We start from the raw sequence: 55204 nt of genomic DNA, 5'->3' as shown, positions 1-55204 counted from the left end.
TGCGATCCGCGCACGGCCACCCCCGCCGCGATGGCCGAGATGATGATCGGCGGCAGCCTGCCGCAGACGCGGCGCGATCCCGGCCGGGCGCCGGCCGGCCCGCCTTGCATGGTCGTGCGCGGCCTGAGCCTGCCGTCCGATGACCCGTTCGGCACCGGGCTGCGCGATATCGCGTTCGCGCTGCGTGACGGCGAGATCCTCGGCATCGCCGGCGTCGCCGGCAACGGCCAGAAGGAGCTGCTGGCGGCCCTGTCCGGCGAGACGCTGGCCGCCCGCGCCGACGCCGTCACCATCGCCGGGCGTCCCGTCGGCCGCCTGGGTGTGGCGGCACGCCGCCGCCTGGGCCTGGCTTTCGTGCCGGAGGAACGGCTGGGCCGCGGCGCCGTCGCCGAGTTGTCGCTGGCCGAGAACGCGCTGCTGACCGCCACCGATCCCGACCTCGCGCCGCACGGCTTCATCTGCTTCGACCGGCTGCGCCGCTTCGCCGCCGATGTCATCGCGGCGTTCAAGGTCGTCGCCCCCGGGCCGGACGCGCCGGCCGGCAGCCTGTCGGGCGGCAACATGCAGAAATTCATCATCGGCCGCGAGATCGGCCATGCTCCCCGGCTGCTGCTGGCCGCCCATCCCACCTGGGGGGTCGATGTCGGCGCCGCGATGGCCATCCATCAGGCGCTGATCGACCTCGCCGCCACCGGCGTCGGCGTGCTGCTGGTGTCCGAGGACCTGGCCGAGCTGTTCCAGATCTGCGACCGCATCGCCGTGCTGCATGCCGGCCGGCTGTCGCCGCCGCGCCCGGTGGCGGAGACGACCGTCGATGCGGTCGGCCTGCTGATGGGCGGCATGATGCCGGAGGCGGCGCATGCGGCTTAGCCTCGAACCCCGCACCAGCCCCTGGCCGCTGATGTCGGCGCTGGCCCCGCTGCTGGCGGTGGCGCTGGCGACACTCGGCGCCGGCATCCTGTTCGCGCTGATGGGCCGCGACCCGCTGGCCGCGCTGCACGCGCTGTTCCTGTCCCCGCTCGACAGTGTCAACGGCCTTGCCGAGTTGGCGCTGAAGGCGACGCCGCTGCTGTTGTGCGCCATCGGCATCGCCATCGGCGTGCGCGCCAATGTCTGGAACATCGGCGCCGAGGGGCAGTTCATCATCGGCGCCATCTGCGGCGGCGGCGTCGCGCTGTATTTCGGCCCCGACGGCGGCTGGTGGCTGCTGCCGCTGATGCTGCTGGCGGGCGTCGCCGGCGGCATGGCCTGGGCCGCCGTCGCTGCGTTTCTCCGAACGCGGTTCAACGCGCACGAGATCCTGGTCACGCTGATGCTGTCCTACACCGCCGTGCAGGTCCTCGGCTGGCTGGTACACGGGCCCTGGCAGGACCCGGAGGGGTTCAACTTCCCGCAGACGCCGCTGTTCGAGCCTGGCGCGCTGCTGCCGGTGCTGATCGAAGGGACGCGGGTGAATCTGGGCGCGGTGTTCGCCCTGCTGTCGGTGCCGCTGGGCAGCCTGCTGCTTGGGCGCATGATGGTCGGCTTCCGCATCCGCGTGGTCGGGCTCGCGCCCGGGGCCGCCCGCTATGCCGGCTTCTCCGAGGCCGGGACGGTCTGGTTCTGCCTGCTGCTCAGCGGCGGGCTGGCCGGGCTTGCCGGCATCTGCGAGGTGGCCGGCCCGATCGGGCAGCTGCTGCCGGTGATCTCGCCGGGTTACGGCTTCGCCGCGATCATCGTGGCCTTCCTGGGCCGGCTGCATCCGGTGGGCATCCTGTTCGCCGCGCTGCTGATGGCGCTGCTGTATCTCGGCGGCGAGGGGCTGCAGATCTCGCAGCAGCTTCCTTTGGCCGTCACCGGCGTGATCCAGGGCATGCTGCTGTTCTTCCTGCTCGGCGCGGACGTGTTCATCGGCTACCGCGTCCGCATCGTCCCTCGGACGCCGCGCCATGCATGACGCGGCCATGCTGCTCGCCGTGCTGGTCGCCACACTGCGCGCGGCGACGCCGCTGGTGCTGGCGGGCCTGGGCGAACTGGTCGCCGAGCGCGCGGGGGTGCTGAATCTCGGGCTGGAGGGGATGATGCTGGTCGGCGCCGTCACCGGCTTCATCGCCGCGGTGGCCACCGGCAATCTCGCCTGGGGGCTGCTGGCCGCCATGCTCGCCGGAGCCGCCATGGCCGCCGCCTTCGCCTTCCTCACGCTCGGGCTGCGCGCCAACCAGGTGGCCACCGGCCTGGCGCTGACCATCTTCGGTGTCGGCTTCTCGGCCCTGGTGGGCAACAGCTACCAGAGCCAGCCGATCCAGGGCCTCGCCACCACCCTGTTCCCGGAGCTCAGCACCGCCGGGCCGCTGCTGCAGCAGGTGCTGCTGATCGACCCGCTGGTCTGGCTGTCGCTGGTGGCGCCGGTGCTGGTGCACCGCTTCCTGTACCGCAGCCGCGCCGGCCTGATCCTGCGCGCCGTCGGCGAATCGCACGACGTGGCGCACGCCTTCGGCTACCACGTCATCCGCATCCGCGTGCTGGCCACGCTGTTCGGGGGCGCGATGAGCGGGCTGGCCGGAGCCTATCTCTCGCTTGCCTATACGCCGATGTGGACCGAGAACATGGTGGCCGGCCGCGGCTGGATCGCGCTTGCTTTGGTGGTGTTCTCCACCTGGAAGCCCGGCTGGCTGGTGGTCGGCGCCTGGCTGTTCGGCTTCGTCACCATCGCCGGCTTCCAGGCCGAGGCGCTGGGCCTTTCGGTCTCGCCGCAGTTGCTGGCGACGCTGCCTTATCTGTCGACGATCATTGTGCTGGTGCTGATCTCGCGCGATAGGGTCCGCCTGAAGCTCAACGCCCCCGCGGCGCTGGGCAAGCCGTTCAACCCAGCCGCCTAGTTCCAAGGGGACATTGCCCATGTTGCTGTCACGCCGCACCCTCCTGCTCGCCCCCCCCGCCGCCGGACTGGCTGCCCGCACCGCGGCCGCGGCCGGCCCGATGAAGGTGGGCTTCGTCTATGTCTCGCCGATCGGCGACGCCGGCTGGTCGTTCCAGCACGAGCTCGGCCGCCGCGCGGTGGACGCCGCCCTGGGGTCCGCGGTGAAGACCGTCTATGTCGAGAACGTCGAGGAAGGGGCCGACGCCGAGCGGGTCATTCGCAAGCTCGCCAGCGACGGCAACGAGCTGATCTTCGCCACCTCGTTCGGCTACATGAACCCGACGCTGAAGGTGGCCCAGCAGTTCCCGAAGATCCGCTTCGAGCATGCCACCGGCTACAAGCGCGCCGCCAACGTCGCCACCTATTCCGCCCGATTCTACGAAGGCCGCTACGTCGCCGGCATGATCGCCGCGCGCATGAGCAAGACCGGCATCATGGGCGATGTCGCCGCCTTCCCGATCCCCGAAGTGGTGCAGGGCATCAACGCCTTCACGCTCGGCGCCCGCTCGGTGAACCCGAAGGCGCAGGTGAAGGTCGTCTGGACCAGCTCCTGGTTCGATCCCGGCAAGGAGCGGGCGGCGGCCGATGTCCTGATCGCCCAGGGTGCCGACGTCATCACCCATCACACCGATTCCACCGCCATCGCCCAGGTCGGCGAGGAGAAGGGCGTGTTCACCGTCGCCTACAACTCCGACATGGCGAAATACGGCCCGAAGACCTGCCTGACCGCGGTGACCCATGTCTGGGGCGATTATTATGTGGGCCGCGTGAAGGCCGCCATGGCCGGCACCTGGACCAGCGGCGACACCTGGGGCGGTTTCAAGGACGGGATGGTGAAGCTCGCGCCCTACAACGCCGCCGTGCCCGACGCGGTGCGCCAGGAGGCGGCGGCGAAGATCGCACAGATCGCCGACGGCAGCCTCAAGCCGTTCCAGGGCCCGATCATGGACCAGTCCGGCAAGCCAAAGGTCGCCGCGGGGGCCGCGATGTCCGACAAGGAGATCGCGGAGATGAAGTGGTTCGTCGAGGGCGTGCAGGGCAAGATCTGAGACGGGTCCGGGCGAAGGGACATGAAGGCGAGGGGCTTTGCCCCTCGACCCCAGTCAAGTCCGTCGCGCGCCTTCGCGCGATGCGCGGAGCCAAGAGAGTAACGGGTTTCCAAAGGCCTACGGCCTTTGGCGGGGCTATCCGGCGCGCCGCTTGCGCGACGACGGCAGAGCCCTGGTCCTTGCCCACATCCCCGAAAACCGCAGCAGCCGCCCGTCGATCGCCGCCAGTCCGAGGCCGATCAGGGCCATGCCGGCGAAGGCGCGTGGGGCGATATGCTCGCCCAGGAACATGCTGCCCAGCAGCAGCGCGCTGATCGGCAGCAGGAACGTCACCAGCAGCAGGTTGGTCGCCCCTGCGGTTGCCAGGATGCGGAAATACAGCATGTAGGCCATGGCCGTGCACAGCAGCGCGATCGCGGCGAAGGATGCCCAGGCGGCGGGGCTCGGCATCGGCAGGGTCCAGAACCGGTCGGTGAGCGCGGCCACCGGCAGCAGCAGGATGGTGCTGGCGGTGATCTGGCCGGTCGCGACCTTCAGCGGCGGAATGCCCTTGAACCGGCGGCCATAGATGCCGGCGAAGGCGTAGGAGATGGCGGCGAGCAGGCAGGCGGCCTCGCCGGCCACGTCGCCGGCACCCAGGCCGGCCAGCGCCGCCGGGCCGATCAGCACCGCGACGCCGAGGAAGCCGCACAGCACGCCGACCCCGCGCGGCCAGGTCAGCCGCTCGTTCTGCGTCAGCACATGCGCCACCAGCACGCCGAAGATCGGCGTCGTCGCATTCAGGATCGAGGCGAGGCCGCTGGAGATGTGGATCTCGCCCCAGACGATCAGGCTGAACGGGATGATGTTGTTGAGCAGCCCCATGACGGCGAAGGCCCCCCAGGGCAGCGAGCGCACCATCGGGTCCCGGCGCAGCAGCAGGAACAGGTTGAGCGCCAGGGCCGCGAACCCGACGCGCCCCAGCACCACGGTGAACGGCGGCAGCTCGTTCACCAGCACCTTGAAGAAGAAGAACGACCCGCCCCATAGCAGCGACAGTGCGAGCAGCATCGCCCATTCGCTTCCGCCCATCGCGGGAGCCTGTTGCGGCCTCATGGTGTGGTCCGATCCTGGGATGGTGGCGTCGGGCGGGACCATAGGGCCGGCCCGCGGCGCGCGCCCCCCGGATGTTGCGGCCACTGCCGAGGGGCTGCATTGCGCGGACTGCCTGCGTCGCGTGGGCGATTTGTTGGGAACCGGCCCCTGCTATAGTCGCCGGCAAACAAGCCCGAGGAAACGTCCCGTGCCCGACATCCCCTCCGCAGCCGCCGGCTCCGGCGTGAACGCCAGCGTCGCCATGCGGCTGGCGGAAGCCTTCGCCCGCCATGGCGTGACCATCGCCTTCGGGCAGAGCCTGCCCTCCGCCTTCCACCTCGCCGCCCCGCATGTCGGCATCAGCCAGGCGGTGTATCGCCAGGAGAATTCCGGCGGCGCCATGGCCGACGGCTATGCCCGCATTTCCGGCCGCGTCGGCGTCGTCACCGCGCAGAACGGGCCGGCCGCCACGCTGCTGGTGCCGCCGCTGGCGGAGGCGCTGAAGGTGTCCGTCCCCATCGTCGCGTTGGTGCAGGAAGTCACCCGCGACACCACCGACCGCAACGCCTTCCAGGAGCTGGACCACATCCGGATGTTCGAGCCGGTGGCCAAATGGGTCCGCCGCATCGACCGCGCCAGCCGGCTGGAAGACTACGTGGACATGGCCTTCACCGCGGCCGCCTCCGGCCGGCCCGGTCCCGCCGTGCTGCTGGTGCCTGTCGACCTGCTCGATGAGGCCGCCCCGCCGCCCTCGCCGCGCCGCGCCCGCCTTGGCTTCTATCCGCTCGACCGCATTGTCGCCGATCCCGCGGCGGTTGCGCGCGCCGCCGCGATGCTGGCGCAGGCGAAGCATCCGCTGGTGGTCGCCGGCGGCGGCGTGCACCTGTCCGGCGCGGCCGCGCAGCTCGCGGCCTTGCAGGAGGCCGCCCATCTGCCGGTCGCCACCACGGTCATGGGCAAGGGCGCGGTGGATGAGACCCACCCGTTGAGCCTTGGGATCGTCGGCTATTTCATGGGCCCGGGCAGCCGCACCCACGCCCTGAAGCCGATGGTGGACCGCGCCGACGTCGTGCTGCTGATCGGCAACCGCACCAACCAGAACGGCACCGACAGCTGGAAGCTGTTCCCCGGCGATGCGCGCTTCATCCATCTCGACATGGATTCCATGGAGGTCGGCCGGAACTACGAGGCGGAGCGGCTGGTGGGCGATGCCAAGGTGACGCTGGCTGCCCTGAACTCTGCCATGGCCGCGCAGGACCTGTCCGCCCGTGCGGCCGCCCGCCCGGCGCTGGCGCGCGAGATTGCGGCCGGCCTCGCCGCCTGGCGCAAGCTGGTCGCCAATGTCAGCACCCGCGACGGCGGCCCGGTGCGCCCCGAGCGCGTCATGGCCGAGCTCGACCGCCGCCTGCAGCCGGATGACATCGTGGTGGCCGATGCCAGCTATTCGTCCATCTGGATCGGCAACTACCTGACCGCACGGCGTGCCGGCGCCCGCTTCCTCACCCCGCGCGGCCTGGCCGGTCTTGGCTGGGGCCTGCCGCTCGCGATCGGCGCGAAGCTGGCCGCGCCCGACCGCCGCGTGGTGTGCGTCGCCGGCGACGGCGGCTTCGCCCATACCTGGGCGGAGCTGGAGACCCTGCGCCGGCTTGCCTTGCCCGTCGTGCAGATCGTGCTGAACAACACCATCCTCGGCTACCAGAAGCACGCCGAGGACGCGAAGTTCGGCGAGCACACCATCGCCTGCGATTTCACCGACGTGGACCATGCCGCCATCGCCCGGGCCTGCGGCGTGCATGGCGTGCAGGTGCGGCGGGGCGAGGACGTGGCGGCCGCGCTCGATGCGGCGTTGGCGTTGAACGCGCCCGCGCTGATCGACGTCATCACCGACCCGGACGCGAAGCCGCCGATCACCGTCTTCGCCGGCCGCTTCCCGGAACCGTTCTGACATGCTGGCCCTGCGCAAGACGAAGCCGGGCTTCGGGCTGGAGCTGGTCGAAGCCCCGGAGCCGTTGCCGCCAGGGCCTGGGCAGGTGGTCGTGCAGGTCGAGGCGGCGGGCATCTGCGGCTCCGACGTGCATGCCTATGAGTGGACCGACGGCTACGGCTTCATGGTTGCGCATCTGCCGTTGACCATGGGCCACGAATTCGCCGGAAGGATCCTGGCCGCCGGGCCGGGCGCCATGCTGGTCGAGGGCACCAAGGTCGCGGTCATGCCGTCGGCCGCCTGCGGCGTTTGCCCCGCCTGCCGGCGCGACGACGCCCGCAACTGCGAGCGCAAGGCCGTCCATGGGCTCACTGCCGATGGCGGCTTCGCGGCCCGCGTGAACCTGCCCGCCGCCTGCTGCCTGCCCTTGCCGGACGGCGTGGACACCGACCTCGCCGCGCTGACCGAACCGCTGGGCGTCGGTGCGGAGGCGGTCCTGACGGCCGGCGTCACCCTGGGCGATACGGTGCTGGTGCTTGGCCCCGGCACCATCGGCCAGGGCATCGCGTTGATGGCCCGCGCGGCCGGCGCCAGCCGCGTGCTGGTCGCCGGCCGCGCGGACATCCCCCGCTTCGACGTGCTGCGCCGGCTCGGCTTCGCCGAGCTGCTCGACGTCGCCGCGGCGCCGCTCAAGGACCTGGTGCTGGCCGCCACCAAGGGCCGCCCGGTCGATGTGGTGCTGGAGGCGACAGGATCCCCGCCCAGCGTCAACGAGGGCCTGTCGGTGCTGAAGCGCGGCGGCGTGCTGGTGGTGGCTGGCATCCATCCGGGGCCGCTGAGCCTGCCGCTGACCGATTTCGTCCGCATGCGCCACCAGCTTCGTGCCAGCCACGGCAGCGCGCGCGCCACCTGGGACCGGGTGCTGGCGCTGATGGCCCGCGATCCGGAGGCATACCGGCCGATGATCACGCACCGCCTGCCGCTGGACCGCGGTCTGGAAGGTTTCGAACTCGCCCGCCAGCGCGCCGCCTCGAAAGTGATCCTCCGCCCGTAAGCGGCGCGTCGGTCAGGTCCATTCGTCCTGGGCTGCGGCGATGAAGTCGAAGCCTATGTTGGCTTTGATCATGGCGAAGGTTCCGGTTGCACCGTTCATCAGCAACGGGAACGTCTTCATGGCCAGTTCCCGGCCCGCCGCGCTGTCGGATGGATAATGCAGGCCCAGCACTTCGCGGTTGCGTGCGATTCGTTCCGCCAACCGGAACAGCGGGCCGGTCGGCAGCCCGTCCGTATCCAGGATCGGATTCGCTGTCGCCGGGTCAATCGCCTCCCATGCCGCCTGCGGCATCACCTGGGCAAGACACATCGCGATCAAATGGCTCTGCGTCGAATGCCCGCTCGGGTAGGACGCGTGCCCCGGCACCTCGATCGGCGGCATCAGCTTGGGTGACAGGCGTGACGGGCGCGGCCGGTTGAACAGTGCCTTGTGGCGCATGGCCATGAACAGCCCCACCACTTCCGCGACCTTCGCCAGCCCTTGCGTGTAGGGATGCGATTGCTCCGTGTAGCTGAGCACGCCGCCGAAATAGCCATGCATGGTGTCGTTCTGCGCCAGCGCCTCGTTCATCACGCCTTCACGATATTCGATGAGCGCCACAAGCTCGTCGAGTTCGCCTGCGACGCCCGCGGCATTCGGAATCGGATTCAGGTTCAGGACGATCGCGCTCCAGTTCTGCGTCCGCGCGAACTCGGCCAGCACGGCGATCGCGTAGTAGTAGGCGGTCCACGGGCTGTTCAGGAAATTGCGCTTCGGATTGCTGGTGGCCGGCGGGTCGGCATTGCGCCAGTCCCCCGCAAAGTCTGCGGGATCCGGCCCCACATCGGACGGCGGCCAGTCGTTGCCACGCCAGAGCGGCTCGGTTCCGACCTTGGCCAGCGCCGGCGAGGTGCCGATGGGCCGCTTCAGCGGCCCGCCTGTCAGGATGACGCCGGCGCTGGCGTCCGCGCCGCCAGTGCCCCCGGTGCCCCCGGTGCCGCCGGTTCCGCCCGTCCCGCCGGTGCCTGCCGAACCGATCCCCATGGCGTGCCTCCTTGCATTGTTGCGGTTCCGGCGACTGCGGCGCCGCCGCCGTGCCCTATTGCGGCAGCCCCGCCCGGCGCAGCCGCTCGACGTGCTGCGCCCGGATGTGCGGATGACGAAACGGATGTCGGGTCTTCTCCCATTCGCCGATGCGAAAGTCCGGTTCGAGCTTCATCAGATCCGTCGCCACATCGCGCGCTTCGTCGAGCCGCCCGGCAGCCACCAGGGATGCAATGAGGATGCGGAGATTTGCGGTGAACGCCGGGTTCTCCCGCTGCGACAGCCGCCCCCACTTGACTGCCTCCTCATAGGCGCCGTTCACGTAATGCGCGATGCACAGGATGTTGTGCGTCAGGAAAAGCGACTGGTCGAACGGCGACAGCCGCAGGCCGTGCTCGGCCCGCCGCACCGCTTCCTCGCCATGGCCGAGATAGGCCTGCGTGACGCTCGACAGAAGCCACGCCAGCGAACTGTTCGGGCAGGCCGACAATGCCTGGTCGAGATATATCATGGCGATATCGCAATCATGAAACAGAAACGACTTCACGTGTCCGTAAATCGCCAGTGCGAGCGCGTTCTGCCGGTCCAGCTCGATCGCGCGCGCCGCCATCGCGCCGGCCTGGGCGATGTCGTCATCCGGATGGTCCGACCAGCCTTGCCCGACAAGCAGAAGGTGCCACCAGGCGAGCCACGCGAAGGGCATGGCGAAATACTGGTCTTCGGCCATCGCCTTTGTCAGGAACACGCGCGCCTGCGGAAAGGTGGCGTGGTCCAGGCTGTTGAGGACGTGCAATCCGCGCAGGGTGTAGTCATAGGCGGTGAAGCTTTCCGGCCGCTTGCGCAGCGCCGCGCGCAACTCCGCCGCGCGCACGTTCGGCGCGATGCCGGCCACGATCTTCCAGACGATCCGGTCCTGGACATCGAACAATTCGCCAGGCGGCACCTCGGTTGTCTCGCCCCACAGGCTGGCGCCGCTGGTGGCATCGCAGAGCTGCACGGATACGCGGATCAGGCGCGGCGACCGGCGGACGCTGCCCATCAGCACGTAGCGAACACCCAGCGCGCGCCCGGCCTCGCGCGGATCGGGCTGTCGCCCCTGGTAGGTCAGCGTCGATGCGCGCGAAATGACCAGCAGCTCGCCAAGACCCGCCAGCGAGACAACGATGTCCTCGACAATGCCTTCGGCGAAATAGGCGTCGGCGGGATCGCCGCCGAGATTCTGCAGCGGCAGCACCGCGATCGACGGCAGCGGCCCTTGCCGGGCGCCGACCGGATGGGCGGCCGCCGGAACGTCGGCGCCGAGCGCGTAGGCCCGCACCGGCTTTTCGAAATTCTTCAGATACTGATAGCCGAGATCGCGGGCGCCGGCGCCGGCGGTTCCGCGCACCAGGTCGTACACCGCCTCGGACAGCACGATGCCGCCCGGCTTGGCGAACTCCTGCAGCCGTGCGGCGACATTGACGCCGTCGCCATAGATGTCGCCGTGATCGCTCACGATGTCGCCGACATGGACGGCGATGCGCAGCGCGATCGGCGGCGCGTCGTCTGCCGCATCATCGGGGACCGCGTTCACGGATCTTTGCACATCCTGCGCCCATTCGACCGCGTCGAGCGCGCTTGCGAATTCGGCGAGGATGCCATCTCCGGTCAATTTCACCACGATTCCGTGATGCCGCTGCGCCTTCGGCCGGATGACATCCTTGAGGATCTTCATCCAGGCGGCGTGCGTCCGCTTCTCGTCCGTCGCCATCAGGATCGAGTAGCCGACGATATCGGCGAACGCGACCGCCGCGAGCCGGCGCCTGCCGCGGGTCGCCTCGCCGGAGCCTGCGCGGGCGGCCATCACGCGCGCCTATGCCGGCGATGGCGCGAACGCGTGATGGCGCAACGATATTCCATTGTGCTATTGCCTGCCGTGACGTTTTGGCGACCCGATGCAGCATCCGCCGGGATATTCGGCGCGACCTGGGGAGCAGGATCCGTGGTGATCACGCACGTCATCAGGCAAATCATTGTCTTGACCGCCTCGCCGGACCTGCTGGCAGCCTATCAGGACCCGGGCCGGGTACGTGAGTACCTGCAGCCTGCCTTCGACGCGTTCAACAGAAAACACGGCGAGTCGATTGCGCTCACGGACATTGCGGCGTTGCCGTCCGACTGGGAGTTCAGCGCCGCCGACGGCCCGTACGAGCAGGTGGCGGTCGACAAGCTCGTCGTCTCCGTCCTGCTCGGCATCGGCCTGGATCGCGCATTCAGCAAGGACCTGATGATCAGTCTTGCGGGATTCCTGACGGAGCAGCTCTCGGGCTTCGTCGGCATGGGCGTGGACATTCCGTTCGCGCTCGCGGAGCACTGGTGCCCGGGCCAGCCGATGCCCGCGCTGTTCTCCAACAGGCGTGCGGCGGGAGAGCTGATCGGCAAGGGCGCGCTCGCGCGCCATGGCTTCACTGGCCACGGCGTCAACGTCGTGGTGGTCGACCAGGGCGTGGACGCCAGCGTCATCGCGAACTTCGCCGGCGGCTGGAGAACCCGCACGACGGGCAGCCCGGCGCCCGGACAGGGCAGGCAGCCTCATGCCGCAATGATGGTGCGCAATATTCTCGATATAGCGCCGAAGGCCCGGATTTTCGACTGCCCGCTGATACCGCCGAGTGTTCCGGGCCTGCCGCCCAGCATTCCCGATATCGAGGTCTTTCTCGGCGACGCGCTCGCCGTGTGGCTGAAGATGCTCCGCGACATCGCGCATTTCCGCGCGCACGGCCGGTTTCCCGGCCCATGGGTGTTCGTGAATGCCTGGGCGATCTATGACCGCAGGACGGAAATCCCGCCGGAAAGCTATAGCGACAACCCGGCCCACCCGTTCAACCTCGCGGTAGGCGATGCCGCCGGTGCCGGGATCGATGTCGTCTTCTGCGCCGGCAATTGCGGGCCGTTCTGCCCGGACCTGCGCTGCGGCATCAACGATCGCGGCCCCGGGCGCAGCATCCTCGGCGCCAATTCGCATCCGCGTGTGCTTACGGTCGGCGCCGTTCGCTGCGACACCACGTGGCTCGGCTATTCGTCCCAGGGACCGGGCCAGCCGAACCTCGATGTCGACAAGCCGGATTTGTGCGCGCCGAGCGAGTTCCGCGAAGACCATGACGCGCATACGGGCAACAGCGGGACGTCGGCCGCCTCGGGCCTGGCGGCCGGCGTGGTGGCGGCCCTGCGCAGCCGGGTCGATCCCGTGACCTGGCCGCCCGTTCACCTGAAGCAGTTGCTTCTCGACACCGCGCGGAAGACCGAGACCTCCGGCCGGGACGACCGGGTCGGCTATGGCATCATCGATGCCGCGGCGGCGGTGCGGGCGCTGGCCCTCCCGCCACCGTGAGCGCGCCGTCGCGCATCGCGTCACAAATATTGCCGCAGCGCACCGAGATCGACGACCGTGATGTCGCGGCCGGAGAGGCGTACGCAGCCGGCGTCACGGAAATGTGCAAGGTGCTTGTTGATGCTCTCGCGGGTCAGCCCGGTGAGTGCCCCGAGTTCCTGCTGCGACAGCCGCAGGCCGATGCACAGGCCATCCGGGTCGGCGCGCGCGTGCAGCGACGCCAGATGGATCAACGCCTTGGCCAGGCGGGCCGGTGCCGGCAGGTCGACGGCATCGGTCATCTGTGCGGTCGTGGCGCTGAGTCGTTCGCTGAGCAGCCGGATCACCGCGAGCATCGCCTGCGGCGTCTTTGCCAGCGCCTGCGTGAGCATCCGCCCATCGATCGACAGCAGCCGGCATGGCGAGAGGGCGACGGCACTGGCCGCCCGCGCCCAGCCGTTCAGCACGGCCAGTTCGCCGAACACGTTGCCGGGGCCCGCGACATTCAGGATAACCTCGCGCCCGCTGGGTGTCGTCGAAGCCAGTTTCACGAAGCCTTGAAGTACCACGTACAGCGCCCGCCCCTCGTCACCCTCGGCGAACAGCGGCTCGCGCGCTTCCAATGTCAGGACCGCGGACCGGCGAACCAGGACGCGCCGCTCCTCAGGCGGAAGGCTGCCCAGGATCGGGTTCTTTCCGATCAGGCCATGGACAGCTTCATCGAGATCGCCTGCCGGCGCCGAACGTGCCATCGCACCGCCCACGGTTTCGGGGACAAGGCGCCGCAGCCTAGAGCATCCGCGGGCGCGGTGGAATCGCCGGCTGGCGCGTGAAGAAGGGGCTGATCCGCATGGATCAGCCCCTCCCAACATGCGTCATCGCCATTGTGCCACCGTTGTCGTTGGGCGCCGTGGCCGGCGGGCGTTACCGCGTTTGGTGCCAGCGCGTCCCATCCTCGGGCTTGACCGTCAGGGGGGCTGCCAGAGCGCCGCAGACGACGGCAACCAGCAAGGCAACGAGTGCGACGAGGAGTGTTGCCAGCATTGCCGTCCTCCTGGTTGTTGTCCTCGGTGTGCCGGGAATCCCCGCGGCGGGATCGTGTCGTCAGGCCATCAGCTTGTCGGTGATCGTCTCGGCGCCGGCGAACTGCTTGTTCGTGCCATAGGTCGGCGTCTCGGCACCGGCGAACTGCTTGTTCGTGCCGTAGGTCGGCGTCTCGGCGCCGGCGAACTGCTTGCTCGTGCCGTAGGTCGGCGTCTCAGCACCGGCGTACCGCATCGTGCCGCCCTCGCCACCGCCGTCGCGCTCGCCGAACCGGCTGATGTCGCCTCGGCCGCCATTGGCGCCCTCGGCGAACCGCAGGGTGCCGCCCTCGCCGCCGCCGTCGCGCTCGCCGAACCGCAGGGTGCCACCCTCGCCGCCGCCGTCACGCTCGGCCAGCACCGCCGTTCCCGCGCCCTGTCCCGTGATGCGCGTGGCGGCACCAGCGCCAACGACCAGAACCGGAGCCACTGCAAGACCCAGGGCGGCAACCGTCGCCAACAGTTTCGCGTTCATCGGATTCTCCATTGCTTGTCCGCGCTGAGCGGACTGTGTTCGGGTTTGTCCGGCTTCAGGAGGCTTCACGATGTCGCCGAAATCCGCCTGCCTGATGGGGTGCAAAATGCCGCCGCGCGCCAACGCGCGCAGTGAACGCATTCACAGGAGGAAGAAAATTCGCCGCCGCAGTTACGACCGCGGTATCACTCCGCCGCGATCGGCAGCTCCGCGGCCATCGCCCGCACCCACACGGCGGTGTCGTGGAACACCGCCCCGCCCAATGGCGGCGCGGGGTCGTCGCTGGTCAGCGCATTGATGCCGATGCCGCCTTCGAAGGCGGCATGCGGCCAGACGCTCTCCACCACCACCACGCCGGGCTGCAGCCCGTCGAACAGCTTCGCGTGCACGATCACCTCTCCCTGCGCATTGCCCAGGTACAATTTCGCGCCGTCGACAACCCCCAGCCGCGCGGCGTCCTGCGGATGCAGCAGCGCGGTCGGCCGCCCTTCGCGTTGGCGCGAGGTCGCGGTCTCGGTGAAGCTGGTGTTGAGGAACTGCCGCGCCGGCGCCGCCACCAGGCGGAACGGCCGGTCCGGCGTGCTCTCGTCGATGATCGCGAAGTGGTCCGGCAGGCTGGGCATGCCCTGGTGGTTCGGGCCGATGCGGCTCCAGTCCGCGGCGAGGTGGAATTTCCCGTCCGGGTGGCCGAAGCCGTTCAGGAAGTGGCTGTCCGCGAAGCTGGGCTGCGCATCCACCCAGCGCTGCGCCAGCACCGTCTGCGCATCCGGCCAGCCGGACGCACGCAGCGTTGCGTCGATCACCTCCATCGCCGTCATGTCGAAGCCGGCATGCTGCGCCCCCAGCCGCTGCGCCAGCCCCTGCAGCACTTCGTGGTTGGAGCGGCATTCGCCCGGCGGCTCGATCAGCTTCGGCCCGATCTGGATGTGGCTGTGCCCGCCGGCCTGGTAGAGGTCGTCATGCTCCATGAACATCGTCGCCGGCAGCACGATGTCGGCCATCAGCGCCGTCTCGGTCATGAACTGCTCGTGCACGCAGGTGAACAGGTCCTGGCGCAGGAAGCCGCGCCGCACCGTGTTGCTGTTCGGCGCCACCGTCACCGGGTTCACGTTCTGGATCAGCAGGGCGTGCACCTGGGGGCCGTCGCCCAGCTCGCGCCGGTCGCCGGTCAGCACCGCGCCGATCCGGCTCATGTCCATCACCCGCACGGACATGTCGCGCGCGTCGAGCCCCTCGATCAGCGTCTTGTTCCAGTGATAGATGCCGCGGTTGTTCCAGAACGCGCCCGCGCCCGGATGCTTCCATTTGCCGGTCACCGTCGGCAGGCAGGTCACCGCGTGCAGGTTGGCCGCACCGTTGCGCATGCGCGAGAAGCCGTAGCCGGCGCGGATATAGGCGCGCTCGGTCGTGCAGTACTGGCGCGCGAAGGCCTCGATCTGGTCCACGTCCAGGCCGGTAATGGCGCTCGCCCACGCCGGCCCGCGGCTGGCCAGATGCGCCTCCAGCGCGTCGGGCGCGTCGGCGTACTGCGCCATGTAGGCGCGGTCGGCATGGCCGTCTCGGAAGGCGACGTGCATCACCGCGCAGGCCAGCGCCCCGTCGGTGCCCGGGCGCAGCGCCAGGTGCATGTCGGCGGCCTGGGCGGTCCCGGTGCGATAGGGATCGACCACGATCAGCTTCGCCCCGCGCGCCTTGCGGGCCTTGGCGATGTGCGTCATCACGTTGACCTGGGTGTTCACGGGGTTGCCGCCCCACATCACGATCAGGTCGGACTGCGCCATCTCCCGCGGGTCCGGCCCGGTGAACCGCCCGGCGCCGGCCATCCAGCCGGCCTCGCACACCATCGAGCAGATGCTGGTGTGCTGGCGCGAGTAGCGCATGACGTGGCGCAGCCGGTTGATGCCGTCGCGCTGCACCAGCCCCATGGTGCCGGCGAAATAATAGGGCCACACCGCCTCGGCGCCATGCCGGGCCGCAGCTTCGGTGAACGCACCGGCGACGCGGTCCAGCGCCTCGTCCCAGCCGATCTCGCGGAACTGGCTGCTGCCCTTCGGACCCGTGCGCAGCAGCGGCCGCGTCACCCGGCCGGCGTGGTGGATGCGCTCGGCATAGCGCGCGACCTTGGCGCAGACCACCCCGTCGGTATAGCTGTTGGCGGCGGCCCCGCGCACGGCGCCGATGCGCGTGCCGTCGATCACTTCCACTTCAAGCGCGCAGGTCGAGGGGCAGTCGTGCGGGCAGACCGAGGAGCGGATGGCGCTGGCCATGGCGGGGGCCTTTCGGACGGGGCAGCGCAGCCTGATACAGATCGGGCCGGATTGGCAACGCTCCTTCGCAACACGCGCAATTGATCCGGCGCGGCGCGCGTGTTTGGCTGGCGGCGGCATGACCATCACCCCTTCGAAATCCGCCGCCACGCGCAGCGCCGGCCACCGGGTCAGCATCCGGCTCGACCTCGCGTCCGGCGCCCGCATCGGGCCCGGCAAGGTGGCGCTGCTGGAGGAGATCGCCCGCAGCGGCTCGATCTCCGCGGCCGGGCGGGCGCTGAAGATGTCCTATCGCCGCGCCTGGGAGCTGGTGGAGGACCTCAACCGCCATCTCGGCACCCCCGTCGTGACCACCGCCGCCGGCGGCAGCGGCGGCGGCGGCGCCCGGTTGACGGAGGCGGGAGCGGCGGTGGTGGCCGGCTATCGCGCCATCGAGGCGGCGAGCAGACAAGCGGCGGCGGCGCATCTGGATGCGCTGTCGCGCGCCATAGGAGACACATGATGCAGCATTACGACGACCTGTTGAGCGACCTGCGCGGCCTGTTCGACGGCGAGGCGGACCCGATCGCCAACGCCGCCAACGCCGCCGCCGCCATGTGGCAGTACCTGCCGGACATCAACTGGGCCGGCTTCTACTTCCTGCAGGGCGACGAGCTCGTGCTCGGCCCGTTCCAGGGCAAGCCCGCCTGCGTGCGCCTTCCCATGGGCCAGGGCGTGTGCGGCACCGCCGCCGCCCGCCGCGCCACCATCATCGTGCCCGACGTGAACGCCTTCCCCGGCCACATCGCCTGCGATACCGCCGCCAGGGCCGAGATCGTGGTGCCGCTGATCCGCGCCGGCCGCGTGCTGGGGGTGCTGGACATCGACAGCCCCAGCCTGGACCGCTTCAACGAGGCCGACCGCGCCGGCTGCGAGGCGGTGGCGGCGGCCTACATCGCCTCGCTGCGGGACTGACATGCGGCCTGCGGGCCGCCTGGCCGGCGCGCTTCTGCTGGCGTTGCTGCTGCCCGCGCCCGCCCCGGCCCAGCCGCCGTCGGTGCCGCCGGCCGCGGCGAAGCCGAAGCCGCGCCCGGCCCGGCCCGCCGACCTCGCCGACCAGCTCGCCGGCCTCGTCTTCGACGCCAACCCCGCCACCGCCACCCCGGCGCGCGACGTGCTGAGCCGCTGGGCCGGGCCGATGCGCCTGTTCGTGTTCGGCCGCCCCGCCGACAGCCAGGATGCCGCCCGCGCCGCCGCCAGCCTGTCGCGCGCCACCGGCCTGCCCATGCAGCTGGTGGCGGCGAGCCAGGTGGCGCAGCTTCCGCCCAACACCTTCCTGGTGGCCGACGAGAACCTGCCCGGCGCCTTCCGCGGCCCGCTGCGGCAGATGCTGCGGAACGCCTTTCTCGACAACGAGGCCGCGGTGGACAGCTACATCGATACCGTGGTGGCGGTGCAGCCCTGCTGGACGCTGCCGGTCTGGACCGATTCCACGCGGCTGATCCTGAAGGCCGCCGTGATCGGCATCGACGCGCGCCAGCCCCGCCCGGCCATCCAGCGCTGCATGGTGCAGACCCTGGCGGCGGCGATCGGCCTGATGGGCCCCGGCGGTGCCCTGCCCGGCTCGGTGTTCACTCCGCAGGCCCGGGCGATCCGGCCGAGCGGCGACGACACCCGCCTGCTGCGCCTGCTTTACGGTCCCACCTTGCGCACCGGCATGACGCGCGAACAGGTCCACGCCGCCGCCCTGGCCGCGCTGCAGGCGCCGCGGCCGGCGCCGCCCAGGAAGACCCGATGAGCCTTGTCCGCATGGCGCTGAACCTGCTGCTCGGCGCGCTCGCGCTGTATGTCGTGCTGCTGGTCGGCCTGTATGCGTTGCAGCGGCGCATCATCTTCTTGCCCGACCGCACCCGCCCGGACCCGGTGGCGGCCGGCGTGCCCGAGGTGCGGGTGGTGCCGATCGCCACCGCCGACGGCCTGACCCTGTATGCCTGGACCGTGCCGCCCGCCGTGCCGGACGGGTTCGTGGTGCTGTATCTGCACGGCAACGGCGGCAATGTCGGCAACCGCGCCGGCCGCATCCAGCGCTTCATGGCGGCGGGCTGGGGCGTGCTGATGCCCGAATACCGCGGCTATGGCGGCAATCCAGGATCGCCCAGCGAGGCGGGCCTGCTGGAAGACGCCCGCGCCGCATTCGCCACCCTGCGCCGCATGGGCGTGCCGCCTGCGCGCACTTTGCTGTGGGGGGAATCGCTGGGCACGGCCCTGGCGGTGCGCCTGGCCACGGAGGCCGACGTGGCGGCGGTGCTGCTGGAGTCTCCCTATACCAGCATGGCCGACCTCGCGCGGCTTCGGTATCCGTTCGTACCGGTGGATCGGCTGCTGAAGGATCGTTTCGAATCCTTGTCGCGGATCGGCGCGGTGCGGGCCCCGGTGCTGGTGATGCATGGTGCCCATGACACGATCGTGCCGCCGGCGATGGGGCGCGCGATGCATGCGGCTGCAAAAGGGCCGGCTGAGTTGTGGCTGGCGCCGGACGCAGGGCACAACGATCTGGCAACGTTCGGTGCGGTGGAGGCGGCAGTGGGGTTTGTGGATCGGGTGACGGGACGGTAGCGGCAGCCTCGGCTGCGCCCCTCGTTCCTGAGATCGTTGCTGCATCGCTATGGCATGTAGCCGAAGTTGATGTTGCCGTTCTTGGTGCGGACACAATCCTGGATGTACCGGATCACCTCAAGCGAGACAGGATCGATGTTCGGGTTGCGCGCGAGCACATTGATCTCGGTCGTGGCAAGCACCTTTTGCCGGGTTATGCCGGAGCCGACATAGACATAAACCTTTCCGATGGCGTTGCTGGCATAGATGCCCGAGAGCGCCCGCCAGATGACGAAGCCGTTGTCCTTCCAGGGCATTCGGCGTTCATCGGTCAGCACCTCGACATAGGTTTTCAGCGTGCCGGCTGCGCCAGGCGGGGGCGGCAGTCTGTTGAGCACGTCCGGAAGAAGTTCGAAGTTGTTGTCTCCGGGGTTCCTGGCGCGGATCTCCGCAAGCTCTTTCCACGCCGGTTTGAAGAGCGTGCCCGCATAGATAAGGGTCTTGTCCGGCGGGGCGGCGATCCGCCGCCTGAGCAGGCTGTTCTGCCGGAGAAAGATGAGGAAATCCCTGGTTTCCTGAAGCAGCGGCATCGAACGTCGCCCTTTCTGTGCAGGAACATCATCCACGCCGGGATGGCGAAAATCGAGCGCGAACACGTTTCGCCCTCCGGCTTCTCCCGAGAAGCCGGGGCGCGCTGCCTTGATTGCCCCGTCGTATCCTTTGCATCGCCAGCCGAACCGGCATCCAGGCGCGCCCCCATCCCGCCAGGCCATTTTCATGAACGCTGTCGGCAGGCGCCGCGATTTGCAATGGCATCATGGTGTTACAAGAGCCGCTGGCGTGGGACCGCTGCTGGGACAGGCCGCCGGGTCGCGTCAGCCGCCACCTGCCGCGCTCATTGGCGGGTTGCAAGCCGTTAATGCGGACGCTACGCATCGTCCACCTCCTATACCCCACGAGCGCCGCCCCCCTGTCCCAGACCCAAGCCCTCCTGGACGTCCAAGGCCTCCGCGTCACCTTCGACACGGATCGCGGCCCCGCGACCGTCGTCCATGGCCTCGACCTGCGCGTCTCGGCCGGTGAGACGGTGGCGGTGGTGGGGGAATCCGGCTCGGGCAAGTCGGTCACGGCGCTCGCCATCACCCGGCTGATCGACTACGCCGGCGGGCGCATCACCGGCGGGCGGATCGGCTTCACCGACCGCGCCGGCGTCCTGCACGACCTCGCCACCGAGACGCCCGAGGCCATGCGCCGCATGCGCGGGCCCGAGATCGCCATGGTGTTCCAGGAGCCAATGACCAGCCTCAATCCGGTGCTGCGCATCGGCGACCAGATCGCCGAGGCGGTCATGCTGCACCAGGGCGTCGGGCAGGCCGAGGGCCGCGCCGAAGCGAAGCGCATGCTCGACCGGGTGCGCATCCCCGAAAGCGCCAGCCAGCTCGACCGCTACCCGTTCCAGCTCTCCGGCGGCATGCGCCAGCGCGTCATGATCGCCATCGCGCTGTCCTGCCGCCCCCGCCTGCTCATCGCCGACGAACCGACCACGGCGCTCGACGTGACCGTGCAGGCACAGGTGCTGCGGCTGATCGCCTCGTTGCAGCGCGAGCTGGAGATGGGCCTGATCTTCATCACCCACGACATGGGCGTGGTGGCCGAGGTCGCCGACCGCGTGGTGGTGATGCGCAACGGAGAGAAGGTCGAGGAAGGCGACGTCCAGCGCATCTTCGACGCCCCGGAGCACCCCTATACCCGCGCCCTGCTCGCCGCCGTGCCCCTGCTCGGCAGCCTGGCCGACCAGAAGCTGCCCGTGCCCTTCCCGGTGCCGGACGGCCCCCCGCCCAGGCCGCAGGACACCGTTACCGACCAGCCCGTGCTGGAAGTGCGCGATCTCGTCACCCGCTTCGATGTCCGCCGCGGCCTGTTCGGCCGCCTCGTCGGGCGCATCCATGCCGTCGAAGGCGTCAGCTTCGACCTGCGCCATGGCGAGACCCTGGCCGTGGTGGGCGAATCCGGCTGCGGCAAGTCCACCACCGGGCGCAGCATCATCCGGCTGGAGCAGCCCGTGGGCGGCACCATCAGGCTCGCCGGGCTGGATGTCACCCGGCTCAATCGCAGCAACGAGCCGCTGCTGCGCCGCGCCGTGCAGTTCGTGTTCCAGGACCCGTTCGCCTCGCTCGACCCGCGCCTGACCATCGGCTTCTCCATCGCCGAACCGATCCACACCCACCGCCTGCTGCAGGGGCCGGCGGTGGAGCAGCGGGTGCGCGAGCTGCTGCAGCAGGTGGACCTGCCCGTCGAGCATATCTGGCGCTATCCGCACGAGCTGTCCGGCGGCCAGCGCCAGCGCGTGTGCATCGCCCGGGCACTGGCCAGCGAGCCGCAGGTGATCATCGCCGACGAGGCGGTGGCGGCGCTGGACGTGTCGATCCGCGCCCAGGTGGTGAACCTGCTGATGGACCTGCAGGCGCGCCTCGGCGTCGCGTTCCTGTTCATCTCCCACGACATGGCGGTGGTGGAGCGCGTCGCGCATCGCGTGGCGGTGATGTATCTTGGCCAGATCGTCGAGATCGGCCCGCGCCAGGCGGTGATGGGTGATCCCCGGCACGCCTACACGAAGCGCCTGCTGGCCGCCGTGCCGGTGCCGGACCCGCGCCGGCGCGCCTATGCCCGCGACCTGGATGACAGCGAGGTGCCGTCGCCCTTGCGCGCGCCCTCGGATATGCCCACGGTCGCACCTCTGGTCCAGGTCGGACCCGACCACTACGTCGCCCGGCATCATGTCGGCGGGCTTTACTGATGGCGCCGCGTCGCAGCGGCCGCCCTGTATCGAGGAGAACAACGTGACCCGTCTCTTGCCCAGGCTTGTGCTATCGGCGGCCCTCGCCGCCGCTTCCGCCGCCCCGGCCCTCGCCGCCAAGGACCTGGTGATCGGCGTCGAAGCCAACATGCCGCATCTGGACCCCGCGAACACCAACGACACGCTGTCGCAGACGGCGGAGCGGTTGATGTACCAGGGGCTGATGGGCTTCGACAAGGACATGAAGCTGATCCCCGCTTTGGCCGAGAAATACGAGGCCAGCGAGGACGCCAAGGAGTTCGTCTTCCATCTGCGCCGTGGCGTGAAGTTCCATGACGGCACGCCGTTCAACGCCGCCGCGGTGAAGACCAACATCGACCGCGTGGCCAACCCGGACAACCGGCTGTCGCGCCGCAGCCTGGTGTCGATGATCGCGCACACCGACGTGGTGGACGAGTACACCGTCAAGTTCGTGCTGTCCTCGCCGTTCGGCGCCTTCGTCAACAACATGGCGCATCCCGGCACCTTCATGATCAGCCCGAAGGCGCTGGCGGAATACGGCAAGGACATCGCCACCCACCCGACCGGCACCGGCCCGTACAAGTTCGTCAGCTTCGCCACCGACACGCTGAAGGTGGTGAAGAATCCCGACTACTGGCGCCCGGGCGTGCCGAAGGTCGATACCGTGACCTTCCGCGCCGTGCCCGAGAGCGGCTCGCGCTTCGCCATGCTGCAGACCGGCGAGGCGCAGTTCATCTATCCGCTGCCGGCCGAGCTGGTGAAGGCCGCCCAGGCGAACCCGAACCTCGCCGTCATCAACGCGCCTTCGATCGTCGCCCGCTACGTGGCGATGAACAACATGAAGAAGCCGTTCGACGACATCCGCGTGCGCCAGGCGCTGAACTACGCCATCGACAAGAACGCCTATGGCCGCATCGTCTTCAGCGGCTATTCCACTCCGATGGACGCGCCGATCCCGTCCGACCTCGGCTTCTACTCGAAGCAGGGCGTGTGGCCGTACGACCCGGCGAAGGCCAAGGCGCTGCTGGCCGAGGCCGGCTATCCCAACGGCTTCGAAACCGAGCTGTGGGGCGGCACGTCGACCGCCGTCAAGCGCGGCATGGAGTTCATCCAGCAGCAGCTCGCCGCCGTCGGCGTGAAGGTGACGGTGGCGCCGCTGGAAGCGGGCGTGGCCACCGCCAAGCTGTGGAACGTGCAGTCGCCCGCCGACGCCACCATGCAGATGAACTACGGCGGCTGGTCGTCCTCGACCGGTGACGCCGACTGGGGCCTGCGTCCCCTGCTGTACAGCAAGTCGTTCCCGCCGAACCTGTTCAATATCGCCTATTACAGCTCGCCGGTCACCGACCGGGCGATCGAGGCGGGGCTGGCCACCGCCGACCCGGCCAAGCGGGCGGTGGCCTACAAGGAGGCGCAGGCGCAGGTCTGGAAGGATGCGCCGTGGATCTTCCTGGGCGTGGACCGCCTGCTGGCGGGCCAGTCCAAGAAGCTGTCCGGCGTCTACTATCTGCCCGATGGCGGCGTCCTTACCGAGGACGCGGCGCTGGACTGATCACGCCGGGCTGAGACCATGCTGGTCTTCCTGATCCGCCGGTTGGTCGGCACCGTCCCCGTTCTGGTGGCGGTGTCGATCTTCGTGTTCGGCTTCGTCCGCCTGCTGCCCGGCGATCCCGCGCGGCTGGTGGCGGGGCCGGACGCCACGGCGCAGGACGTGGCCGCGGTGCGCATCGAGCTGGGGCTGGACGGCCCGCTCCTGCAACAATATGTGCGCTACATGGGCCAGACCCTGCGCGGCGAGCTCGGCCGCTCCGCCAAGACCCGCCAGCCCGTGGCGCACGAGATCGGCGCCCGCTTCATGCCGACGCTGTGGCTGACCGTGGCGGCCATGGCCTGGGCCCTCGCCTTCGGGCTGCTGGTGGGCGTCATCTCCGGCGTCCGGCGCGGGCGGTGGCAGGACCACGCCGGCATGGTCATGGCGATATCGGGCATTTCGTTTCCGAGCTTCTGGCTCGGGCTGCTGCTCATCGACCTGTTCAGCGTCCGGCTCGGCTGGCTGCCCACCGGCGGCTACGGCGACTGGACGCATTTCGTGCTGCCCTCGATCACCCTCGGCGCCGGCGTAGCCGCGGTGCTGGCGCGCTTCACCCGCTCGGCCTTCGTCGAGGTGTCCGCCGAGGACTATGTCCGCACCGCCCGCGCCAAGGGCGTGCCCGAACGCATGGTGGTATGGAAGCATACGCTACGCAACGCGCTGATCCCGGTGGTGACGATGACCGGGCTGCAGTTCGGCTTCCTGCTCGGCGGCTCGATCGTGGTGGAGACGGTGTTCTCCTGGCCCGGCCTCGGCCGCCTGCTGATCGATTCCGTGTCGTTTCGCGACTATCCCGTGATCCAGGCGGAGATCCTGCTGTTCTCGCTCGAGTTCGTGCTGATCAACCTGATCGTGGACGTGCTCTACGCCTTCGTGAATCCGGAGATACGGCTGAAATGAGTGCGGCCGCAAAGGCAGCCGGCGTGCAGTCGCCGCTTTCGGAGTTCTGGCGCCGCTTCCGCCGCAAGCGCATCCCGCTGGTCGCCGGCGGGGCGATCCTGCTGATCATCCTGGCCGCCGTCTTCGCCCCCTGGATCGCGCCGTTCGACCCGGCGGCGCCGGATTATGAGAACGTGCTGGCCGGGCCGTCGCTGCTGCATCTCGCGGGCACCGACGTGTTCGGCCGCGACATCTTCAGCCGCATCATCTGGGGCGGCCGCGTCTCGCTGTCCGTGGGCTTCGTCTCCGTCTTCCTCGGCGGCTTCGCCGGCGTGGCGCTGGGCCTGGTCAGCGGCTTCTTCGGCGGCTGGGTGGACACGGCGGCGATGCGCTTCTGCGACGTGCTGCTGGCCTTCCCCGGCATCCTGCTGGCGATCGCCGTGGTGGCGGTGCTGGGCCCGGGCATCTCCAACGTCATCTACGCCATCGCGGTATTCAGCATGCCCGTCTTCGCGCGCCTGGTGCGCGGCTCGACGCTGGGGCTGAAGCAGACCGTGTATGTCCAGGCCTCCCGCAGCATCGGCGTGCGGCGGTTTCCGCTGGTGATGCGCCACATCCTGCCGGGCACGCTGCCGGGTGTGATCGTGTATCTGAGCCTGCGCGTCGGCACCTCGATCCTGACCGCGGCCGCGCTCAGCTTCATCGGCCTGGGCGCGCAGCCGCCCAGCGCGGAATGGGGTGCGATGCTCGCGGACGGCCGCAGCTATCTGGGCGTGGCCGACCATCTGACCCTGTTCCCGGGCATCGCCATCTTCGTCACCGTGCTGGCCTTCAACCTGCTGGGCGACGGATTGCGCGACGCGCTCGACCAGAAGCTGCGCACATGAGGCCGCGCGATCCCGCCTTCGCCTGCGGCCGGCTGCCCGCAGGTGCGCGCAACAGCATCAGCGACGTGCCGGGGGTGACCGTCGGCCATCGCACGCTGATCGAGGGCGACGTGTGCACCGGCGTCACCGCCATCCTGCCGCACCAGGGCGACGTGTTCCGCGACAAGCCGGTGGCGGCGGCGTATGTGCTCAACGGCTTCGGCAAGAGCGTCGGGCTGATGCAGGTTGAAGAACTGGGCCAGCTCGAAACCCCGATCCTGCTGACCAACACCTTCGCCGTCGGCACCTGCGCCAATGTGCTGATCCGTCGCGCCATCGCCGCCAATCCCGGCATCGGCCGGCGCACCTCCACGGTCAATCCCGTGGTGTGCGAATGCAATGACGGCTATCTCAGCGACATCCAGGCGATGGCCGTGACCGAGACCGACGCCGTGGCGGCGCTGGACGCGGCCGCCGCCGATTTCGATGTCGGCGCGGTGGGTGGCGGCGCGGGCATGAGCTGCTTCGGCTTCAAGGGCGGCATCGGCACTTCCTCGCGCGTGCTGACGCTGGACGGCGCGGACCACCATCTCGGCGTGCTGGTGCAGGCCAATTTCGGCCGGGCCGGCGATCTGCGCCTGCCGGACGGGCGGCGCGTCGATCCCGCCTCGGTGCCGGCGCCGGAGCAGGGCTCGGTCATCGTGGTCGTCGCCACCGACGTGCCGCTGGACCACCGCCAGTTGCGGCGCGTGATCCGCCGCGCCGGGGTGGGGCTGGCCTGGGCGGGCTCGTTCTGGGGCAACGGCAGCGGCGACGTGTTCCTGGGCTTCACCACCGCGAACCGGGTGCCGCACGACGCGAAGACCGATCTGCTGGCGCAGCGCATCCTGGCCGAGAACCGCATCGACGCGCTGTTCCAGGCCACGGCGGAGGCGACCCAGGAGGCCGTTCTGGACGCGCTGGCCGCGGCCGGCACCACTATCGCCCGCGCCGGGCACCGCCGGCCCGGCTTGCGTGACGCATTGGGGGACTCCGCATGAAGATCTTCATCTCCGCCGACATCGAAGGCGTGGCCGGCGTCGTGACGCCGCAGCACGGCCAGCCCGGCAACGCCGAATACGAGCGCGCCCGCCGGCTGATGACCGAGGAAGTGAACGCCGCCATCGCCGGCGCATTCGACGGCGGCGCCTCCGCGGTGCTGGTCAACGACAGCCACGGCCCGATGGTCAACCTGCTGCCCGATGCGCTGGACCCCCGCGCCGAGCTGATCCTGGGCCGCCCCAAGCCCACCAGCATGTTCGCCGGGCTGGATGGCGATTTCGCCGCCGCCTTCTGCACCGGCTATCATTCCGGCGCCGGCCAGCACGGCGTGCTGTCGCACACCATCAACGGCTTCGCCTTTGCCGCCATCCGCGTCAACGGCATCGATTGCGCCGAGGCGACGCTGTACGGCGCCTATGCCGGCAGCCTGGGCGTGCCCGTGGCGCTGCTCACCGGCGACGACCGGCTGCAGGCGCAGTGCGCGCCCTTGTTCCCCGGCGTCCGGACCGCCGTGGTGAAGCACGCGCTGGGCCAGCGCGCCGCCCGCGCCCTGTCGCCGCAGTCGGCCTGCGCGTTGATCCGGGCGACGGCCGAGCACGCCGTGCGCAACCTGGCGGACTGCCGGCCCTTCGTCATTCCTGGCCCGCACCGGCTCGAGATCGACCTCAACAGCGTGGCGTTGGCCGATCTGGCCGAAACCATCCCGGTCGCGACGCGCATCGCCCCGCGCAGCGTCGCCTTCGCCGCCGATACGATGCGGGCCGTCATCGGCTGGATCAACACGATCTCGGCGATGTCGGCCACGTTGCGCTGACGGGGGCGCGCTGATGGCGGTGCCGGCGCTTGCGACCGCACGGCTGGCGCTGCGCCCGCGCTCGGAAGTCGACATGCCCGCCATGCTCGCCATGGCCGGCGATCCCGAGGTGATGCGTTACTTCCGCACCCGTCCCGGCGACGACCCGGAGGCCTATCGCGCCGCCCTGCAGCAGCGTGTGCGCCACGACGACGGCCCCGGCCTGGGCTACTGGAGCCTCTTTCCGCAGGCCGACCCCGGCCGTTATCTCGGCTGGGTGTCGCTGGACCCGCTGGCGGAGACGCCGCATATCCAGCTCGGCTACCGGCTGGTGCGCGCGGCCTGGGGCGGCGGCTACGTCACCGAGGCGTCGCGCCGCGTCCTGGAATACGGTTTCGATGCGCTCGGCCTGGGCGAGATCGTGGCCATCGTGCATCCCGACAACACGCGCTCGCAGGCGGTGATCCGGCGGCTGGGATTCACCGCTGACGGCATGCGCCTGCATTTCGGCCGGCAACGGCTTTTCTATCGTCTCGTGAGGACACCCCCATGACCTTCTCGTTGGCCATCCACGGCGGCGCCGGCACCATCCGCCCGGAAGCGATGACACAAGAGGCGGAGGCCGCCTACCACGCCGGCCTGCGTACCGCCCTGCTGGCGGGGCACAAGGTGCTGGCCGCCGGCGGTGCGGCGCTGGACGCGGTGACGGCGGCGGTGATGGCGCTGGAGGACGACCCGCAGTTCAACGCCGGCCGCGGCGCTGTCTATACCTCGGACGGCCTGCACGAGCTCGATGCCGCGGTGATGGACGGCCGCACCCGCGGCGCCGGCGCGGTCGCCGGCATCATCGGCCCCCGCAACCCCGTGCTGGCCGCCCGCGCGGTGATGGAGCGCTCCGAGCATGTGCTGCTGATCGGCGCCGGCGCCGTCGCCTTCTGCCGCGCCCAGGGCCTCGATTTCGCCCCGCCCGCCTGGTACCACACCGATCGCCGCTGGGCCGCCCTGCAGGCCGAGCTGGAGCGCCGGCGCCAGACCGCGGAAGACACGCGCGACGACGCGGCCAAGCACGGCACCGTCGGCGCCGTGGCGCGCGACGCCGCCGGCAACCTGGCGGCGGCAACCTCCACCGGCGGCATGACCGGCAAGGCGCCCGGGCGCGTGGGCGACTGCCCGGTGATCGGCGCCGGCACCTGGGCCGACGACGTCTGCGCCATCTCGGCGACCGGCCATGGCGAGTTCTTCATCCGCCACGCGGTCGCGCACGACATCGCCAGCCGCATGCGCTACCTGGGCGAGAGCCTGGAGCAGGCGGCGGGTCACGTGGTGACCGAGCTGGGCGCGTTCGGCGGCTCCGGCGGGCTGATCGCCGTGGACGCGGCCGGGCAGGTGGCCCTGCCGTTCAACTCCGGCGGCATGTATCGCGGCCGCGTCGGGGCGGACGGGGTGGTGCTGACGGGGATCTACCGCGAGGCGCTCGTCGCGCACGGCTGATTCATCAAGACTCTTCTTGCCGCAACGCAGCAACGTCGCTAACGCTTCGCGGTCGCGCGGCCAGGGGGCCGCCGTTTCACGGAGGATGGGCTATGGGCTACAGGGTCGCGGTCGTCGGCGCCACCGGGGCAGTCGGGCGCGAGCTGCTCAAAACCCTGGCCGAGCGGAAGTTCCCCGTCAAAGAGGTGGCGGCCCTGGCGTCCGGCCGCTCCGCCGGATCGGACGTGTCGTTCGGCGACAAGACGGTCCTGAAGGTCCAGAACCTCGAGACGTTCGACTTCACCGGTTGGGACATCGGCCTGTTCAGTCCTGGCGCCGCAGTATCGGCGATCCACGCGCCGCGCGCGGCCGCGGCCGGCTGTATCGTCATCGACAACACCAGCCAATTCCGCATGGAGCCGGACGTGCCGCTGGTGGTGCCCGAGGTGAACCCGCAGGCGCTGACCCGCATCCGCCGCGGCATCATCGCCAACCCGAACTGCTCGACCATCCAGATGGTGGTGGCGCTGAAGCCGCTGCATGACCGCTTCAGGATCAGGCGCGTGGTGGTGGCGACCTACCAGTCGGTCTCCGGCGCCGGCAAGGAAGGCATGGACGAGCTGCTGCTGCAGTCCCGCCGCAGCCTGGTCCACGACCAGATCGTGCCGCAGCAGTTCACCAAGCAGATCGCCTTCAACTGCATCCCCCACATCGACAAGTTCATGGAGGACGGGTCGACCAAGGAGGAGTGGAAGATGGTGGTCGAGACCAGGAAGATCCTCGACCCGGACATCAAGGTGATCGCCACCTGCGTGCGCGTGCCGGTGTTCATCGGCCACGCCGAGGCGGTGAACGTGGAGTTCGAGAACCCGGTGACGGTGGCCGAGGCGCGGGCCGTGCTGCGCGACGCCCCCGGCGTGACGGTGATGGATACCCGCGACGACGGCGGCTACATCACGCCGCTGGAATGCCAGGGCGAGGACGACACCTTCGTCAGCCGCATCCGCAAGGACCCGACCGTGGAGAACGGCCTGGCCTTCTGGTGCGTCGCGGACAACCTGCGCAAGGGCGCGGCGCTGAATGCCGTGCAGATCGCCGAGACGCTGATCGCGCAGGGGTTGCTGGCGAAGAAGGCGGCCTGAGACCAGGAAGCTTTGCAAGGCGATACTCTCCTGGCTGGGCCGACAGCATCGAGTGAAGGCTGTCGATGCCGCCAAGAGAGTAATGGTTTCCAAGGGTCTACGGCCCTTGGCGGGGCTGTCCGGCGCGCCGCTTGCGCGACGACGACGGAGCCCCGACCTTGCGCGTTCCCCTCGCACCGCAACATCCCAGGCTTGTCAGCGCGTTGACCCCCACCCGACTCCGGGGGTAAGGGAACCGGAACGGACTGGGCCTTTTGCTGGGAGTTGTGCCGCGATGACCGATGTACGCGAAGCCCTCATGGTGGGGCGAACTTCGGACGGCCGGACCGTCCGGCGGCCGCTCTCCCCGCATCTGCAGGTCTACAAGCCGCAGATCACCTCGACTCTGTCGATCTTCCATCGCTTCACCGGGATCGCGCTGTCGGTCGGCACGCTGTTGCTGGTCTGGTGGCTGGTCGCCGCCGCCACGTCGGATGCCGCCTATGCGTCGGTGTCCGGCTTCATCCGCTCGCCGGTCGGCTATCTGCTGCTGTTCGGCTGGACCGCGGCGCTCTGGTACCATTTCTGCTCGGGCATCCGGCACCTGTTCTGGGACGTCGGGTATGGGTTCGAGCTGCCGACGGTGCACGCCACCGGCAAGGCCGTTCTGGTGGCCACGGTGGTGCTGACGCTGCTGACCTGGGTCGTCGGCCTGGCCACGCTGTAAGGGAACGAACACCATGGCCGATAAAGCTGCCTCTCCTGTGATCATGCGCTCGATGCTCGGCCAGGTCCGCGGCCTGGGCTCGGCCAAGGCCGGCACCGCCCATTGGTGGGCGCAGCGGATGACTGCGGTCGCGCTGGTGCCGCTCACGCTGTGGTTCGTCTGCGCGGTGATCCGGCTGGCCGGGCTTCCGCGCGCGGCGGTCGTGGACTGGGCTGCGAGCCCGCTGACCGCGACGCTGCTGGTGGCGCTGGTGCTGGCCACGTTCCATCACCTGCAGCTCGGGCTGCAGGTCGTGATGGAGGACTACATCCACAGGGATCGCCCCCGGATGCTGTGGCTGCTGGTGATGAAGGCGGCCGCGGCCCTGCTCGGGCTCGCCGCCCTGATCGCCGTGCTGAAGCTGGCCTTCACCGGATAGGACTTTGACCGGTGCCGTCCGCATCGTCGGCCGGCGCCCAGTTTGGACAAACCGACGATGAACGCGATCTCCAAGCCCTCCAATGGCGCCTACAACGTGGTGGACCACACTTATGACGTCGTGGTGGTCGGCGCCGGCGGCGCCGGCTTGCGCGCCACCCTGGGCATGGGTGCCGCCGGGCTGAAGACGGCCTGCGTCACCAAGGTGTTTCCCACCCGCAGCCACACCGTCGCGGCCCAGGGCGGCATCGGCGCGGCACTCGGCAACATGGGCGAGGACGACTGGCGCTGGCACATGTACGACACCGTGAAGGGGTCGGACTGGCTCGGCGACCAGGACGCCATCGAATACATGTGCCGCGAGGCCATTCCCGCGGTCTACGAGCTGGAGCATTTCGGCGTGCCGTTCAGCCGCACCGAGGACGGCCGCATCTACCAGCGCCCGTTCGGCGGCCACATGACCGAATACGGCAAGGCCCCGGCGATGCGCGCCTGTGCGGCGGCCGACCGCACCGGCCACGCCATCCTGCACACGCTGTACCAGCAGAGCCTGAAGCACGAGGTCGAGTTCTTCGTCGAATACTTCGCGCTCGACCTGATCATGGACGACGAGGGCGCCTGCCGCGGGGTGATGGCCTGGTGCCTGGAAGACGGCAGCATGCACCGCTTCCGCGCCCAGACGGTGGTGCTGGCCACCGGCGGCTATGGCCGCGCCTATCTGTCCTGCACCTCGGCCCACACCTGCACCGGCGACGGCAACGCCATGGTGCTGCGCGCCGGCCTGCCGACGCAGGACATGGAATTCGTGCAGTTCCATCCCACCGGCATCTATCCCGCCGGCTGCCTGATCACCGAAGGCGCCCGCGGCGAAGGCGGCTACCTGACCAACAGCGAAGGCGAGCGCTTCATGGAGCGCTACGCCCCCACCGCCAAGGACCTGGCCAGCCGGGACGTGGTGTCGCGCTCGATGACGCTGGAGATCAATGCCGGGCGCGGCTGCGGGCCGAACAAGGACCACATCCTGCTGCACCTGGAGCATCTGGGCGCCGACATCCTGCACGAGCGCCTGCCCGGTATTTCGGAGACCGCCCGCGTCTTCGCCGGCGTGGACGTGACCAAGGAGCCGATCCCGGTGCTGCCGACCGTTCACTACAACATGGGCGGCATCCCCACCAACCACCACACCGAGGTCCTGCGGCCCACCAAGGACAACCCGGACGCCACCGTGCCCGGCCTGATGGCCGTCGGCGAAGCGGCCTGCGTGTCCGTGCACGGTGCCAACCGCCTCGGCACCAACTCCCTGCTCGACCTGGTGGTGTTCGGCCGCGCCGCCGCGCAGCGTGCCGCCGAGACGGTGAAGCCCAGCGCCAGCCAGCCGCCGTTGCCGCCGAAGGCCGGCGAGGCCGCGCTCGACCGCCTTGACCGCACCCGCCACGCCAAGGGCGGCACCAAGGTCGCCGCCCTGCGTGAGACGCTGCAGCGGACCATGCAGAGCCATGCCGCCGTGTTCCGCAACAGCGAGAGCCTGAAGCAGGGTGTGGCGAAGATGCAGCAGGTCTGGAAGGCACTGGACGACATGTCCGTGACCGACCGCAGCCTGATCTGGAACAGCGACCTGATGGAGGCGCTGGAGCTGCAAAACCTGATGGGCAACGCCATGGTCACCATGGTCGGCGCCGAGGCCCGCACCGAAAGCCGCGGCGCCCAGGCGCATGACGATTATCCCGAGCGCGACGACGTGAACTGGATGAAGCACACGCTGGCCTGGTGCGGCGACGACGGCAGCGTGACGCTCGACTACCGCCCAGTGAAGATGCAGACCCTGACCAACGAAGTGTCGGTGTTCCCGCCGAAGAAGCGCGTCTACTGAAGGAAGCGAGAAGACGATGGCCGAATTCACGCTGCCGGCGAACAGCAAGGTCCAGCCGGGCAACACCTACAAGGCACCCGCCGGCGCGAAGCGCGTGCGCAGCTTCAAGATCTATCGCTGGAGCCCGGACGACGGGAAGAATCCCAGCACCGACACCTACGAGATCGACCTCGATGCGTGCGGGCCGATGGTCCTGGACGCGCTGATCAAGATCAAGAACGAGGTCGACACCACATTGACCTTCCGCCGCTCCTGCCGCGAGGGCATCTGCGGCAGCTGCGCGATGAATATCGACGGCACCAACACGCTCGCCTGCCTCAAGCCGATCGACGACGTGAAGGGCGACGTGAAGATCCACCCGCTGCCGCACATGCCGGTGGTGAAGGATCTGGTGCCCGACCTGTCGCAGGCCTACGCCCAGCTGCGCAGCATCGAGCCATGGCTGAAATCCGACACCCCGGCCCCGCCCGACAGCGAACGCCTGCAAAGCAAGGACGAGCGCGCCAAGCTGGACGGCATGTGGGAGTGCATCCTGTGCTTCTGCTGCACCACCGCCTGCCCGAGCTATTGGTGGAACGGCGACCGCTACCTCGGCCCCGCGGTGCTGCTGGCTGCCTATCGCTGGATTGCGGACAGCCGCGACGAGCATACCGGCGAACGCCTGGATGCGCTGGAGGATCCGTTCAAGCTGTACCGCTGCCACACAATCATGAACTGCACGCAAACCTGCCCCAAGGGTCTGAACCCCGCGAAGGCGATCGCGCAGATCAAGACCCTGATGCTGGAGCGGCAGGTCTGACGTCCGAACCAGGCCGGGGAATCCGCCCCCGGGCCCCCGGGCCGCGCTAGGTGCAGACACGCCTGTCCAGCCTGTTGGCCGATCACGCCGTGTTGCGCCTGGCGTGGGACAATTTCGCCGAGGTGATTCCCGGCAAGCTTTATCGCAGCAACCATCCCACGCCAGCGCGGCTGGCGCGGTGGGCGCGGCGGTATGGCTTGCGCACCGTGATCAACCTGCGTGGCGAGAAGGCAAACGGCTCCACCGCGCTGAGCGCGGCAACCGCGCAGCGCCTGGGGCTCGACCATGTATTCATGGCGTTCGAGAGCCGTGGCGCGCCGCATCGCGAGCGGATTCTGCGGTTCCATGACGTGTATCGGACCATGCGCACGCCGGCGCTGGTCCATTGCAAGTCGGGCGCGGATCGTGCCGGTTTGGCGGCGGGGTTGGCGATCCTGTTCGAAGGCGGCACCGCGGCCCAGGCGCTGCGACAGCTGTCCCTGCGCTACCTGCATTTCAACCGCTCCCGCACCGGGATCCTGGACGCGTTCTTCCTGCGGTATGCAGCCGAGGCGGAGGGGAGGAAGCCGTTCCTCGACTGGGTACGCGAGGACTATCACGAAGACGATCTGCGCCGGGACTTCGTCGCCCATGGCTTCGCGACCTTCATCAACGACCGGCTGCTGGGGCGGGAATGACCGGGTTGGCGCCACGCGCAGCGCGGACGCCGAGGTCTCAGGAACCGTAGCCGGACGACCCGGCTGGACCCCGCCAACAATTTGCGATTTCTGAGAAAATCTGGAGCGGGCGAAGGGATTCGAACCCTCGACCCCAACCTTGGCAAGGTTGTGCTCTACCCCTGAGCTACGCCCGCACTCCAACTCGCGCGTCGTCAGCGCGAGGCCGGCCTTCTAGGCGGGTTTCGCACCGATTGCAAGAGCCCCCACGGCAATCCCGTTGCCCCCGCTTGCCCGGCGATGCGTTTCGTGGCTTGTGCCGTGGCACGCACGCTACATCTATCAGGCAACGCGAGAATCAAGGCGAGGACTCGACGCATGGATTACATCATCGGGCAGAAACCCGGCGGCCCGAAGCCGGGCGCGAGCGGGCTCGAGGCCGCACCAGCCGGCGCCGACGCCATGATCGTCGATGGCGATCAGGCCACCTTCATGCAGGACGTGGTGGATGCCTCGCGCACCATGCCCGTCCTGGTCGATTTCTGGGCCACCTGGTGCGGCCCGTGCAAGACGCTGACGCCGACGCTGGAGAAGGTTGTCCGCGCCGCCGGTGGCCGCGTCAAGCTGGTCAAGATCGACATCGACAAGAACCGCGGCCTGGTCCAGCAGCTGGTCCAGCTGGGCCTGCCGTTGCAGTCCGTCCCCACCGTCGCCGCGTTCTGGCAGGGGCAGATCGCCGACCTGTTCCAGGGTGCGCTGCCGGAGTCCGAAATCAAGCGCTTCGTCGAGACGCTGCTGAAGATGGGCGGCGCAAGCATGCCCAGCGCCGACCTGTTGGCCGACGCCAGGGCCGCCATGGAGCAGGGCAACGCCCAGGAAGCCGGCGAGCTGTTCAGCGCCCTGCTGCAGGAGGACCCGGAGAGCCCCGAGGCCTGGGGCGGCCTGATCCGCGCCCTGATCGCGCTGGGGCAGGAAGATCAGGCGCATGAGGCGCTGGCGCAGGTGCCCGAGAAGCTCGCCGAGCATGGCGAGATCTCCGGCGCCCGCAGCGCGCTGGCGCTGGTCGCGGAAGGTCGCCAGGCCCGTGACCAGCTCGCCACGCTCGAGGCGCGCCTCGCCGCCGATCCCACCGACCACCAGGCCCGCTACGACCTGGCCACGGCGCTGAACGCCATGGACCGGCGCGAGGAAGCGGCCGACGCGCTGCTGGCCATCGTTCGCGGCAACCGCGCCTGGAACGAGGATGCTGCGCGTCTGCAGTTGCTGAAGTTCTTCGAAGCCTGGGGATTCGATGACGCCGCGACGATGGCGGCGCGCCGGAAGTTGTCGGCGCTCCTGTTCAGCTGATGAGCCGATTCGACCCGCGGCTGGAAGACCTGCCGGAGGCATTCCCGGTCTTCCCGCTGACGGGGGCGCTGCTGCTGCCGCGCGGAAAGCTGCCGCTGAACATCTTCGAGCCGCGCTATCTCGCGCTGATCGAGGATGCGCTCGCCGCAGGGCGCATGTTCGGCATGATCCAGCCGGATGCGCGCCGGCCCGCCGGACCCACCGGAGCCGGGCTGTACCGCATCGGCTGCCTGGGCCGGCTGTCGTCGTTCAGCGAAACAGAGGACGGCCGCTACCTCGTCACCCTGACCGGCCTGATCCGCTTCGGGGTGACGAACGAGCTGGAGATGCGCCGCGGATATCGCCGGGTCCGGGGCGACTTTTCCGCCTTCACCGCCGATCTTGGCGCGCGCGACGAAACGCCGGTCTTCGACCGTGCAGCCCTGTTGCAGGCGCTGCGTGATTATTTCGCCCATCGCGGATTCGAGGCGAACTGGGACGCCATCAACCAGATGCCTGACGACGACCTGGTGATCACCTTGTGCATGGTCTGCCCGTTCGAGCCGCCGGAGAAGCAGGCTTTGCTCGAAGCCCCGACACCAGCCGACCGCGCGCAGGCGCTTGTTGCGCTGCTGGAGATCGACACGCACCAGGGCCCGCGCGACGTGGCCGGCGACGCCCCTACCCGCCATCGCGCCAGTTGAGGGATCTTCCCATGTCCGACACCGATAACCCGGTTCCTGTCGACCCAAGGTTGCTGGAAATCCTGGTCTGCCCGCTGACCAAGACGCCCCTGACCTACGACCGCGCCCGCAACGAGCTGGTCAGCCGCGCCGCTGGCTTGGCCTATCCCATCCGCGACGGCATCCCGATCATGCTGCCCGAGGAAGCGCGCCCGCTGGACGAGGACTGATGGCCACTCCCACCGAGATTCGCCTGAAGCGGGCCGAGAAGCGGCTGGAGGTCGATTTCGACGACGGCGCGCACTTCACCTACCCCGCGGAATATCTGCGCGTGGAAAGCCCCAGCGCCGAGGTGCAGGGGCATGGCCCGAACGAGCGCAAGACCATCGCCGGCCGCCGCCATGTCGGCATCATGGCGGTCGAGCCGGTCGGCCTCTACGCCATCCGCATCATCTTCGACGACCTGCACGACACTGGCATCTTCTCCTGGGACTACCTGCACACGCTTGGACGTGAGCAGACGGGGCGCTGGCAGGCCTACCTGAAGGCGTTGAAGGCGCACGGGCTCAGCCGCGACCCCTGATGCCGCTTACGGCGCCAGCACCCGCAGCGACGTCAGCTCCGCCGCCAGCAAGGCCTTCAGGTCCGGCAAAGCCAGCGCCACGCAGCCTTCGGTGGGCGAAAGGTCCGGGCGCGCGACGTGCAGGAAGATCGCCGAGCCGCGGCCGCGCTGCACCGGCGCGTCATTCCACCCCAGCACGCCGACGATGTCGTAGACCTCGTCCCGCCGCCACAGCTCCTCGTGCCGCGCCGGGTGCGGCAGGCGGACCTGGCGGTTGTAGTCCGGATGGCCGGGATCGTCGCACCAGCCGTCATCGGGCGCGATCGGTTCGCGCGGGACGACCGTCCGCGGCACCGCGAGCCGGTCGGCGCGGTACAGCACCCGGCGCAGGGGCAGAACGCCCACGGGGGTGGCGCCGTCGCCTTCCGCCTTGTCGGCGCGGATGCCGCCGCGGCCCAGGGCAGCGCGGAACACCAGGCCGCCCAGCAGCACGCGCCCGTCGGGATGGACGACGGCCTCGGTCATGTCAGCCGAACAGATGGCCGAAACGCTCCGCCTTGGTGGCGAGGTAGTGGTCGTTGATCCCGTTGGGGGCGAACACATGCCGCTCGCGCTGCACCACGTTCACGCCGCAGGCGGCCAGGGCGCGCACCTTGTCCGGGTTGTTGGTCAGCAGCCGGACGTTGGCGATCTCCAGCTCGTCCAGCATGGTCGCGGCGATCAGGAAATTGCGCTCGTCCGCCCCCCAGCCCAGGGCGCGGTTGGCATCGACCGTGTCCAACCCGCGGTCCTGCATCGTATAGGCCCGCAGCTTGTTCACCAGGCCGATGCCACGGCCCTCCTGTGCCAGGTACAGCAGCACGCCCGCGCCGTCCTTTGCCATGCGCTGGATGGCGCCGCGCAGCTGCGGGCCGCAGTCGCAGCGCAGGCTGCCCAGCAGGTCGCCGGTGAAACACTCGGAGTGGATGCGCACCAGCGGCGCCTCGGCCTGTTCGGGGTGGCCGACGAGGATCGCCAGATGCTCGATGCCCGCGTCCGGAGCCCGGAATGCCACGATTCGTGCATCCGGGGCGCCGTCCAGCGGCACCCGGGCCTCGGCCACGCGCACCAGATCGGCGGCCATGGCGGTGGGGTAGTCCAGCACGTCGCCCGCCGGGACCGTCAGCAGGCCGATCCTGCCGGCGCGCTCTACGGCATCGGGCCTGGCTGGGGCCACCAGCACCGTGGGCAACAGGCGGGCCAGCTTGGTCAGGGCCAGCGCCGCCGGCGCGTCCGCCGGGCAGTCGGCCGGCTCCGGCACCTCGGGCAGGATCTGGGCCGCCGTGGGGTCGGCCAAGCTGTGCAGCACGGCCGGATCGGATAGCAGAGGCGACAAGTGCCACGCCACGGCCGGCCCATCCGGGAGCACTGGCCGCTGCAGCACCACGGCCGCACGCCACTGCGCGAGCACCAGCACCGCCGGGCCGGCTGCCAGCGCCGCCATCTCACGCAACCCCCGCGCGCCCGCGGTCTCGGCCGGCAGCACCACCAGGGGAGCGTCGGCAAGCAACAGCACCGGCGTTCCGCGCTTCAACTCGGCCGCAGCCCGATGCACCGCGCGCAGTCGCAGCACGGCCGGATCGGGGCGGGGCTCGGATTCAGGTTGTGTCTCCGCGACGCCGGAGGCAGTGTCGTCGCGCAGCGGCATATGGTTCATCTGACTACCGAACGTCGAACGGGTCTGTGTCGTCAATCTTTGTGGCGGAATTCGTACGCGCAAGAACTGCACCCGTCCCGTTGGCACCAGCCCTTTTTGCTGAAGCGGGAACGCACCGTATGTCGCGCATCCGTGATCAACATTGTGTTCGTGTCGATGGACGGCAAGGGCAAATACACGATAATGCGATGAGACGAACGACGTTGCGCGCCGGAACCATTCCGACACGGCGCCAGACAAGGTTGAACACCGGCGCCGGTTCGTGCCCGGCGCCCCAGCGAGCAAAGGAAGCAACGTATGGCCGGGGAACGGCCCATTCTGATCGTTGACGATGACCAGGCGCTGCGCGCCACGCTGGTGGAGCAATTGGCCGTGGACGGCGAGTTCTCTGCCGACGAGGCAGATACCGCAGCCGAGGCGGAAGGGCGTATCGTGAGCGGCGATACCCGCTACGATGCCTTGATCCTGGACGTGGGACTGCCGGACGGCGATGGGCGCGATCTGTGCTCGCGCCTGCGCCGGCACGGCATCAAGGTGCCGATCATCATGCTCACGGGCTCGGACGAGGAAGCCGATGTCGTGCGCGGCCTCGATTCCGGCGCCAACGACTATATCGCCAAGCCGTTCCGCATGGCTGAACTGCTCGCCCGGCTGCGGGCGCAGCTACGCATCTTCGAAAACAGCGAGGACGCGGTCTTCACCATCGGACCCTACACCTTCCGCCCCTCGGCGAAGCTGCTGCAGGATCCCGCCAAGAACCGCCGCATCCGCCTGACCGAAAAAGAGGCGGCGATCCTGAAGTTCCTCTACCGGGCCGGCACCAAGGCCGTCGGCCGCCAGGTGCTGCTGAACGAGGTGTGGGGCTACAACGCCGCCGTCACCACGCACACGCTGGAAACCCACATCTATCGCCTGCGGCAGAAAATCGAACCCGACCCAGCCAATGCCCGCCTGTTGCTGACGGAGGGGGGCGGTTACCGCCTCGACCCGGAAGGCCTGGTGCGCGCGGCCTGAGGTGAAGAAACGCCGGGGCTGCGCCGTCGCGCCAGCCCCGGCCGTTCGTTGTCAGACCTCCAGCTCCACGCACACCGGCACGTGGTCGCTGGTTTGCGGCCAGTCGCGGGCGTCTTTCAGGATGGTGTGGCTGGCAAGGCCGTCTTTCAGGTCCGGGGTGACCCAGACATGGTCGAGCCGGCGGCCGCGGTTGGAGGCGCGCCAGTCGCGGTTGCGGTAGGACCACCACGTGTAGAGCTTCTGGTCTTCCGGCACGAAGTGGCGGACGGCGTCGTGGAAGCGGGTGTTCTGCCAGGCCAGCAGCCCGCTGGTTTCCGGGGGCGTGTGGCTGACCACGTCGAGAAGCTGCTTGTGGTTCCAGACATCGTGCTCGAGCGGGGCGATGTTGAGGTCGCCGACCAGCACGGTGCGGGCGAGGTCCTTCCGGCCGGCGAACCAGCTCGTGGCCTCGCCGACGAAATCGAGCTTGTGCCCGTATTTCGGGTTCTCCTCCCGGTCGGGGATGTCGCCGCCGGCGGGGACGTAGAAATCGTGCAGCTCCACCGGGCCCGATTTCATGTCCAGCAGCACCGAGACATGGCGGGAGTCGCCCTTGGCGCACCAATCCGGCGCCGTCGTCTGCCGCTGCAACGGAATACGCGACAGGATGGCGACGCCGTTGTAGCCCTTCATGCCGGCATAGGCGACATGGGGGAAGCCGAGCTCGGCGGGGGCGTCGACCGGGAACAGCTCGTCCGGGACCTTGGTTTCCTGCAGGCAGATGACGTCCGGGTCGAGCGCGCCGATCAGGCGCGGCAGCAGCGGCAGCCGCAGCCGGAGGGAATTGATGTTCCAGGTGGCGATGCGCAAGCGTTGGGTCATGGGACTCACGCATCGCCCGGATACGCGAGCGTGACAAGCCCTGCTTGATCCGTGGCCGCGATCAATTAGGGTACGGCGAAACTTTCTTTCTTCGGGGGATGCGTAATGATCCGCAGACACTTCACGGCCGGCCTGGTCACGACCGGTCTGGTCGGCTTCGGCGCGGCGTCGCTGCCGGCGCTGGCCCAGGCGCAGACCGTTCCGGTCGGCGCGATCGAGATCCTCAGCGGCCCCGCCGCCGCCTATGGCATCGCCATCAAGGGCGGACTGGATCTGGCGCTGGACGAGATCAACCAGAAGGGCGTTCTGGGCGGCAAGAAGATCGCGCTGACGGTCGAGGATTCGGCCGCCGACAAGAACCAGGCGATCAACGCCGCGCGCAAGCTGATCGGCCGCGACAAGGTGGTCGCGATCATCGGCCCGACCCTGTCGAACGAGATGTTCGCGGTCGGCCCGGTCACCAACGAGCGCAAGATCCCGACCATCGGCACCTCGACCACCGCCAACGGCATCACCGATATCGGGCCGTACATCTTCCGCACGTCGCTGCCGGAAGCGGACGTTGTGCCGGTCACCTTCAAGAAGGCCCAGGCGCGCGGCGTGAAGACCGTGGCGCTGATGTACGCCAACGACGACGCTTTCTCGAAATCCGGCTTCGACGTGATGAAGGCGGCGGCCGAGAAGCTGGGCCTCAACATCCTGGCGATCGAGAGCTTCGGCACCAAGGACACCGATTTCGCGGCGCAGCTCACCAAGATCAAGGGGTTGAAGCCGGACGCGGTGGCCATCTCGGCACTGGTGGAGCCGGTGTCGGGCGTGCTGCTACAGGCCAGGCAGCTGGGCTTCGGCAAGGAGACGCTGTTCATCGGCGGCAACGGCTCGAACTCGCCGAAACTGGGGGCGATCGCCGGGGCCGCGGCCGACGGCCTGATCGTCGGCAGCCCCTGGTTCATCGGTAAGCCTGATGCGCTGAACCAGAAATTCGTTGCCGCGTTCAAGGCCAAGTACGGCAAGGACCCGGACCAGTTCGCCGCCCAGGCCTATGACTGCATGTTCATCCTGGCCGCCGCGATCGACCGCGCCGGCGCCGCGGACTCCGAGAAGATCACCGCGGCGCTGGCCAAGACCAGCTACACCGGCGTGATGGGGCCGTTCACCTTCACCGACCATCGCGACCCCGCTTCGGCCGAGGGCGTCGTCGTGCTGGAGATGCGCGACGGCAAGTTCGGCATCGCTCCGTGATGGACCGCGCCTCCCCGGCGCGCGGTGGCGCCCGGGGAGGCGCTGTTGTATGTGCGGGCGATTGTGACCATGGATGATCGGCCCGCCTGATGTTCGCCCAGCAGCTCGTCAACGGCGTTCTGCTCGGCGCCACCTATGCGCTGTTCGCGCTCGGCTTCACGCTGATGTTCGGCGTGCTGCGGGTCATCAACCTCACCTACGGGTTCTATTTCTCGGCCGGCGCCTTCATCGCGCTGTTCCTGACCCGCCAGGCCGGGTTCGGCATCTGGGCGGCGCTGCCGGTGGCGGCGATGGGCGCGGGTGCCGTCGCGGTGGCGCTCGACTGGCTGCTGTTGAGCCGGCTGCGGCGGGTGAACGCGCCGGAGCTGTCGTCCCTCATGGTCACATTGGGCGGCGTGCTCGCGCTTTATTCGGCTGCCACGTCCATCCTTGGCCCGGACATCCGCCGCCTGCCACCCGACCTCGTGGCGTCGGACGCGTTCGTGCTGGCGGGGTTGCGCGTCACCACGGCGCAATTGCTGATCCTGCTGGCGACGGCGGTGATGGTGGGCGCGCTGATGGCGCTGATGCGCGGCACGCGGCTGGGGCTGGCCATCCGGGCGATGGCGGAGAAGCCCGATGCCGCGGGGCTGATGGGCATCGACACCGGGCGGCTGGCGGCGCTGGTCTCGTTCATCTCTGGCTGCCTCGCCGGCGCCGGCGGGGTGCTGATCGGGCTGAATTTCAATGCCATCCACCCCTACATGGGCGAGGCCATGATGCTGCGCGGCTTCGTCGTCATCATCGTCGGCGGCCTGGGCGACATCCGCGGCGCGCTGATTGCGGGATTGCTGCTGGGCGTGATCGAGGTGTTCACCGCGGGATATGTCGCCTCGGGCCTCAAGGAGGCGGTGGCCTTCGCCATCCTGGTTGTGGTGCTGTGGACCCGCCCCTCCGGGCTGTTCGGCCGTGCCGTGGTGCGGCGCGCATGATCATCCCCCCGTGGCTCGACGATTTCCTGTGGACCTACCAGAACCTGATCCATGCGCTGGGCATCAACGGGCTGCTGGCCCTGTCGATGTACGTGGTGCTGGCGGTCGGCCAGCTGTCGCTGGGGCAGGCGGCGTTCATGGGGTTGGGCGCCTATTCCTCGGCGTTGATGACGCTGAAGCTGAAGTTGCCGTTCTTCATGGTGCTGCCAGCGTCCTGCGTGGTGCCGGTGCTGTTCGCGTTGGCGATCGGCGTGCCGACCTTGCGCCTGTCCGGCGTCTACCTCGCCATCGCCACCATTGGCCTGGGCGAGGTGTTGCGGGCCGTCTATCTCAATGTCGATTATTTCGGCGGCGCGCTGGGCCTGTCCGGCATTCCCGAGCGGGCCGAGACCTGGATGATCTATGGCCTGCTGTTCGCGGCCGTCGCGATCCTGTGGCTGGTCGGGCGCAGCGGCGTCGGCCGCGCCATGGAGGCGATGCGCGAGGACGAGACCGCGGCGGGCGTGATGGGCGTGAATGTCGGCCGCTACCGCATGGGCGCGTTGCTAGCCTCCGCCGTTCTGGCCGGGCTGGCGGGGGCGCTGGGGGCGCATGTCTCCAGCTTCATCGGCCCCAACGAGTACGGGTTCGAGCCGGCGGTGACCATCCTGTCCTACGCCCTGCTCGGCGGCATCGGCACACCGCTGGCGCCGGTGCTGGGGGCCTGGATCCTGACCTTGTTGCCGGAGCTGCTGCGTGGCTTCTCCGACCTGCGGCTGGTGTTCAACGGCGTGATCATCGTCCTGGCCGTTCTGTTCCTGCCCAATGGGCTGCTGAGCTGGCGCATGAAAAGGCGGGGCGCATGATCCTGCTGCAGACCGCCGGCCTCACCCGCCGCTACGCCGGACTGGTGGCGGTGGACGCCGTGGACATGGACATTCCGGCGGGCGGTATCCACGCCGTGATCGGCCCGAACGGCGCCGGCAAGACCACATTGTTCAACCTCATCTCCGGCGTGGTGCCGCCCAGCGCCGGCACGATCCGCTTTGCCGGCTCCGCGGTGACGTCCCTGCTGCCGCACGAGCGGGCGCGGCTGGGCATTGCCCGCACCTTCCAGAATATCCGCGTCTTCGGCGCCATGACGGTGCTGGAGAACGTGCTGACCGGGCTGCACGCGCACCTGTCCGCCACCCTGCCCGAGATCGTTGCCCGCCTCGGCCGCTTCCGCCGGGAGGAGCGCGCGGCGGTGGACCGGGCCAAGGACGCGCTGGCGCTGGTGGGCTTGTCCGCCCGCGCGGACGCGCGCGCCGCCGCCTTGTCCTATGGCGACCAGCGCCGGCTGGAAATCGCCCGCGCCATGGTCGCCGAGCCGCGGCTGCTGCTGCTGGACGAGCCCGCCGCCGGCATGAACCCGGCGGAAACCGAGGCCCTGGCCGCGCTGGTGCGCCGCATCCGCGGCTTCGGCACCACGGTGCTGCTGGTCGAGCACGACATGGGCTTCGTCATGGACCTGTCCGACACGGTCACGGTACTGAATTTCGGCCGTCGCATCTTCCAGGGCACCCCCGCCGAGGTGCGGCGGGAGCCGGCGGTGATCGAGGCCTATCTCGGCCCGAAGGTCGCCGAGCGGCTGGCCCGGCGTGAAGCGGCGACGAGGGCGGGATGAGCAGTCTCGACGTCCAGGGCCTGACCGTCTTCTACGGTCGCACCGAGGCGCTGAAGGGCATCGACCTCACGGTGGCCGAGGGCCAGGTGGTATGCCTGATCGGCGCCAATGGCGCGGGCAAGACCACAACCATGCGTGCCTTGTCTGGCCTCACCCGCCCGCGCGCCGGCGCGATCCGGCTGGACGGCGCCGACATCGCCGGCTGGCGGCCCCATCGCGTCGCCGCGGCCGGCATGCTGCAGGTGCCCGAGGGGCGGCAGGTCTTTGCTGAGCTGACCGTGGCCGAGAATCTCGCCATGGGCGCTTGGCTGCTGGCCGACCGTGCCGAGACCGCCCGCCGCCAGGACCAGGTGCTGGCCCGCTTCCCGCGGCTGAAGGAACGGCTGGACCAGCCGGCCGGGTCCATGTCCGGCGGTGAGCAGCAGATGCTGGCGCTGGGCCGCGCGCTGATGGGCGCGCCCCGCCTGCTGCTGCTGGACGAGCCCAGCATGGGCCTCGCCCCGCTGTTCGTGGAGGAGATCTTCTCCATTGTCGCCGACCTGAAGCGGGAAGGGACGACGATCCTGCTGGTCGAGCAGAACGCCTCCGCGGCGCTCGAGGTCGCGGACTACGCCTATGTGCTGGAGACCGGGCGGATCGTGCTGGAAGGACCGGCCGCGACCGTCGCCCACGATCCGGCGGTGGTCGCGGCCTATCTGGGCGGCTGATGGATTAGATGATTTTCGTCCTGACCGTCCCCACGCCGTCGACCACGCCTTCAAGCACGTCGCCCTTGACCACTGCCGCGACGCCCTCGGGCGTGCCGGTGAAGATCAGGTCGCCCGGCGCCAGCCGGACCAGCTTCGACAGATAGGCCACCGTCTCCGCCACGCTCCAGATCAGCTTGGACAGGTCGGAGACCTGGCGCACCTGGCCGTTGACCTTCAGCTCGATCCTGCCCTTGGTCGGGTTCGGGAAGGCGGAAGCCGGGACCATCGTGCCGATCGGCGCGGAGTGGTCGAAGCCCTTGCCCATGTCCCAGGGCTTGCCTTCCTTCTTCGCCGCGTTCTGCAGGTCGCGCCGGGTCATATCCAGGCCGGCGGCATAGCCCCAGACATGCCTTAGCGCCTCGGCCTCCGGGATATCCACGCCGCCAGTGCCGATCGCCGCCACCAGCTCCATTTCGTGGTGCAGGTTGCCGGTCATGGACGGATACGGCATGTCCGCCCCGTTCAGCAGCAGCGCGTCGGCCGGCTTGGTGAAGAAGAACGGCAGTTCCCGATCCGGGTCCGCGCCCATCTCGCGGGCGTGCTCGGCATAGTTGCGGCCGACGCAGAAGATGCGGCGGACCGGGAACGCGCCGCCGCCGGCGACCGGAACGGACACGACAGGGGGCGGGGCAATCACGTACTCGGCCATGCGGGGCATCCTCGTGCGGAAAGGGAAACGGCCGCGGACGATACAGACCATGCGCGCCCCGGCAAAGAGCAGCGAAATTGCTGGCGTCCGGCGCGGCGGCGGTGTGCTATCGCGCGGCAAGCCGTGGCGTGTCCCAGGACAGACCCAAGGGCGGAGGCAGTGCCGTGATCCAGGCAAGCCAGTCGAAGTCGCTCTATATCCAGGTGCTCATCGCGATCGTTGCCGGCGTCCTGCTCGGCTATTTCTGGCCGGACATCGCCGTGCAGATGCAGCCGTTCGGCGACGGCTTCGTGAAGCTGGTGCGCATGATGATCGCCCCGATCATCTTCATCACGGTCGTGGTGGGCATCGGCAAGCTGACCGATACGGCCGAGGTCGGGCGCATCGGGCTGAAGGCAATCATCTATTTCGAGGTGCTGACGACCGTGGCCATGCTGGTCGGCCTGATCGTCGGCCACGTGATCGAGCCCGGGCACGGCCTCAACGTCGATCCCGCCTCATTGGATCAATCCGCGGTCGCCCGCTACACCAATGCGCCGCACCAGGGGGCCGCCGACTTCCTGCTGGCGATCATCCCCGACACCATCGTCGGCGCCTTCGCCCGGGGCGACATTCTGCCGGTGCTGTTCTTCGCCGTGCTGTTCGGCATCGCGCTCGCCCATCTGGGCGAGCGCGGTCGGTCCGTCGTGCACTTCCTGGACGACGCCGGCGCCGCCCTGTTCGGCATCATCGGGATGATCATGCGGGTGGCGCCGCTGGGCGCCTTCGGCGCGATGAGCTTCACCATCGGCCGCTACGGCATCGGCGCCCTCGCACAGCTCGGCATCCTCATGCTGTGCTTCTACATCACCTGCGCGGTGTTCATCTTCGTCGTCATGTCCACGGTGATGCGCATGACCGGCCTGCGGCTGTGGCCGCTGCTGAAATACATCCGCGAGGAGTTCTTCATCGTCCTGGGCACCAGCTCCTCCGAGGCGGCCCTGCCCACGCTGATGGAAAAGCTCGAGCGGCTGGGCTGCAACCGCCCGTTGGTGGGCCTGGTCGTGCCGCTGGGCTACGCCTTCAACCTCGACGGCACCTCGATCTACTTCACCATGGCGATCACCTTCATCGCCCAGGCCCTGAACATCCCGCTGTCCTGGGGCGACTACGTGGTGATCCTGGCGGTGCTGCTGCTGACCTCGAAAGGGGCGGCGGCCGTCACCGGCGGCGGCTTCATCACCCTGGCCGCCACGCTCGCCACGCTGAACGGCAAGGTGCCCGTCGCCGGCATCGTGCTGGTACTGGCAATCGACCGCTTCATGAGCGAGGCCCGCGCCATCACCAATCTGTTCGGCAACTCGGTCGCCACCGTGTTCGTGGCCTGGTGGGAAGGCCAGCTCGACATCGAGCAGGCCCGGCGCGTCCTGGCCGACCGGGAGCTTGCGCTGGCGGAGTGAAGGAAGGCCAGGGCTCTGCCCTGGACCCGCCAAGGGGCAGAAGCCCCTTGGATCCCATTACTTTAAGTGGTTTGGGGAAGGGGGCCTAAAGTACTGCCGGAAGCCGCTCCTCAGGCCCCCTTCCCCAAACCACTTATGTCCGGGGTTCTAAGGGCTCCGCCCTTAGCGGGGTCGAGGGGCAGAGCCCCCGCCTTCCTTCAATCCATCGCCGCATGGCTCTCGGCCGGCGCGGCGGCCTTGTTGCCGCGGCGCATCAGCAGGAGCAGCAGCAGGGCCGGCAGGGTCACCCAGGTCATCAGCAGGTAGTCGTTGTTGTAGGCGATGATCTGTGCCTGGCGGTTGATCATTTGGTCCATCAGCAGCGCGCCATGGCTGGTGGCGGGGTTGAGGAACTGTTCGGCGGCGCCGTTGCCCTGCAGCACGCGGTTGAAGGGCGTCATCAGGCCGGCGAGTTCGGCGTGGGCGACCTGGGTGCCTCGGGTCAATGAGAACGAGGTGACGGAGATGCCGATGGCGGCGCCGATGTTGCGGAACAGGCTCAGCAGGGCTGCGCCGTCGCCGCGCAGATGAATGGGCAGCGTGGCGAAGGCGATCACCGACAGCGGGTTGAAGATCAGGCCCATGCCGAAGCCTTGCAGCACGATGACGGTCAACAGCTGCCGCTCGGGCACGTCGGGCGTCCAGCCGCTCATGGCGTACATCGTGCCGGACAGCATGGCGAGGCCGATCGCCATCAGGAGGCGCTGGTCGATCCGCGTGCCCAGGTTTCCGGCGAGCACCATCGCCGCCATGGTGCCGATGCCGCGCGGGGCCATGGCCATGCCGGCGGTGGCCACCGGGTATCCGGCCAGGTTCTGCAGGTAGGGCGCCAGCAGGGCGGAGCTGGCCAGCAGCACCATGCCGACGGCGAACATCATGGCCAGGGCGGCGGCGAAGTTGCGGTCCTTGAACACCGCGGGCGGCATGAACGGCCGTTCGGCGGTGAACATGTGGACGACGAACAGGTAGCAGCCCAGGCCGGCCAGCACCGCCTCGACGATGATCTCGCGCGCGTTGAACCAGTCCTGGTCCTGGCCGCGGTCGAGCATCATCTGGAACGCGCCGATGCCGAGGGCCAGGACCGCGAAGCCGGTCCAGTCGAATTTCATCCCGGCGTCGCCCTCGGCCTTCGGCATGAACATGATCAGCCCGGTCATGGCCAGCAGGCCGAACGGCAGGTTAACGTAGAACACCCAGCGCCAGTTGTAGGCGTCGGTCAGGTAGCCACCGAGCGTCGGCCCCAGGATCGGGCCGACCATCACGCCGATACCCCAGATGGCCATGGCCTGGGCGCGTTTCTCGAACGGGTAGATGTCCAGCATGGTCGCCTGCGACAGCGGCACCAGGGCCGCGCCGAACACGCCTTGCAGCAGCCGGAAGACGACCATCTGCGTCAGCGACTGGGCGGCGCCACACAGCATCGAGGCGGCGGTGAAGCCGAACAGGCAGGTCAGGAACAGGTTCTTGCGCCCGAACCGGGTGGCCATCCAGCCGACCGGCGCGGTCATGATCGCCGCGGCAATGACGTAGGAGGTCAGCACCCAGGTGATCTGGTCGTAGGTCGCGGACAGGCTGCCCTGCATGTACGGCAGCGCCACATTGGCGATGGTGGAGTCCAGCGCCTGCATCAGGGTGGCAATCATGGTGCAGCCGGTGATCAGCGCCCGGTGCGGCACCTTGTCCGGCGTCGCCGCGGTCACGCCGGCCGCTCCCGCCACCGACCCCGGCGCCCGGGCTCAGGGAATGATGTCGGCGAGGCGTCGGACATGGCCGGTGTCGATCTCGACCACCACGCTCATCCCCGCGCGCAGTTCGGGGTCGCTGGGGCTGCGGTCCACATGCACGCGCAGCGGGATGCGCTGCACCACCTTTACCCAGTTGCCCGAGGCGTTCTGTGCCGGGAGCACCGAGAACTCGGCGCCGCTGGCCGGCGCGATGGTCTCCACCGTGCCCTTCCAGATCCGGTCGGGATAGGTGTCCACGGTCACCTGCACGGGATCGCCCGGCTTCACATGGGTCAGGTCGGTTTCCTTCGGGTTGGCCTCGACCCACACGCGCTCGGTGGACACCAGGCCGAAGGCGGCGGTGGCGGCGGCCAGGTACATGCCCGGCTGCACCGACTCCACCTGGGTGGCGATGCCGTCGAACGGCGCCGGCACCGTGGCGTGGTCGAGCTGGCGCTGCGCCTCGTCCACCTGAGATTTGGCCTGCAGGTATTGCGGGGTACGGGTCACGTCGATGCCGGCGTCGCCGCCGAGGCGGGCGAGCTGCACCTGCGCCTGTGTCCTCAGGCTTTCCACTGCCGCCTGGTTGGCCGCCAGGCGGAAGCGGGCGTCATCGTATTCGGCGCGGGTCACGCCGCCGCCCTTCACCAGGTTGGCGAAGCGGTCGAAGTTGGCCTGGTCCGCCTGCACCTGGGCCTGCCTGGCGTCGATGTCGCGCAGCATGCGCTGGTAGTCGCGCTTCATCGCTTCCATTGCCAGCGCCACTTGCGCCAGGTTCGCCTGCGCGCCGGCCAGCGCGATCTGGAACGGGTGGGGGTCGAGGCGGAACAGCACGTCGCCGCGCTTCACCCGCTGGCCCTCCTTCACCGCCACCTCAGCCACGATGCCGGACACGTCGGTGGAGACGGCGAGCTTGGCGGCGCGCACATAGGCGTCATCGATGCTGACGATGCGGCCGCCCTTCAGCCAGAGGGTGCCGGACACGACGGCGACGACAGCGATCCCGCCGAGCATCAGCAGCGGCCGCAGGAGCCGCATCCGCGCCCGCCGGCGCAACGGCGTGTCGGCCACGCTCACGCGGGGGACGGGTGCCGCGGCAGCGGATTGCGACATCAGGCGACGTCCTTTTCGAGGGACCGGCTGCGCAGATCGGCAACCAGGCTGGCTTTCATGTGGGCCAGTCCCTGCTTGATCGTTTGCAGAATGGCCGGGTCCAGCCCGGCCGAGACAATGCGCAGCATGTCCGCGCGTTCGCCCTTCAGGTCTTCCAGGACCGGCAGCGCGGGCGGGCACAGATGCAGGCGCCAGATGCGCCGGTCATGCGGATCGTCGCGGCGCTCGACCATGCCGCGATCCTCCAGCCGGTCGATCAGCCGCGCCACGGTGATCGGCTCGACCTCCAGGATCTCGGCCAGTTCCTTCTGCGACAGGCCGGGCTGGCGCTCCAGCCAGAACAGGATCACCCATTGTGCGCGGGTCATCCCGTGCATCCCCGCGCGCCGGTCGCCGTCCAGGCGGAGCTGTCGGGCAAGATCGTGCAGGAGGAATAGCAAGTCGGGCTGATCGGTCACAGCCGCGATAATAAGCAGCGTTATCTTATCGCTTCCACGACATAATCATGCACATGCCGCGGAGCAGCCCCGCGCCGATCGGCGCCATGGCGCTGTCGTCCCGAAACCGAGGTCCGCGATAGACGGTGAACCCCGGCCACGGGATATTCTTTCTTTGTTTTCCGGGGTCTGCTGATCCCCTCCGTTCGCCGCAAGGTGCGGCGAACGGAGGGGGCAGGAGACTATTTGCCGAACAGCCTGCCCGGCGGCGGCGCCGTGCGGGTGTAGTCCATCACCGGGTATGCGCCGCCCTGGTAGCGTTCCTGAATGGGATTGTCGCTGACCTTGCCGACGAGTTGCCCGGCATAGGGATCGGCGGAATCCTGCGGCAGCCAGCCGAGCTGCTCGCGCGCGTCGTGGCGCCAATAGGTGCGGCTGTTCTTCGATGCGCCCCAGATGACGCAGCTTCCGGTCTTCTCCGCCAGGGTGGCGCGGATGCACAGCCGGGTCAGGTCGTCATAGGACAGCCAGGTGGACAGCATGCGCGCATCCACCGGCTCGGGGAACGAGGAGCCGATGCGCACGTTCACGTTCTCCACGCCGTGCTTGTACCAGTACATACGGCCCATCAGCTCGCCATAGGCCTTGGACAGGCCGTAATAGCCGTCCGGCATGAACTGGCAGTCGTCGTCCAGCGGCACGTCGCGCTCGTGGAAGCCGATGCTGTGGTTGGAGGAGGCGAACAGCACCCGCGCCTTCTCGCGCCGTGCGGCCTCGTAGATGTGGTAAAGCCCGCGGATGTTCGGGCCCAGCACGTCCTCGAACGGGTGCTCGGTGGCGACGCCGCCGAAATGCAGGATCATGCCGCAGCCTTCGGCCAGCCGCAGGATGTCGACGCCGTTGTTCAGGTCGGCCCGGGTGAAGCTGCTGTTCGCCGGCATCGGGTCGGGGAACGGCACGATATCGGTCAGCTTCAGGGTCCAGCCCGCGGTACCCAACGATTTCGCAAGATGCCGCCCGAGCGCGCCGGACGCGCCCGTCAGCAAAACCGGCTTCGCGGGGATGTCAGCCATTGTCGTTGCCTCCTTGGATCAGGCGGGCAGAGAGGCACCCCCTGCCCGCCCCGTCAACCTCGCGCCCCTCTTCGGCCTCGCGCGTGTCTACTGCACCAGCTTCCAGGCGCCGTGATCCAGCCGCACCAGCACGCGCGAGCGCTCGTCGGTGCCGTAACGCTCGCCGGGCTTGAAGTTGTAGACGGCGTGCGTGCCCACCAGATCCTGCGTCGTCACCAGCGCGTCGCGCAGCGCCGCGCGGTATTCCGGCGTGCCCGGCTTCGTGGGCCCGTTCGCGGTGCGCTTCACCGCATCGGCCAGGATCACCAGCGCGTCATAGCCATAGGCGGCGAAGGCGTCGTTCGACTTCTCGTTGTTCGCCTCCTCGTAGAGGGCGCGGAACCGCAGCGCCACGGCCTTGATCGGGTTGCTGTCGGGAAGCTGCTCGGCCACCACCACCGGGCCCGTGGGCGCGATCATGCCCTCGACGGCCGCGCCGCCGACGCGCACGAACTCCGAGTTGATGATGGCGTGCGTGCTGTAGACATGGCCGCGATAGCCGCGCTCCGCCAGCGCCAGATGCGGCAGCGCGCCCGGCGAGCCCGAGCCGCCGGTGAACACCGCATCCGGGCGCGCGGCGATGATCTTCAGGATCTGCGGCGTGACGCTGGTGTCGGCGCGGGCGTAGCGCTCGTTGCTGATGACCTTGATGCCCTGTGGCTCGACCACTTTCACCAGCGAGTCGTAGACGAGGTCGCCCCAGGCATCGCTGTAGCCGATATAGCCGATGGTCTTGATGCCCGCCTTCTTCATCTGCTCGACATCGGCCGAGATCATCAGCGGCGCCGGCTGCGGGACGGTGATCTCCCAGTTGCCGCGCTCGCCGGGCACCAGGGCGTTGGCGGTGATGATCATCGGCACCTTCGCCTCCGCCGCCACGCCGTAGATCGCGAGCGACGTCGGCGCCCCGGCGGAGCCGACGATGGCGTCCACCTTGTCCTCCTCGATCAGCTTCTTCGCCGCCCGCGCTCCGACCGAGGGGTCGGAGGCGTCGTCGATCTGGATGATCGTCAGCTTCTGGCCGGCGACGTCGGTGCCGCCGGCCTGCCAGGCGGCGTAGCCCTTGGCATAGGGCACGCCGATCGAGGCGGCCGGGCCGGACAGCGAGGTGATGATCCCGACCTTCACCTGGGCCTGGGCGGCACCGATGGCCGTCATCGTCGCCAGGCCGGTGGCCGCGGCGATCTTCCACATGCGCATGAACGTCCCCCTTGTTTGTTCTGTCGCCGGCGGCGCCGGTTGCGGTGGCCGCTATCGAACGGCCGAACGCGAACCTTGTCCAGCGGCGGCTTGCGTACCGGCGCATGGAAAGGCACGGTTCGCGCATGCGCACGCTCCATGACGTCTCCACCGCCCTCGCCGAGGGCAAGACCACCTCCCGCCAACTGGTCGAGGACTGCCTCGCCCGCATCGCCGACCCGGCCGGCGAAGGCGCGCGCGCCTTCGTCAAGGTGCATAGCAGGCAGGCGCGCGCCATGGCTGACGCGGCCGACACGCTGCGCCGGGCCGGCCGCGCGCCGGGGCCGCTCGCCGGCATTCCCGTCAGCATCAAGGATCTGTTCGATATCGCCGGCGAGCCGACGCCGGCAGGCTCGGCCGTGCTCGCTGACGCGCCGCCCGCCGCGGCCAACGCGCCGCTGATCCAGCGCATGCTGAATGCCGGGTTCATTCCGCTCGGCCGCACCAACATGACGGAGTTCGCCTTTTCCGGCCTCGGCATCAACCCGCATTACGGCACGCCGCGCAGCCCGTGGGACCGCGCCGCCAGCCGCATCCCTGGCGGCTCGTCCTCGGGCGCAGCCGTGTCGATCTCCGATGGCATGGCCTACGCCGCCCTGGGCACGGATACCGGCGGCTCGTGCCGCGTGCCGGCAGCGCTGTGCGGGGTGGTCGGCTACAAGCCGACGGCACGGCGCGTGCCGATCGATGGCGTGCTGCCGCTGTCGCCCAGCCTGGATTCGGTCGGCCCGCTCGCCAACTCGGTGGCATGCTGTGCCACGGTCGATGCGGTGCTGGCGGGCGAGGACCTGCCGGAGCTGCGCGCGGCGCCGGTCGCCGGCCTACGCCTCGCGGTGCCGCAGAACTTCATGCTGGACGGGCTGGACGCCACCGTTGCCGCCACGTTCGAGCGCGCGATCTCGGTGCTGTCCGCCGCCGGGGCCCGCATCCTGCCGACAACCTTCCCGGTTCTCGACGACATCCCGCTCGCCAACAGGGCCGGCGGCTTCGCGGCGGCGGAGGCATATGCCTGGCACCGCAAGCTGCTGGCCGAGCGCGGCGACGGTTACGATCCGCGCATCAAGAAGCGCATCCTGCGCGGCGAATCCATCAGTGCCGCCGACTACCTCGACCTGGAGCGCGCCCGCGCCGACATCATCCGCCGCTTCGACGCCTCCACCGCGGATTACGACGCGCTGGTGATGCCCACCTGCGCGCTGGTCCCGCCGCGCATCGCCGAGCTGGACGACGAGGCCGAGTACAATCGGGTGAACCTGCTGCAGCTCCGCAACACCGCGGCCGGCAACTTCCTCGACCGCTGCGCCATCAGCCTGCCGTGCCACCGGCAAGGCGAGGCGCCGGTGGGGCTGATGCTGATGGGCGAGACCATGGGCGACGCGCGGCTGTTCGCCATTGCGGCTGGTGTCGAGGCGGCGCTGCGGCAATAGAGGGGTAAGACAAGGCCAGGGGCTTTGCCCCTGGACCCCAGTCAAGGCGGAGCCTTGACAATCCATTATTGCCTTGGCTGCGTCAGCAGCCAGGAGAGTCGTGGGATCCAAGGGCCGAATGGCCCTTGGCGGGTCGAGGGCAGAGCCCTCGCCTTCCCTTAACTGCCGCCGGCCTGCATATGTGCCGGTCGTGCCGCAATCGCGTTGACGCGGTCCATGACCTGATAGGCGAACAGCACGCCGGACGCGCCCACGGCCAGGCCGGCGCTGTCGAGGGCTTCGGCGGTCCAGGTGTTGCAGGTGTAGCCGCCGGAATAGGTGGTGCTTGAGCCGTAGAACACGCGGCCGGGGAATGGGCCGTCCTTGATATGGACGAGCCGGTCGTCCGGGGTCTTCTCCAGCGCGTCCCAGACGAAATCCGAGAGCCGGTCCAGTTGCGGCTGCGATACCGCAAGCGCCGCGACCTCCGCGTAGTCCTTGCCATTCATCGGCGGCGCGCGCATCGCCGTCACCATGATGATCCCGGGGCCCGGCAGCACTGCCCGCAGCATGTCCCCGAAACCGACATGCTCGATCTGCATGTACTGGCGCTCGCCGAAACCGAAGGTGATGACTTCGGCGTCCGGGAAGATCGAGCGGAATCGGGTCAGCGGGCCCGTCACCGGCCGCATCGGGAGTACGATGTCCGTGTGCCACCCGTATTCGACGACGTAGATGGTCGCGACGGCCGGCGCATTGCGCGCATCGTCCGGGAGCGGCGGGGGCAGGCCGGCGCAGCCCGCCATGCCGCCGATGAGCAGCATGATGACCGCAAGCCGGATCATCGGAGCAGGCCAGGACGTGCGCGTGCAACAAGGCCGCGCGCCACGCATGGCATCAGATCTCGGGCTTGTCCTCGCCCGGCAGGGCAATCCCCGCCAGCGCCTGCCAGACGCGGATGACGAAGACGTCGTCCTTGCCGCCCTGCCCCGCGGCGGCGGCTGCCAGAAACAGCTGGTGCGCGGCGGATGCCATCGGCAGCGGGAAGGTGAGCGCGCGAGCCTGGTCCAGCACGATGCCGAGGTCCTTGACGAAGATGTTCACCGCCGACAGCGGCGTGTCATCGCCGGCCAGGATGTGCGGCACGCGGTTCTGCCACATCCAGGAACTGCCCGCGGAGGTACTGATCACGTCGAACAGCGCCTGCGGGTCCGCGCCTGCGCGGATGCCCAGTGCCATCGCCTCGGCCGCGGTGGCGATGTGCACGCCGGCGAGAAGCTGGTTGACCATCTTCACCGTGCTGCCGACGCCCGCCGCGTCGCCGAGGCGCCAGACCTTGCCGGCGATGGCATCCAGTACTGGCTGCACCTTGGCGAAGGCAGCCTCCGGCCCGGATGCCATCACCGTCATGCTGCCGGCCCGCGCGCCGACCGCGCCGCCGGACACCGGGGCGTCGAGCATCAGCAGGCCAGCGTCCGC

The 55204-nt window shown here is 69.3% G+C and carries 55 protein-coding genes and 1 tRNA gene (2 of these 56 cut by a window edge); 37 read left to right on the top strand and 19 right to left on the bottom strand.

The genetic code is table 11. The features are described from left to right. The 4 genes in view from OL599_RS03275 to OL599_RS03260 are tightly spaced (at most 19 nt apart) and all read left to right on the top strand, a layout consistent with a single transcriptional unit that may run on beyond the window. Positions 1 to 870, top strand: partial view of an ABC transporter ATP-binding protein gene (locus OL599_RS03275; protein ID WP_264712169.1) — the 3' portion only. It extends 660 nt beyond the left edge of the window; the window shows 870 of its 1530 coding nt (coding positions 661-1530); its start codon lies beyond the left edge, outside the window; the stop codon is at positions 868 to 870. Further along, positions 860 to 1936 (top strand): ABC transporter permease, encoded by a 1077-nt coding sequence (locus tag OL599_RS03270; RefSeq protein WP_264712168.1) that lies wholly within the window; start codon positions 860 to 862, stop codon positions 1934 to 1936. The genes OL599_RS03275 and OL599_RS03270 overlap by 11 nt, the downstream gene beginning before the upstream one ends. Next, on the top strand, positions 1929 to 2858 hold the full coding sequence (locus OL599_RS03265; protein ID WP_264712167.1) for an ABC transporter permease: 930 nt from the start codon (positions 1929 to 1931) through the stop codon (positions 2856 to 2858). Before OL599_RS03270 ends, OL599_RS03265 begins: the two co-directional genes overlap by 8 nt. Before the next feature lie 19 nt (positions 2859 to 2877). Next, entirely contained in the window at positions 2878 to 3948 is a 1071-nt protein-coding gene (locus OL599_RS03260) for a BMP family ABC transporter substrate-binding protein (protein ID WP_264712166.1), read from the top strand. 135 nt (positions 3949 to 4083) lie between these two features. On the opposite strand, the gene OL599_RS03255 is transcribed toward OL599_RS03260, so the two are convergent. Further along, entirely contained in the window at positions 4084 to 5043 is a 960-nt protein-coding gene (locus OL599_RS03255) for a DMT family transporter (RefSeq protein ID WP_264712165.1), read from the bottom strand. A gap of 187 nt (positions 5044 to 5230) precedes the next feature. Between OL599_RS03255 and OL599_RS03250 the strand changes: the two genes are divergently transcribed. Further along, the gene (locus OL599_RS03250; RefSeq protein ID WP_264712164.1) at positions 5231 to 6967 is read left to right on the top strand and encodes an acetolactate synthase catalytic subunit; all 1737 of its coding nucleotides are present in this window, start codon (positions 5231 to 5233) and stop codon (positions 6965 to 6967) included. A gap of 1 nt (position 6968) precedes the next feature. Next, positions 6969 to 8000 carry a zinc-dependent alcohol dehydrogenase gene (locus OL599_RS03245; protein ID WP_264712163.1) on the top strand — a complete coding sequence of 344 codons (1032 nt, stop codon included), beginning with the start codon at positions 6969 to 6971 and terminating at the stop codon, positions 7998 to 8000. 12 nt (positions 8001 to 8012) lie between these two features. Here OL599_RS03245 and OL599_RS03240 read toward each other — a convergent pair whose 3' ends face one another. Next, positions 8013 to 9023 (bottom strand): phosphatase PAP2 family protein, encoded by a 1011-nt coding sequence (locus OL599_RS03240; RefSeq protein ID WP_264712162.1) that lies wholly within the window; start codon positions 9021 to 9023, stop codon positions 8013 to 8015. Positions 9024 to 9078: 55 nt separating this feature from the next. Further along, a complete protein-coding gene (locus tag OL599_RS03235; RefSeq protein ID WP_264712161.1) occupies positions 9079 to 10773 on the bottom strand; it encodes an adenylate/guanylate cyclase domain-containing protein in 1695 nt (564 codons plus the stop codon). On the opposite strand from OL599_RS03235, the gene OL599_RS25985 reads away from it, so the two are divergent. Then, the gene (locus OL599_RS25985; protein WP_347403178.1) at positions 10693 to 12393 is read left to right on the top strand and encodes a S8 family serine peptidase; all 1701 of its coding nucleotides are present in this window, start codon (positions 10693 to 10695) and stop codon (positions 12391 to 12393) included. The two genes, OL599_RS03235 and OL599_RS25985, sit on opposite strands and share 81 nt — an antisense overlap. A 20-nt stretch (positions 12394 to 12413) precedes the next feature. Here OL599_RS25985 and OL599_RS03225 read toward each other — a convergent pair whose 3' ends face one another. From OL599_RS03225 to OL599_RS03215, 3 genes are all read right to left on the bottom strand, one after another. Continuing rightward, positions 12414 to 13124 carry a Crp/Fnr family transcriptional regulator gene (locus tag OL599_RS03225; protein WP_264712160.1) on the bottom strand — a complete coding sequence of 237 codons (711 nt, stop codon included), beginning with the start codon at positions 13122 to 13124 and terminating at the stop codon, positions 12414 to 12416. Positions 13125 to 13476: 352 nt separating this feature from the next. Beyond that, a complete protein-coding gene (locus OL599_RS03220) occupies positions 13477 to 14070 on the bottom strand; it encodes a hypothetical protein (RefSeq protein WP_264712159.1) in 594 nt (197 codons plus the stop codon). Between the two features lie 44 nt (positions 14071 to 14114). After that, the gene (locus tag OL599_RS03215) at positions 14115 to 16196 is read right to left on the bottom strand and encodes a molybdopterin-containing oxidoreductase family protein (protein ID WP_264712158.1); all 2082 of its coding nucleotides are present in this window, start codon (positions 16194 to 16196) and stop codon (positions 14115 to 14117) included. A 118-nt stretch (positions 16197 to 16314) separates the two neighbouring features. On the opposite strand from OL599_RS03215, the gene OL599_RS03210 reads away from it, so the two are divergent. From OL599_RS03210 to OL599_RS03195, 4 genes are read left to right on the top strand one after another with little or no spacing between them, the layout of a single operon-like run. Next, a complete protein-coding gene (locus OL599_RS03210; protein ID WP_264712157.1) occupies positions 16315 to 16698 on the top strand; it encodes a winged helix-turn-helix domain-containing protein in 384 nt (127 codons plus the stop codon). Continuing rightward, positions 16698 to 17150 carry a GAF domain-containing protein gene (locus OL599_RS03205; RefSeq protein WP_264712156.1) on the top strand — a complete coding sequence of 151 codons (453 nt, stop codon included), beginning with the start codon at positions 16698 to 16700 and terminating at the stop codon, positions 17148 to 17150. Before OL599_RS03210 ends, OL599_RS03205 begins: the two co-directional genes overlap by 1 nt. A gap of 1 nt (position 17151) precedes the next feature. Then, the gene (locus OL599_RS03200) at positions 17152 to 17973 is read left to right on the top strand and encodes a DUF2927 domain-containing protein (RefSeq protein ID WP_264712155.1); all 822 of its coding nucleotides are present in this window, start codon (positions 17152 to 17154) and stop codon (positions 17971 to 17973) included. Then, positions 17970 to 18791, top strand: coding sequence for an alpha/beta hydrolase (locus OL599_RS03195; RefSeq protein WP_264712154.1), 822 nt, complete (start codon positions 17970 to 17972; stop codon positions 18789 to 18791). The genes OL599_RS03200 and OL599_RS03195 overlap by 4 nt, the downstream gene beginning before the upstream one ends. A gap of 47 nt (positions 18792 to 18838) precedes the next feature. Here the strand turns inward: OL599_RS03195 and OL599_RS03190 are convergent, their stop codons facing one another. Beyond that, positions 18839 to 19426, bottom strand: a complete 588-nt coding sequence (locus tag OL599_RS03190) for a hypothetical protein (protein ID WP_264712153.1) — start codon at positions 19424 to 19426, stop codon at positions 18839 to 18841. A 263-nt stretch (positions 19427 to 19689) separates the two neighbouring features. On the opposite strand from OL599_RS03190, the gene OL599_RS03185 reads away from it, so the two are divergent. From OL599_RS03185 to OL599_RS03120, 14 genes are all read left to right on the top strand, one after another. Next, positions 19690 to 21567, top strand: coding sequence for an ABC transporter ATP-binding protein (locus OL599_RS03185; RefSeq protein WP_264712152.1), 1878 nt, complete (start codon positions 19690 to 19692; stop codon positions 21565 to 21567). A 43-nt stretch (positions 21568 to 21610) separates the two neighbouring features. Further along, entirely contained in the window at positions 21611 to 23140 is a 1530-nt protein-coding gene (locus OL599_RS03180; RefSeq protein ID WP_264712151.1) for a glutathione ABC transporter substrate-binding protein, read from the top strand. 18 nt (positions 23141 to 23158) lie between these two features. Then, entirely contained in the window at positions 23159 to 24079 is a 921-nt protein-coding gene (gene gsiC / locus OL599_RS03175) for a glutathione ABC transporter permease GsiC (protein WP_264712150.1), read from the top strand. Further along, entirely contained in the window at positions 24076 to 24945 is an 870-nt protein-coding gene (locus OL599_RS03170) for an ABC transporter permease subunit (protein WP_264712149.1), read from the top strand. Before gsiC ends, OL599_RS03170 begins: the two co-directional genes overlap by 4 nt. Continuing rightward, entirely contained in the window at positions 24942 to 25964 is a 1023-nt protein-coding gene (locus OL599_RS03165) for a DmpA family aminopeptidase (RefSeq protein ID WP_264712148.1), read from the top strand. Before OL599_RS03170 ends, OL599_RS03165 begins: the two co-directional genes overlap by 4 nt. Beyond that, positions 25961 to 26779 carry a M55 family metallopeptidase gene (locus OL599_RS03160; protein WP_264712146.1) on the top strand — a complete coding sequence of 273 codons (819 nt, stop codon included), beginning with the start codon at positions 25961 to 25963 and terminating at the stop codon, positions 26777 to 26779. The genes OL599_RS03165 and OL599_RS03160 overlap by 4 nt, the downstream gene beginning before the upstream one ends. 13 nt (positions 26780 to 26792) lie before the next feature. Then, on the top strand, positions 26793 to 27311 hold the full coding sequence (locus tag OL599_RS03155) for a GNAT family N-acetyltransferase (protein ID WP_264712145.1): 519 nt from the start codon (positions 26793 to 26795) through the stop codon (positions 27309 to 27311). Further along, positions 27308 to 28249 (top strand): isoaspartyl peptidase/L-asparaginase family protein, encoded by a 942-nt coding sequence (locus tag OL599_RS03150; RefSeq protein ID WP_264712144.1) that lies wholly within the window; start codon positions 27308 to 27310, stop codon positions 28247 to 28249. The genes OL599_RS03155 and OL599_RS03150 overlap by 4 nt, the downstream gene beginning before the upstream one ends. Positions 28250 to 28341: 92 nt before the next feature. Continuing rightward, positions 28342 to 29370, top strand: a complete 1029-nt coding sequence (locus OL599_RS03145) for an aspartate-semialdehyde dehydrogenase (RefSeq protein WP_264712143.1) — start codon at positions 28342 to 28344, stop codon at positions 29368 to 29370. A gap of 274 nt (positions 29371 to 29644) precedes the next feature. Further along, positions 29645 to 30076 carry a succinate dehydrogenase, cytochrome b556 subunit gene (gene sdhC, locus OL599_RS03140; RefSeq protein WP_264712142.1) on the top strand — a complete coding sequence of 144 codons (432 nt, stop codon included), beginning with the start codon at positions 29645 to 29647 and terminating at the stop codon, positions 30074 to 30076. A gap of 13 nt (positions 30077 to 30089) precedes the next feature. After that, positions 30090 to 30494 carry a succinate dehydrogenase, hydrophobic membrane anchor protein gene (sdhD, locus tag OL599_RS03135; protein WP_264712141.1) on the top strand — a complete coding sequence of 135 codons (405 nt, stop codon included), beginning with the start codon at positions 30090 to 30092 and terminating at the stop codon, positions 30492 to 30494. A 57-nt stretch (positions 30495 to 30551) separates the two neighbouring features. Then, the gene (gene sdhA / locus OL599_RS03130) at positions 30552 to 32363 is read left to right on the top strand and encodes a succinate dehydrogenase flavoprotein subunit (RefSeq protein WP_264712140.1); all 1812 of its coding nucleotides are present in this window, start codon (positions 30552 to 30554) and stop codon (positions 32361 to 32363) included. A 16-nt stretch (positions 32364 to 32379) separates the two neighbouring features. Then, positions 32380 to 33162, top strand: a complete 783-nt coding sequence (locus tag OL599_RS03125; protein WP_264712139.1) for a succinate dehydrogenase iron-sulfur subunit — start codon at positions 32380 to 32382, stop codon at positions 33160 to 33162. Between the two features lie 50 nt (positions 33163 to 33212). Continuing rightward, positions 33213 to 33839: a fused DSP-PTPase phosphatase/NAD kinase-like protein gene (locus tag OL599_RS03120; protein WP_264712138.1), complete on the top strand. Its 627-nt coding sequence runs from the start codon at positions 33213 to 33215 to the stop codon at positions 33837 to 33839. Between the two features lie 101 nt (positions 33840 to 33940). On the opposite strand, the gene OL599_RS03115 is transcribed toward OL599_RS03120, so the two are convergent. Further along, a tRNA-Gly gene (locus OL599_RS03115) sits at positions 33941 to 34015 on the bottom strand. A 181-nt stretch (positions 34016 to 34196) separates the two neighbouring features. Here OL599_RS03115 and OL599_RS03110 point away from each other — a divergent pair. Genes OL599_RS03110 through OL599_RS03095 form a run of 4 tightly spaced genes read left to right on the top strand, consistent with a single transcriptional unit; the run spans position 34197 to position 36410 of the window. Further along, entirely contained in the window at positions 34197 to 35165 is a 969-nt protein-coding gene (locus OL599_RS03110; protein ID WP_264712137.1) for a thioredoxin family protein, read from the top strand. Continuing rightward, positions 35165 to 35848 (top strand): LON peptidase substrate-binding domain-containing protein, encoded by a 684-nt coding sequence (locus OL599_RS03105; RefSeq protein ID WP_264712136.1) that lies wholly within the window; start codon positions 35165 to 35167, stop codon positions 35846 to 35848. The genes OL599_RS03110 and OL599_RS03105 overlap by 1 nt, the downstream gene beginning before the upstream one ends. 11 nt (positions 35849 to 35859) lie before the next feature. Beyond that, a complete protein-coding gene (locus OL599_RS03100) occupies positions 35860 to 36057 on the top strand; it encodes a Trm112 family protein (RefSeq protein WP_264712135.1) in 198 nt (65 codons plus the stop codon). Continuing rightward, positions 36057 to 36410, top strand: coding sequence for a DUF971 domain-containing protein (locus OL599_RS03095; protein ID WP_264712134.1), 354 nt, complete (start codon positions 36057 to 36059; stop codon positions 36408 to 36410). The genes OL599_RS03100 and OL599_RS03095 overlap by 1 nt, the downstream gene beginning before the upstream one ends. A gap of 6 nt (positions 36411 to 36416) precedes the next feature. Here OL599_RS03095 and OL599_RS03090 read toward each other — a convergent pair whose 3' ends face one another. Both OL599_RS03090 and ribA read right to left on the bottom strand, forming a co-directional pair. Further along, entirely contained in the window at positions 36417 to 36914 is a 498-nt protein-coding gene (locus OL599_RS03090) for a L,D-transpeptidase family protein (protein ID WP_264712133.1), read from the bottom strand. Position 36915: 1 nt separating this feature from the next. Then, positions 36916 to 38085, bottom strand: coding sequence for a GTP cyclohydrolase II (gene ribA, locus OL599_RS03085; RefSeq protein WP_264712132.1), 1170 nt, complete (start codon positions 38083 to 38085; stop codon positions 36916 to 36918). 297 nt (positions 38086 to 38382) lie between these two features. On the opposite strand from ribA, the gene OL599_RS03080 reads away from it, so the two are divergent. Further along, positions 38383 to 39099 (top strand): response regulator transcription factor, encoded by a 717-nt coding sequence (locus OL599_RS03080; protein ID WP_264712131.1) that lies wholly within the window; start codon positions 38383 to 38385, stop codon positions 39097 to 39099. 51 nt (positions 39100 to 39150) lie between these two features. Here the strand turns inward: OL599_RS03080 and OL599_RS03075 are convergent, their stop codons facing one another. After that, positions 39151 to 39960: an exodeoxyribonuclease III gene (locus OL599_RS03075; protein WP_264712130.1), complete on the bottom strand. Its 810-nt coding sequence runs from the start codon at positions 39958 to 39960 to the stop codon at positions 39151 to 39153. A gap of 105 nt (positions 39961 to 40065) precedes the next feature. Between OL599_RS03075 and OL599_RS03070 the strand changes: the two genes are divergently transcribed. The 5 genes from OL599_RS03070 to OL599_RS03050 all read left to right on the top strand — a co-directional run bounded on the left by OL599_RS03070 (position 40066) and on the right by OL599_RS03050 (position 44525). After that, complete coding sequence (locus OL599_RS03070) at positions 40066 to 41202, top strand: ABC transporter substrate-binding protein (RefSeq protein ID WP_264712129.1); 1137 nt, start codon at positions 40066 to 40068, stop codon at positions 41200 to 41202. Positions 41203 to 41291: 89 nt separating this feature from the next. Further along, complete coding sequence (locus OL599_RS03065) at positions 41292 to 42173, top strand: branched-chain amino acid ABC transporter permease (protein WP_264712128.1); 882 nt, start codon at positions 41292 to 41294, stop codon at positions 42171 to 42173. Beyond that, positions 42170 to 43018: a branched-chain amino acid ABC transporter permease gene (locus tag OL599_RS03060; RefSeq protein ID WP_264712127.1), complete on the top strand. Its 849-nt coding sequence runs from the start codon at positions 42170 to 42172 to the stop codon at positions 43016 to 43018. The genes OL599_RS03065 and OL599_RS03060 overlap by 4 nt, the downstream gene beginning before the upstream one ends. Then, complete coding sequence (locus OL599_RS03055; RefSeq protein WP_264712126.1) at positions 43015 to 43818, top strand: ABC transporter ATP-binding protein; 804 nt, start codon at positions 43015 to 43017, stop codon at positions 43816 to 43818. The genes OL599_RS03060 and OL599_RS03055 overlap by 4 nt, the downstream gene beginning before the upstream one ends. Then, positions 43815 to 44525 (top strand): ABC transporter ATP-binding protein, encoded by a 711-nt coding sequence (locus OL599_RS03050; protein ID WP_264712125.1) that lies wholly within the window; start codon positions 43815 to 43817, stop codon positions 44523 to 44525. Before OL599_RS03055 ends, OL599_RS03050 begins: the two co-directional genes overlap by 4 nt. A gap of 4 nt (positions 44526 to 44529) precedes the next feature. Here the strand turns inward: OL599_RS03050 and OL599_RS03045 are convergent, their stop codons facing one another. Beyond that, positions 44530 to 45216, bottom strand: a complete 687-nt coding sequence (locus OL599_RS03045; protein ID WP_264712124.1) for a fumarylacetoacetate hydrolase family protein — start codon at positions 45214 to 45216, stop codon at positions 44530 to 44532. Positions 45217 to 45380: 164 nt separating this feature from the next. Here OL599_RS03045 and OL599_RS03040 point away from each other — a divergent pair, with 164 nt between their 5' ends. Then, positions 45381 to 46655: a dicarboxylate/amino acid:cation symporter gene (locus OL599_RS03040; RefSeq protein ID WP_264712123.1), complete on the top strand. Its 1275-nt coding sequence runs from the start codon at positions 45381 to 45383 to the stop codon at positions 46653 to 46655. 197 nt (positions 46656 to 46852) lie between these two features. Here OL599_RS03040 and OL599_RS03035 read toward each other — a convergent pair whose 3' ends face one another. From OL599_RS03035 to OL599_RS03015, 5 genes are all read right to left on the bottom strand, one after another. Continuing rightward, positions 46853 to 48394: a DHA2 family efflux MFS transporter permease subunit gene (locus OL599_RS03035; protein WP_264712122.1), complete on the bottom strand. Its 1542-nt coding sequence runs from the start codon at positions 48392 to 48394 to the stop codon at positions 46853 to 46855. 36 nt (positions 48395 to 48430) lie between these two features. Further along, entirely contained in the window at positions 48431 to 49531 is a 1101-nt protein-coding gene (locus OL599_RS03030; RefSeq protein WP_264712121.1) for an HlyD family secretion protein, read from the bottom strand. Further along, positions 49531 to 49899, bottom strand: a complete 369-nt coding sequence (locus tag OL599_RS03025) for a MarR family winged helix-turn-helix transcriptional regulator (RefSeq protein ID WP_264712120.1) — start codon at positions 49897 to 49899, stop codon at positions 49531 to 49533. Before OL599_RS03025 ends, OL599_RS03030 begins: the two co-directional genes overlap by 1 nt. 311 nt (positions 49900 to 50210) lie before the next feature. Continuing rightward, positions 50211 to 51041, bottom strand: a complete 831-nt coding sequence (locus OL599_RS03020; RefSeq protein ID WP_264712119.1) for an NAD-dependent epimerase/dehydratase family protein — start codon at positions 51039 to 51041, stop codon at positions 50211 to 50213. A gap of 87 nt (positions 51042 to 51128) precedes the next feature. Then, positions 51129 to 52280 (bottom strand): ABC transporter substrate-binding protein, encoded by a 1152-nt coding sequence (locus tag OL599_RS03015; protein ID WP_264712117.1) that lies wholly within the window; start codon positions 52278 to 52280, stop codon positions 51129 to 51131. 125 nt (positions 52281 to 52405) lie between these two features. On the opposite strand from OL599_RS03015, the gene OL599_RS03010 reads away from it, so the two are divergent. After that, positions 52406 to 53746: an amidase gene (locus tag OL599_RS03010; protein WP_264712115.1), complete on the top strand. Its 1341-nt coding sequence runs from the start codon at positions 52406 to 52408 to the stop codon at positions 53744 to 53746. 158 nt (positions 53747 to 53904) lie between these two features. On the opposite strand, the gene OL599_RS03005 is transcribed toward OL599_RS03010, so the two are convergent. After that, positions 53905 to 54549, bottom strand: a complete 645-nt coding sequence (locus tag OL599_RS03005; protein ID WP_264712114.1) for a DUF2459 domain-containing protein — start codon at positions 54547 to 54549, stop codon at positions 53905 to 53907. A gap of 73 nt (positions 54550 to 54622) precedes the next feature. Continuing rightward, positions 54623 to 55204: the 3' portion of an L-threonate dehydrogenase gene (ltnD, locus tag OL599_RS03000; protein ID WP_264712113.1), read on the bottom strand. 324 nt of this gene lie beyond the right edge of the window; the window shows 582 of its 906 coding nt (coding positions 325-906); the start codon falls outside the window, past its right edge; it ends in the stop codon at positions 54623 to 54625.

Source organism: Limobrevibacterium gyesilva, assembly GCF_025989185.1.
Taxonomy (GTDB): Bacteria; Pseudomonadota; Alphaproteobacteria; order Acetobacterales; family Acetobacteraceae; genus Limobrevibacterium; species Limobrevibacterium gyesilva.
The sequence above is the reverse complement of the archived record's forward strand: the minus strand, read 5'-3'. Positions and strand labels throughout refer to the sequence as shown.

Excerpts from the sequence above, each read along its gene's own strand:
- OL599_RS03010 (WP_264712115.1), top strand. The coding sequence starts at position 52,406 with ATGCGCACGCTCCATGACGTCTCCACCGCCCTCGCCGAGGGCAAGACC.
- sdhD (WP_264712141.1), top strand. The coding sequence starts at position 30,090 with ATGGCCGATAAAGCTGCCTCTCCTGTGATCATGCGCTCGATGCTCGGC.
- OL599_RS03235 (WP_264712161.1), bottom strand. The coding sequence starts at position 10,773 with ATGGCGACGGACGAGAAGCGGACGCACGCCGCCTGGATGAAGATCCTC.
- OL599_RS03100 (WP_264712135.1), top strand. The coding sequence starts at position 35,860 with ATGTCCGACACCGATAACCCGGTTCCTGTCGACCCAAGGTTGCTGGAA.
- OL599_RS03055 (WP_264712126.1), top strand. The coding sequence starts at position 43,015 with ATGATCCTGCTGCAGACCGCCGGCCTCACCCGCCGCTACGCCGGACTG.
- OL599_RS03225 (WP_264712160.1), bottom strand. The coding sequence starts at position 13,124 with ATGGCACGTTCGGCGCCGGCAGGCGATCTCGATGAAGCTGTCCATGGC.
- OL599_RS03045 (WP_264712124.1), bottom strand. The coding sequence starts at position 45,216 with ATGGCCGAGTACGTGATTGCCCCGCCCCCTGTCGTGTCCGTTCCGGTC.
- OL599_RS03095 (WP_264712134.1), top strand. The coding sequence starts at position 36,057 with ATGGCCACTCCCACCGAGATTCGCCTGAAGCGGGCCGAGAAGCGGCTG.
- OL599_RS03060 (WP_264712127.1), top strand. The coding sequence starts at position 42,170 with ATGATCATCCCCCCGTGGCTCGACGATTTCCTGTGGACCTACCAGAAC.
- OL599_RS03050 (WP_264712125.1), top strand. The coding sequence starts at position 43,815 with ATGAGCAGTCTCGACGTCCAGGGCCTGACCGTCTTCTACGGTCGCACC.
- OL599_RS25985 (WP_347403178.1), top strand. The coding sequence starts at position 10,693 with ATGCCGCTGCGCCTTCGGCCGGATGACATCCTTGAGGATCTTCATCCA.
- OL599_RS03205 (WP_264712156.1), top strand. The coding sequence starts at position 16,698 with ATGCAGCATTACGACGACCTGTTGAGCGACCTGCGCGGCCTGTTCGAC.
- OL599_RS03160 (WP_264712146.1), top strand. The coding sequence starts at position 25,961 with ATGAAGATCTTCATCTCCGCCGACATCGAAGGCGTGGCCGGCGTCGTG.
- OL599_RS03110 (WP_264712137.1), top strand. The coding sequence starts at position 34,197 with ATGGATTACATCATCGGGCAGAAACCCGGCGGCCCGAAGCCGGGCGCG.
- OL599_RS03155 (WP_264712145.1), top strand. The coding sequence starts at position 26,793 with ATGGCGGTGCCGGCGCTTGCGACCGCACGGCTGGCGCTGCGCCCGCGC.
- OL599_RS03080 (WP_264712131.1), top strand. The coding sequence starts at position 38,383 with ATGGCCGGGGAACGGCCCATTCTGATCGTTGACGATGACCAGGCGCTG.
- OL599_RS03030 (WP_264712121.1), bottom strand. The coding sequence starts at position 49,531 with ATGTCGCAATCCGCTGCCGCGGCACCCGTCCCCCGCGTGAGCGTGGCC.
- OL599_RS03185 (WP_264712152.1), top strand. The coding sequence starts at position 19,690 with ATGCGGACGCTACGCATCGTCCACCTCCTATACCCCACGAGCGCCGCC.
- OL599_RS03195 (WP_264712154.1), top strand. The coding sequence starts at position 17,970 with ATGAGCCTTGTCCGCATGGCGCTGAACCTGCTGCTCGGCGCGCTCGCG.
- OL599_RS03165 (WP_264712148.1), top strand. The coding sequence starts at position 24,942 with ATGAGGCCGCGCGATCCCGCCTTCGCCTGCGGCCGGCTGCCCGCAGGT.
- OL599_RS03210 (WP_264712157.1), top strand. The coding sequence starts at position 16,315 with ATGACCATCACCCCTTCGAAATCCGCCGCCACGCGCAGCGCCGGCCAC.
- OL599_RS03255 (WP_264712165.1), bottom strand. The coding sequence starts at position 5,043 with ATGAGGCCGCAACAGGCTCCCGCGATGGGCGGAAGCGAATGGGCGATG.
- OL599_RS03220 (WP_264712159.1), bottom strand. The coding sequence starts at position 14,070 with ATGCGTTCACTGCGCGCGTTGGCGCGCGGCGGCATTTTGCACCCCATC.
- OL599_RS03105 (WP_264712136.1), top strand. The coding sequence starts at position 35,165 with ATGAGCCGATTCGACCCGCGGCTGGAAGACCTGCCGGAGGCATTCCCG.
- OL599_RS03070 (WP_264712129.1), top strand. The coding sequence starts at position 40,066 with ATGATCCGCAGACACTTCACGGCCGGCCTGGTCACGACCGGTCTGGTC.
- OL599_RS03265 (WP_264712167.1), top strand. The coding sequence starts at position 1,929 with ATGCATGACGCGGCCATGCTGCTCGCCGTGCTGGTCGCCACACTGCGC.
- OL599_RS03065 (WP_264712128.1), top strand. The coding sequence starts at position 41,292 with ATGTTCGCCCAGCAGCTCGTCAACGGCGTTCTGCTCGGCGCCACCTAT.
- OL599_RS03150 (WP_264712144.1), top strand. The coding sequence starts at position 27,308 with ATGACCTTCTCGTTGGCCATCCACGGCGGCGCCGGCACCATCCGCCCG.
- ribA (WP_264712132.1), bottom strand. The coding sequence starts at position 38,085 with ATGAACCATATGCCGCTGCGCGACGACACTGCCTCCGGCGTCGCGGAG.
- OL599_RS03215 (WP_264712158.1), bottom strand. The coding sequence starts at position 16,196 with ATGGCCAGCGCCATCCGCTCCTCGGTCTGCCCGCACGACTGCCCCTCG.
- OL599_RS03015 (WP_264712117.1), bottom strand. The coding sequence starts at position 52,280 with ATGCGCATGTGGAAGATCGCCGCGGCCACCGGCCTGGCGACGATGACG.
- OL599_RS03270 (WP_264712168.1), top strand. The coding sequence starts at position 860 with ATGCGGCTTAGCCTCGAACCCCGCACCAGCCCCTGGCCGCTGATGTCG.
- gsiC (WP_264712150.1), top strand. The coding sequence starts at position 23,159 with ATGCTGGTCTTCCTGATCCGCCGGTTGGTCGGCACCGTCCCCGTTCTG.
- sdhA (WP_264712140.1), top strand. The coding sequence starts at position 30,552 with ATGAACGCGATCTCCAAGCCCTCCAATGGCGCCTACAACGTGGTGGAC.
- OL599_RS03245 (WP_264712163.1), top strand. The coding sequence starts at position 6,969 with ATGCTGGCCCTGCGCAAGACGAAGCCGGGCTTCGGGCTGGAGCTGGTC.
- OL599_RS03145 (WP_264712143.1), top strand. The coding sequence starts at position 28,342 with ATGGGCTACAGGGTCGCGGTCGTCGGCGCCACCGGGGCAGTCGGGCGC.
- OL599_RS03025 (WP_264712120.1), bottom strand. The coding sequence starts at position 49,899 with ATGACCCGCGCACAATGGGTGATCCTGTTCTGGCTGGAGCGCCAGCCC.
- OL599_RS03170 (WP_264712149.1), top strand. The coding sequence starts at position 24,076 with ATGAGTGCGGCCGCAAAGGCAGCCGGCGTGCAGTCGCCGCTTTCGGAG.
- OL599_RS03200 (WP_264712155.1), top strand. The coding sequence starts at position 17,152 with ATGCGGCCTGCGGGCCGCCTGGCCGGCGCGCTTCTGCTGGCGTTGCTG.
- OL599_RS03005 (WP_264712114.1), bottom strand. The coding sequence starts at position 54,549 with ATGCTGCTCATCGGCGGCATGGCGGGCTGCGCCGGCCTGCCCCCGCCG.
- OL599_RS03240 (WP_264712162.1), bottom strand. The coding sequence starts at position 9,023 with ATGGGGATCGGTTCGGCAGGCACCGGCGGGACGGGCGGAACCGGCGGC.
- OL599_RS03090 (WP_264712133.1), bottom strand. The coding sequence starts at position 36,914 with ATGACCGAGGCCGTCGTCCATCCCGACGGGCGCGTGCTGCTGGGCGGC.
- sdhC (WP_264712142.1), top strand. The coding sequence starts at position 29,645 with ATGACCGATGTACGCGAAGCCCTCATGGTGGGGCGAACTTCGGACGGC.
- OL599_RS03125 (WP_264712139.1), top strand. The coding sequence starts at position 32,380 with ATGGCCGAATTCACGCTGCCGGCGAACAGCAAGGTCCAGCCGGGCAAC.
- OL599_RS03020 (WP_264712119.1), bottom strand. The coding sequence starts at position 51,041 with ATGGCTGACATCCCCGCGAAGCCGGTTTTGCTGACGGGCGCGTCCGGC.
- OL599_RS03260 (WP_264712166.1), top strand. The coding sequence starts at position 2,878 with ATGTTGCTGTCACGCCGCACCCTCCTGCTCGCCCCCCCCGCCGCCGGA.
- OL599_RS03075 (WP_264712130.1), bottom strand. The coding sequence starts at position 39,960 with ATGACCCAACGCTTGCGCATCGCCACCTGGAACATCAATTCCCTCCGG.